Consider the following 57,671-nt stretch of genomic DNA (forward strand, 5'->3'; position numbering starts at 1 on the left):
CGCCTTGCCTGACCTTGTCGGGCGCCGGCAGACCGTCTTCGCGCAACTGCTTCAGCGCCGCCCAGGCGCGCACGACGCCCGCCACCGTGTTGCGGTCGGCGATACCGATGCCGGAATAACCGAGCAGCAGCGCCGTCAGCACCATATGCGGCCCCGGCGAAGCGCCGCGCAGGAAGGAAAAATGCGAGGCGGCAACGGGTTCGGCGAAGGCATTCGCAATCTGATTCATGCGAAGAGCCCGTGCAGGAACCAGCGCGGCGGAGCGCTGTCGGCCTCGTAGAAGCCGATCCGGTAGAGCCAGAAACGGCGCCCTTGCGCATCCTCGACGCGGTAATAGTCGCGCATCGGCTCGTCGGAGCCGTCGCGCCACCATTCGGGCGCGATGCGCTCGGGGCCTTCGGCGCGGGCGATGTCATGGATGAGGCGCCGCCAGCGGAAGCGGATCGGCGGGCCATCCGGTACTTCCGCGATGGCCTCGACAGGCTGGGGCGGCTCGAAGAGCTGGAGCGGGCGGGCCGGCGGCTCCTGCGGCTCCGGTACGGACCAAGCTGCGTCCGGCAGCAGCGCAGCGGCCGACAGCGCCTTCGCGGCCCTAACGGGGTGATGCGTATCCTGCGCCGCGAAGCGCAGCACCCGGTCGCGGCCGAAGCGGGTGACGAGCCGGTCGACCAGATCGGCCACTGCCTCCTCCTCGACCGCGCGGCCATCGAGGCTGTGCTGCGGCGTGTCGAGCGGCTCGCAGAGCGGCACGGCGAGCTTGATCGCATCGAAGCCGAAGCCGGGATCGAGCGGATCGGACAGGGTCTCGATGCGCTCGCGATAGAGCCTGAGCAGTGCCTTGGCGTCGCGCGACGGGTGGCCGGTCTCGATGGCGAGGCGGCGCACCGCGCCGTCACTGCGAAAGAAGCCGAGCTCGAAGACGCGACCGCCCTCGCCGCGTGCCTCCAAGACCCGCGCCGCCTCCCCGATCAGCCTGACGACGACAGCCTCGAGGCTCGTCGTGTCGGCGAAAGGCTCGGCGAAATGGCGCTCGACCACGCAATCGGGCGGCGGGCGCAGCGGCGTGATGCGACGGTCCTCATGGCCGAGGATACGCCGGAGCTTGACCGCCATCGCCTCGCCGAAGCGGGCCGAGAGCGTTTCCGAAGGGCGCTCCGCGAGATGAGCCAGCGTCTTGAGGCCGGCACGGGAGAGCGCGATCACGGTCTCGGCGTCGGTATCCAGCGCGGCGGTCGGCAGCGGGCGCAACAGCGCCTCCTCCTGGCCGGGCGGGATGATGCCGCCGCGGCCGTGCCGCGCGCAGGCACGGGCAGCGTCAGGCGTGCCGGCGATGGCGGCTTTCACCTTGAGGCCCCCTCGCTGCATGGCGCGCCCGGCCAGATTACCGAGCCCCCTCTCGCCGCCGAAGAGATGGGCGCAGCCGGTGATGTCGAGGATCAGGCCATGCGGTTCGTCGAGCGCGACAAGCGGCGTGAAACGGTCGCAGAAGGCCGCGAGCGCTTCGAGGAATTCGTTGTCGGCCTGAGCTTGCGTCTCCAGCGCGACGAGATCGGGAATGCGAGCGCGAGCATCGGCCAGCGTCATCCCTCGCGTCAGGCCGAGATCGACGGCGCGCTGGTCGCAATCGACGAGGCGCAGGGCGTTGCCCTGCATCTCGGTCAGCACGTGCGGCTTCTCAGCCGGCGCGCCGGAGGCCGGTATCGCGCCCGTCCGCCGCAATCTGTCCGTCGCCAGAAAGGGGAACCAGAGGGCGAGATAGCGGCGCGGCATGGTCTGTCCGGGAAGCTCGGTCGAAAAGGCTGCGTTCCGCAAAGCAATGTCGGTCACGGTCCCACTCCACACGCCACTCACGCTCGGCCACGCCACCGCGCTGGCGCAGCAATCTCAGGGCGAAGGCCGGCGCGCCCGGCGCATTCGCCTCCAAGGCCCGCGAGGCCAGCGCCCTCACCTGCCAGCGCGTGCGCGCCGCGCTCGGCGCCTCGGCCGCCGCAACGCGCAGCAGCAGTACCGGCACGCCCGAGGCTTCCGCCGCCAGGGCGAGACGACGGCTCGCCGTCAGGTCGAAAGGGCGCGGCTCGCCCCAGGGCTCGATCAGCACGGCCCCCAGCGCCGAACAGCGCGCCGCCTCGGCACCCGCCCGCAACACGCCCTCGCCGTCGCGCGCCCGCACCAGCAGGAGGCGTGACGGATCGAGGCCAAATTCGTTCAATCCCGGCGCGTGCAATCGCCCGGCTTCGGCATCGACGAAATCCTGCCGCGCCCACAGGATGGAACGCTCGCTGGAACCATTTCGCGTTTCTTCACGCGAACCGGGGGCGGCTTCGCTCGAAAATGCTCCGGCCTTTCCATCTGCCGCCCCCGCCCGCAGCGCGAGGCCGAGCGCGAAGCCGGTCGCGGCGGCGAGATCGGCGACCTCGGCAGCGTAGATTTCATGCAGCGCTGCCCGTGCGAGCCCGCCGTTCAGGGCTTCGTCCAGCGCAGGCACGCCGAGGCCGATCCGCCCGGCCGCAACCGGCCCGCCCCGCAAGGTGGCCTCTGAGAGGCTGCGGCGCAGATCGGACAGGGTCGAGGCGGTTTCGGGCATGGGGCAAAGCTTATGTTCTCTCTTTGTTCTTTATAGAACGCTCCCCACCGGAAGGCGAGTCGAGTCTTCCCGCCTTCCCCATGCCCCTGCCAGAGAGTGACGCGAGGCGGGTCTCGTCATTCCGAAGCTGCTTGCGCAAACAGCTCTCGAGGCCAGGGCGCTGACTTATGCAGAGGCGCGTTCGGAAGAGCAGCGCCCGGAATATCCGCTCCGCCGAGGCTCTCGGTTTTCATTTATCGCAATTTCTTCACGCGAACCGACGCCCACTTCGCTCGAAAATGCTCTAGCCTCAGCGGCATGTGGGGGATTCTCTCGACCTATTGGCCGCATATCCTCGCGGTCATCACGATCGCGCTGTCGGCGGTCGCCGGCGCGCATGCGGTGATGACCAAGGACGAGGTGCGCGCCGCGATCGGCTGGGTCGGCGTCATCATCCTCTCGCCGATCATCGGGCCGCTGCTCTACGCCATCGCCGGGGTCAACCGCATCCGCCGTGCCTCGATCCTGGCCCAGCGCCCCGGCCATGGCATGGCGGCGGCCGATTTCCATGTCGAGGACGAGGCGGTCGCGACGCATTTCGGCCGGCGCTTCCTCGCGCTCAAGACGCTCGGCGACCGCGTCGCCCGCCACCCCCTGACCACCGGCAACCGCATCGACACGCTGGAGACCGGCGACGAGGCCTATGGCGCGATGCTCGCCGCCATCGCGGCGGCTGAGCGCAGCATCATCCTGGAAAGCTACATCTTCGACCGGGACCCGATCGGCCTGCGCATCGCCGATGCGCTGATCGAGGCGCAGAAACGCGGCATCGCGGTCCGGGTGCTGATCGACGCGGTCGGAGCGCGCTATTCGGTGCCGAGCATCGCCGGGCACCTGCGCGAGGGCGGAGTCGCGGTCGACGTCTTCAACGGCAACATCATCATGGGCCTGCGGCTGCCCTATGCCAATCTCAGGACGCACCGGAAGATCATCGTCGTCGACGGAATCATCGGCTTCATGGGCGGGATGAACATTCGCGAGGGTTTCACCCGCGAATTCGCCGGCGACGCCTTCGCCCATGACACGCATTTCCGCATCGAAGGGCCTGTGGTGGCCGATCTCTTCGCCGTCGCGGCCGAGGACTGGTGCTTCGCCACCGGCGAAGCACTGGCCGGCCCGGCCTGGGAGATTCCGGCGCTGGCGCGAAGCGGCATGCCGGTGCTGGCGCGCGCGGTGCCCACGGGGCCGGATTCCTATCTGGAAACCAATCACAAGCTGTTGATGGGCGCGCTGTCGGTGGCGCGCCAGTCGGTCAAGATCATGTCGCCCTATTTCCTGCCCGACCAGGAACTGATCAGTGCGCTCGTCACCGCGGCGCGACGCGGCGTCGACATCGATATCGTCGTGCCCTCGGTCAACAACCTCGTGCTGGTCGACCGCGCGATGACCGCGCAATTCGACCAGATCCTGAAGAATTATTGCCGGATCTGGCGCTCCACCGGTGCCTTCGACCATTCCAAGCTCCTCGCCGTCGACGGGAGCTGGGCCTATGTCGGCTCCTCCAATCTCGACCCGCGTTCGCTGCGCCTGAACTTCGAGATCGACCTCGAGGTTCTCGACCATGGTTTCGCCCGCGCGATCGAGCGCCGGATCGAGACGGTGATGTCGACCGCGACCCCGGTCACGCTTGCCGGCCTGCGCGCCCGGCCCTATGTCATGCGTCTGATCGACAGGCTGATCTGGCTCGGCTCGCCCTATCTCTGAGCCGAAGCAGTCATATCCCTGATGCCAGAGGCGCCTAAACCGTTACCCGCCCTACCAAGGCGGGTCCGGAGCACGAGCCGGCGGAGCGATGCAGAAGAAGAACCAGAGCCTGCCCGCCAGCATCATCGCCTCGCTGCGCCAGCGCAACAACCGCCCCGGCACCGTTTCGGCCGGAGAGAACGGTCGTTCCGGGGGCACGCTGGTCGCCTCCTACAACGTCCATAAATGCGTCGGCGTCGATGGCCGCTTCGATCCCGGCCGGATCGGGCAGGTGATCCGCGAGATCGCGCCGGATGTCATCGCCCTGCAGGAGGCCGACAAGCGCTTCGGCGCCCGCCACGGCCTGCTCGACCTCGCCCGGCTGAAAGACGAGACCGGCCTCGTCCCTGTTCCCGTGGAAAGCACCAATGCCGCGGCGCATGGCTGGCACGGCAATGTCGTGCTGTTCCGGCAGGGGCTGGTGCGCGACGTCCATCAGGTCTCGCTGCCGGGGCTGGAGCCGCGCGGCGCGCTGGTCGTCGATATCGACATGGAGAGCGGTGCGGCACTTCGGATCGTCGCGGCCCATCTTGGCCTGCTCAGGCGCTCGCGCTCGCAGCAGGCCCGCATGATCATCGACCTGATGCGCAGCCGGGACGAGCGCCCCACGCTCCTGCTCGGCGACCTCAACGAATGGCGCCTCGGCGGCCGCTCGGCACTGAGCGCGCTCGATGCCGCCTTCGGCGCGATGCCCGTGCCGGTCCCGAGCTTCCCGGCCGGGCTGCCCTTGCTGGCGCTCGACCGGATCATCGCCAACCGCCCGGAAATCCTGTCGCAGGTCGCGGTCCATGATACGCCGCTCGCGCGCATCGCCTCCGACCATCTGCCGATCAAGGCCTTCGTCGATCCGGCCATGGCGGCGCTGCCGGTCAGCGCCCCCGATTTCATGATCGCGCCGGCCGAGCCGGCGGGCCCCGGCAGGGCAGCCTTGCATGCCAAGGAGGCGCCGCTGCCCCTTCCCGCATCCTCGCCAGGCGGCAAGGGACGCGCGGGCAGCAATCGCGAACTCGTGCGCAAGGCCGGCGCCCAATTGAAGCGCGCCGTCAAGCGCACCTTGCGACGGTCGGACGCCCCTTCCCGCTAACGACCACCGCCTGCGCGAAGCGTTGCAGAGCACGGCTTCATGCCGGCAATGCGCTTCAGCGCTGGCCAATCCCGGTGAAGCCTGCTTTCTGGATTCATCAGCCGTCTCATGGCGCAGAATCAGATGCCGGATAACTTGGCCGAGCGCCCAAGCGCGCCGCAGCTCTTCCTGATCTTCACGCGGATCGGGCTGACCAGTTTCGGCGGCGGCCTGAGCGGCTGGATGCTCCGGGAATTCGTGCAGCGCCGGCGCCTGATGAGCGAAGAGGATTTCCTCAACGGGCTCTCGGTCGCGCAGGCCCTGCCCGGCGTCAATGTCACCAACATGGCGATCTGGATCGGCTACAAGCTCGGCGGACGCAACGGCGCCATCGCCTCCTGGCTCGGCATCGTCGTGCCCGCCGCCTTCGTCATCGTCCTGATCGGCAGCGCCTTCGCCTCGCTCAGCAGCTATGAACTCAGCCATGTCGCGCTGAGCGGCGCGGCTTCGGGTGCGATCGGCCTGTCGCTGGCAATGGGGCTGACCGCCGCGCGACGAGTGCCGCGCCGGGTCTTCCCGCTCGCGATCATGGCCGCGACCTTCGTCGCGGTCGCGATCCTGAAATGGCCATTGCTCTGGACGGTGCTCGGCTTCGGCTCGCTCAGCGTCGCCGTGACCTACCGGGACGGTTGAGCTCTTTTTTGTTTCAGTCGCATTTTCTTCACGCGAACCGGTGCCCACTTCGCTCGAAAATACTTTAGGCCGATGCAATCCCTGCCCTTCAGCATCCTGCTCGTCTTCCTGCCGCTCTCGCTGGTGACCATCGGCGGCGGCCAGAGCGCCATCGCCGATATGCATCGCCAGATCGTCGAGGTGCATCAGTGGATGAGCGCCGCCCAATTCGTCGACGCCTTCGCGATCGCGCGGCTGGCGCCGGGGCCGGGCTCGCTGCTGGCGACGCTGATCGGCTGGCAGATCGCCGGGTTCTGGGGCGCGCTCGCCGCCACCGCCGGCATCTTCGGGCCGACCGCCTTCCTGATCTACGGGGTCGCCCATATCTGGTCGCGCTACGAGGGCGCCCGCCTGCTGCGCGCCCTCGAGAAGGGCTTGCGACCTGTCGCTGCGGGCATGATCCTGGCGGCGAGCTATGTGCTGATCCAGTCCCTCGACAGCGGCTGGCTCGGCCGCGGCATCGCGCTGGTCTCGACAGCCCTGCTGATGCTGACGCCGGTCAATCCGCTCTTGCTGATCGCTGGCGGCGCCGGCTGTTTCGTCGGGCTGCACCTGCTGGCGCTGATCTGACCGCCGCCCGCGGAGCCGGGCCAAGGCTCCAGCTTCACTAGCCACGGAGCATTGAACAAAGCCCCTCTCTATTTGTTCAGATAGGGCTTTACACAACAGGTAATTGTAATAACTATATTATATTGAAGGCTTTTTCTTTGAATTATAGCAATTATTATATTGCTATCTCGCAAAGAATCAACTTGCGAATCCTTTGAGAAGACTATTACACGCCCCGGACATGGGACTGGGGTTACGTAATGAATAATAATTCTAGATTGGCTTTCCTGGCAGCTTTGCTGTCGACAACAGCTCTTTCGGTGGCACAGGCGCAAACGCAGGCGCCGCAGGTCAATGCGCCCAGCAGTGAGCAGATGATCCCGCTCGACCAGATCACGGTCACGGCGTCGCGCGGCGAGAAGCAGGTTCTCGATGTTCCCGGCACCGTCAGCGTGATCACGCGGCAGGAACTCGACGAGCGGATCACCCGCGACACGCAGGACCTGGTGCGCTACCAGCCGGGCGTCAGCGTCAACCGCATCACCAGCAGCACCGACCCGTTCGGAAATTACGGCGGCTTCACCATCCGCGGCGTCGGCGGCAACCGGGTGCAGATGCAGGTCGATGGCTCGCGCGTGATCGAGCGCGTCACCGACGGCAACCGCGACTTCGTCGACCTGCCCTTCCTCAAGAATGTCGAGATCGTGCGCGGGCCGGGCTCGGTGCTGTGGGGCGCGGACGCGCTCGGCGGCATCGTCGCCTACCGCACGCTCGACCCGGAAGACTTGCTGAAGGGCAAGGACAAGCCCTACGCCGCCAGGCTGAGCACCAGCTATGACAGCCTCGACCGCTCCTTCGTGAAGACCGGGATCGCGGCCTTCCGCTTCTCACCGATGCTGGAGGGCATCGTCGGCGTCAGCCAGAAGAGCGCCCAGGAGGCACGGTTGACCAAGGCGCGGGCCGATGGCGGCCGCTGGGGCTGCCCGGTGCCGACGATGCGCTTCCTCGGCTGCGACAGGCTCAATCCGCTCGACGTCACTGTCTGGAACAGCTTCGCCAAGCTCGTCTTCAAGCCGACAACAGACCACACCTTCAAGCTGACCGGCGAATACTACGACAGCGATTCGACGGTGAACCAGCTCTACAACTACAACGTCGTGAGTTCCGGCATCCGCAACGGGCCGAACATCCGCAACCAGGTCAAGAGCCGCAAGCGGGTCGCGCTCGAGCACGAATGGCAGGCGGGCTTGAGCTTCCTCGATTCCGTGCGCTGGCAGGCCTCGTTCTCGCCGCAGGAGCGGACCTTCGTCACCAACAACCTGCAGACACTCGCCAACGGCCAGCAGCGCCTGACACGCGGCCTGCACGACTATTCCGAGCAGTTCTCGCAGCTCGACATCCAGGCGAAGTCGAGCTTCGGGCTCGGCCCGAGCTTCCATCGCCTGACCTACGGCTTCCAGGGCGACATCACCAAGACCAACTACAAGCGCCAGGACGACGTCAGGAATCTCGCCACGGGCGTGACGACGACGACGATCGCCGGCGGCTTCAACTTTGCGAACTCGACGACGAACCGCTACGATTTCTATCTCCAGGACGAAATCGAGCTGCTGTCCGGCCGCTGGACGATCACGCCCGGCCTGCGCTACGCGAACTATAACATCGATCCCAAGCCGGGGCCGGGCTACCAGATCGCGGTGGGCAAGGAGCCGCGCGAACTCACCTCGCACCGACTGGTCCCGCAGATCGGCACGATCTTCAAGCTCGACGACACCTATTCGATCTATGGCCGCTATGCCGAAGGCTTCAAGATGCCGACGGCCGAGCAGCTCTATACCTCGCTGCCGTCGACGGGCTTCAACCTGATCCCGAACCCTGACCTGCGGCCGGAAAGCGTCCGCTCCTACGAAGCCGGTTTCCGTGGCAAGTTCGCGGATGGCTGGTTCTCGGTCGGCGTCTTCCACGCGCGCTACAAGGACTTCATTCAGTCCCTGTACAACATCCCCGGCACCAACGATTACACCTCCCGGAACCTGTCGCAGGTGCAGATCTCCGGTATCGAGGCCTCCGCGGAATGGCGCTTCCACGAGCGCTGGCTGGCGAGCGCCACGCTCAGCTACCAATACGGCAAGCAGCGCGTCGAGGCGGGCCTGCCCGTCACGCCCTTCGACGTCAATCCGTTCAAGGCCGTCACCGGGTTGAAATACATGATGCCCGAATACGGGCTCGAGGCCGAGGTGATCGGCACCTTCGCAGGCGGCGCGACCCGGGCAAGCTCGCCCACCCTCTTCAAGCAGGGCGGCTATTCGGTGTTCGACGCCTATCTGAGCTGGAAGCCGACCTCGTCCATCACCGTGCGCGGCGGCGTCGATAACATCTTTGACAAGCGCTACTTCGCCAACCTGGTCGGCGGGACGACCTATGCGAAGACGGCGGCTGTCTGCACCAGCCCGGCCAGTTGCGTTGCCGCCGCCAACCCACTGGAACTGCAGACCGCACCGGGGCGCACCTTCAAGCTCTCCGCTTCCGTCGAATTCTGATCCTGTTCGAGACGCCGGACGCCAAAAGCCCGGCGGATCAGCGGCGCCCCGGCCGAGACCCCGGGGCGTCGCAACCCTTTTGGAGACCATCATGAGCAACGAGACCAACCCGCGCGAAAAGCTCGTGCAATCGCCAGCCGAAATCCTGCAGAGCCTGCCCGCCATGGGCCGCGTCATGCTGAGCACCCGCTCCGGCGGTGCCACCCATGAGCGGATGGGCGCAGTCGAGACCGTGACCATCGCCGGGAACGAAGCCCGCCTGTCCGGCGCCTGCCATGACAGCCGCATCGACCTTGCAACCGTCGTCAGCATCGTCGCCGACCGGACCAGCAAGATGCGCGAGCGCGTGCTGCCGCGCCTGGAATGCCAGGATGCGGCCGGCGAGACGCTGTTCAGCCTGATCGGGCTCAACGGGCTGGAGCCCTTCGACAAGGCGCTGGAGCCGCTCGGCGCCGGCGAGGCGCTAGAGCCGGTCCAGCGCGAGGCGCCCGGCAGCGGCGGCTCCGCCGAGGTGCCGGAGGACGATCTCGGCGCCCGCAGCTTCGCCGCGATCCTGGCCAGCGGCAAAGCGATCGCCATCGATATCGAGCGCGCCGGCCTGTTCCAGCACTGGCAAGGCGCCCTGCCCGAACCCAAGCCCGCGATGGGCTTCGTCAACATCATGCAGGGCGATTTGCATCTGCATCTCAAGGCCGGCGCGGTGTCGGGCTGGGCGCGAACGGAAAGCGGGGGCGTCGTTTCCCTTCAGGCCCGCGACGCCGAGGGCAAGAGCTTCGGCCTCGTCCTGCGCGGTCCGGCGGCGGCTTTCGCAGAGGTGCCGGGTGTCGATGCTCGCGGCTGACGCCAGCCCGGCCGTCGCAAGCTTCGCCCATCCGCGCGCTAGCTGGCTCTGCCCGGAGACGGGCCGGCTGCTGGCGCAGGGCGAACTGATGCAGGCGATGGCGCGCAAGCGCGTCGTCCTGCTCGGCGAGACGCATGACGTCGCCGAAATCCACCGCTGGCAGCTCCATGTCGCGACCTGCCTGCACCTGCTGCGGCCACAGATGGCTGTTGGCTTTGAGATGTTCCCGCTGCGCATCCAGCCGGTGCTCGACGCCTGGGTCGCGGGCGAGATGAACACCGCGACCTTCATCGAGCGCAGCGAATGGGCTGAGGTCTGGGGCTTCGATCCCGAGCTTTACCTGCCGCTGTTCCATTTCTGCCGGCAGCAGCGGTTGAAGATGCTGGCGCTGAACTGCCATCGGCCTCTGGTCACGCGGGTCGGACAGGTCGGCTGGGAAGCGATCGCGGTCGACGAGCGGGACGGCGTCACGCCGGCCGCCCCTGCGACCGAGGGCTATCGTGCCTATCTCGCGGCGATCACCGGCCGCTTCGCCGGATCGGCCCGACCGGAAGCGATGGCGCCGGAGCGTTTCGACCGCTTCGTGCGGGCGCAGCAGTGCTGGGATCGCTCCTTCGCCTGCCGGATCGCCGACCATCTCGCGGCAGCGGAGGACGATCCGCTGGTCGTGGGGATCATCGGGCGTGGCCATCTCGAATACGGCCATGGCACACCGTTCCAGTTGCGCGATCTCGGCATCGAGGATGTCGCGGTACTGCTGCCGGAGACAGCCGCAACCCATGACCCCAGCGCCGTGGCCGGCATCGCCGACGCGCTCTTCCGACTCGATACGCCCGAGCCTCCGCAATCGCGGCGGACGACGCGGGCCGCGTCATGAGGGCCGTGTTCTCGCAGATCGTCGGGCTGACCCGGCTTTGCATCGCCGGGCCGGGCGGCAAGGTCGGCGCGTTCTATTTCCTGCTGATCTTCGGGCTCGGCCTCGCCCAGGTACAGGTCATGGTCCGGCTGATCTCCTGGACCGCTGATTTCTACAACGCGCTGCAGAAGCTCGATGTCGACGGCGCGCTGAGGCAGATCGCGATCTTCTTCGGCCTCATCGCGATCAGCGTGGGCCTGCATCTCTCCAGCGCCTATCTGCGCAAGATGGTGCAGATCCGCTGGCGGCGCGCGCTGACCGAGGCCGCGCTGGATCGCTGGCTCGCCGGCAAGGCCTATTGGCATCTGCGCGAGCGCACCGACCACGGGCTCGACAATCCCGACCAGCGCATCGCCGAGGACTGCCGCATCTTCGTCGAGAAGCTCGCGATCGAAGGCATGGAGCTCGCCACGAATAGCGTCGCGCTGGTGACCTATGTCTCGATCCTCTGGTCGCTTTCAACGTTCGCGCTGTCGTTCAGCCTGTTCGGCTACGCGATTGAAATCCCGCGCTACATGGTCTGGGCCGCGCCGCTCTACGTGGCGATCGCCACCTTCATCACGCATGGGCTCGGGCGCCCGCTGAAGGCGCTCAACATCGAGCAGCAGCGGCGCGAGGCCGATTTCCGCTTCTCGCTGGTCAGGCTGCGCGAGCATGTCGAAGCGGTGGCGCTGGCCGATGGCGAGCCGGCCGAGCGAAGGCTGTTCCGCGAGCGCTTCGGCGCGATCGCCGGGAACTGGCAGAGGCTGGCCAATCGCGAGCTGATCCTCGGCTTCTTCACGCGGCCCTATTTCCAGACGGTGCTGCGCATCCCGCTCTTCCTCGCGCTGCCGGCCTATCTAGCCGGGCGCGTCACCTTCGGCGGGCTGATGCAGATCGGCTCGGCCTTCCAGAACGTGGTGACGACGCTGTCCTGGTTCGTGTTCTCCTATCACGACCTCACCGAGCTCGCGGCGGCAGCGAGCCGCCTGTCGCATTTCATGAGGGCTGCCGAAGACGCGGCCGCGCCGGTGGCGGGCCCTGCCCTGCACAAGACGGGCGAGGCGAGGCTGCGGCTGCGCGATCTCATGCTCGCGACGCCCGCGGGGCGCCGTCTCGCGCCGATCCCGAATCTCACGCTGGAGGCCGGCGGCAGCTATTGGCTCGCGGCGCCTTCCGGCCATGGCAAGAGCACGCTGGCGAAGGCCATCGCCGGGCTCTGGGTACATGGCGAGGGCCGGATCGAACGGCCGCAGGGGCGCATCCTCGTCCTGCCGCAGCAGCCCTATCTGCCGCTCGGCGATCTCCGCACCACCCTCGCCTATCCGCAACCGCCGGAGGCCGTCGACGACGAGAGGCTGCGCGAGGCGCTCGCCGCCGTCGGGCTGGAGGCGCTCTGGCCGCTCGACGCGGAAGGCTGGATGGACATGCGGCGCGGCCTCTCCGGGGGCGAGCGCCAGCGCTTCGCCCTGGCGCGCGCCTTGCTTCAGGAGCCCGACTGGCTCGTGCTCGATGAGGCGACCAGCGCGCTGGATGCCGAGAGCGAGGCGCAGGTGCTCGCCGCACTGCGCCGGGCCCTGCCCGCGAGCACCCTGATCCTGATCGCGCATCGCGCGCCACAGGGCCTCGGTTCGCTCCGGATGATCGAACTCGTGCAGCCGCCGTCGCGAGCGGATACCAGTCTCGCCACGGCCGTCGTGCAGGTCGAACCGGTAGGCTGAGCGGCGTCGGGGCTCGCCGCGGCTACCGCCCGCGGATCAGGTCGGCGGCCTGATAGCCCCAATAGGTCAACTGGACGGCGGCGGTGCCGAAAGGACCGCCGTTCCAGACCAGACCGAAGGGCGCGAACAGCTTGTAGCGGTCGCTGGCGCCCCGGATCGCCTCGGCGATGACGGTACCGCCGATCGCGGTCGTGTTCATGCCGTGGCCACCGAAGGCGGTGCAGTACCAGACGCCCGGCCGGTACTGACCGATCTGCGGCATGAGATGGCGCGCATAGGACATCAGGCCGGACCATGCTGCCTCGACCTTCAGCGCGGCGAGCTGCGGATAGGTCGTGATCATCTCGTGGCGCAGGATCGCGGCGACGTCGCTGGGCTCGGTCGTGCGCGTGGTGATGCGCCCGCCCCAGAGGATGCGCGAGCCGTCCTCGACCGTGCGGTAATAATCGCCGGCGCGCCGATCGTCGCCGACGCCGGTGCCGATGCGGATCGCCTGGCGGATCAGGTCCGGCGCGGCCTCGGTCAGCAGCACATAGGTCGCGATCGGGATATAGGCGCGGCGCAGCGCCGGCAGCACGTCGCCGGTATAGCCGCCGGTGGTGAACAGCACCTGATCGGCCTCGATCGTCGCCTTGGCCGTCTTGAGCTGCTTCACCGCGCCGTCGAGTTCGCAGGAGATCACCGGCGAGCCTTCATGGATCTTGCCGCCAAGCCGGACGATCTCGCGGGCGAGCGCGCGAGCGTAGTTCAGCGGGTGGAAATGGAAGGAATCGTCGGCCGTGAGCGAGGCGTGGTATTTTGGCGAGTTGAGCAGCGCGCGGGTCTCGTCGCGGCCGAGATAGCGTAGCTTGCGGCCGAAGCGCTTCTCCTGCGTGTCGCGCACGGCCTGAAGCCCGGCGCCGCCTTCATAGCGCACGACCTTCATGATCCCGGGCGATGGCGCGGCCTCGGTGATCGCGAGGCTTTCGATATTGCCCCGAACGATCTCGACGCCTTCCATCGTCAGGCGATAGAGTTCGTCGGCCTGCTCGCGCCCAGTCTGGCGCTCGATCGCGGCAAGCGAGGTCGCATAGCCCGGGCTGACGAAGCCGCCATTGCGTCCGGACGCGCCCCAGGCGACGCGCTCAGCCTCCAGCAACAGCACGGAACGGCCGGCGCGGGCGAGATCGAGCGCGGCGGTGAGGCCGGCCAGGCCGCCGCCGACGATGCAGATATCCGTCTTCAGCGTGCCTTCGGCCGGCGGATAGCTCTCCTGCGTCGCGAGGGTGCGGCGGTAATAGGTGTCGATATAGGAGGACATGCGGTCTCGCGGAGGCAGGCGGCGGGTTGTTTCGTCGTCGGCGCGCGCGATCCGCCATCGGTTTTTCCAGCGGCGGATCGCGGATTTCGGTGTTTACTCAGCGGCTTCCGCCGTGCGCGACCCCGGCGGATCGAAGGCCTGGATCGGCGGCAGATTGCCGTCGAAGCGCGCGACCTGCACCGTGGTGAGCTGCCCGGTGCAGCCCTGCGCCAGCGCCGAGGTGCCGATATCGCGGGTCAGCACGTTCGGATTGCCGTGGACACAGAGCGGCTTGTCCTCGTTCGCGTCGGCGGGGTCGTACCAGGCGCCAGTGGGCAACTGGATCACGCCCTTGCGGATGCCGTCGGTAACATGGACCGCGGCCAGACAGGCGCCGCGCTCGTTCGAGAGCCGGATGATGTCGCCATCGGCGATGCCGCGCAGGCCTGCATCGTCCGGATGCATATGCGCGATCTCGCGGCCGCGATGCTTGGCGTCATTGCTATGGCCGCCGAAATCGAACTGGCTGTGCAGGCGGGTCCGCGGCTGGTTGGCGACGAGCACATAGGGGTTGGCGTCATCGGGGACGTTGGTCGCGCCAAGCCAGGTCGGATGGCCGGGGCAATCCGCCTCGCCGAAGCCGGCGATGGTCTCGGAGTAGATCTCCAGCTTGCCGCTCGGGGTCCGTAGCGGCGAAGCGTCCGGGTCGGCCCGGAAGGCGCGCAGATTGCCGCCATCATCCGGCTGCTGCGGCAGGTCGAAGCCCTCGCCCGCCCAGAACTCGGCAAAGCTCGGCGCCGGCAGGCCCTTCGCCGCCAACGCGTTGCGGGTCGGTTCGTAGAGATGCTCCAGCCATTGCCGGGCAGTGCGGCCCTCGGTGAAGGCCTCGCCCGTGCCGAGGCGCTCGGCGAGATCGGCGAAGATCGCGTAGTCGTCGCGCGCCTCGCCATAGGGCGCGACGACCGGATGCATCGGCACCAGCAGCGGATCGTTGGGATTGCCACCGATATCCTCGCGCTCCAGCGTCATCGTGCAGGGCAGCACGATATCGGCGTGGCGCGCCGTCGCGGTCCAGGCGAGCTCGTGCACGACCAGCGTGTCGATGCGGGCGAAGGCCTCGCGCAGGCGGTTGAGATCCTGATGATGGTGGAACGGGTTGCCGCCGGCCCAATAGACCAGCTTGATCTCGGGATAGGTCCGGGTCTGGCCGTTATAGCGATAGGTCGTGCCCGGGTTGAGCAGCATGTCCGCGATGCGCGCAACCGGGATGTAGTCGCTGATCGGGTTCCTGCCTTGCGAGAAGGTCGGCATCGGCACGGCATTGTAGCGCCGGCCGTAATAGGCGATGGCACCGAGGCCGTAGCCATAGCCGCCGCCGGGCAGGCCGATCTGGCCGAGCGCCGCAGCGAGCACCATGCCCATCCAGACCGGCTGCTCGCCATGGGCAGCGCGCTGCAGGGCATGGGCCACGACGATGAGCGCGCGCTTGCCGTGGAGACGCTTCGCCAGCGCGACGATCTCCTCGGCCGGCAGGCCGGCGATCGGGGCGGCCCAGTTGGCGTCCTTCGGCTGCCCGTCGGTCTCGCCGAGCAGATAACGCTCGAAGACCGGCCAGCCGGCGGTATAGCGGTCGAGGAAGGCGCGGTCGTGCAGGCCGTTGACGACGAGCGTATGGACCAGCGCCAGCATCAACGCCGTGTCGCTGCCGGGCTTGTTCGCCACCCAGTCGGCCCTGGCTCCGGCCGGCAGGTCGCTGCGCAGCGGGCTGACCAGCACGAATTCGCAACCGCGCTCCTGCGCCCGCTCCATCGCGCCGCGCTCGACATGGCGGCTGGTGCCGCCGCCGGCGACCATGCTGTTCTTCAGCGCCATGCCGCCGAAGGCGAGCACGATCTCGCTGTGATCGGCGATCTGCTCCCAGGAGACGTTGCGCTTCACCAGGTCCTCGTAGTCGCCGATGATATGCGGCACGAGGACGGAGGAGGCGCCCGAGGAATAGCTGTTGACCGACTTCACATAGCCACCGGTCGAGGTGTTCAGGAAGCGGTGGATCTGGCTCTGGGCATGATGGAAGCGGCCGGCGCTGGCCCAGCCATAGGAGCCGCCGAAGATCGCGCCGGGCCCGAAATCGTCGCGCACGCGGCGCAGTTCGGCCGCGAGCTTGTCGAGCACGGCAGACCAGGACATCGGCACGTATTCGTCGCGTCCGCGGCGATCGTCGGGACCCGGCCCGTTCTCCAGCCAGCCGCGGCGGACCATCGGCTGCGCGATGCGGGCGCGGTGGCGCAGCGCCGCCGGGAAATTCTGGATGATCTCGTTGGGATCGGGATCACCCTCATGCGGACGGACTTCGAGCTGCCCTTCCTTCATGCGGGCCGAGAACACGCCCCAATGCGAGGTATGCGGGCGGAACGCCTCGCTTTCGGCCACAGCTTCGCCTGCCGGAACGATCGGAGCCGTCATCGCCTTTACCCTCACCTTTTCGGACTGAAACAGCCCTTCCCTCATTCCGCTGGTCCGCGAACGATCGCAAGGGGTTTTCGCGGATTGCAGACAGGCGCCGCACGCTTGGCCCAATGCAGAAAGGCCCGGCCGCTCGTCGCAGCCGGGCCTTTCCCTGTTCCGTCAAAAGGATCGCGTCGTGATCAGCGGATCGGCGCCGCGTATTGCAGGCCGCCATTGGTCCAGAGCGCATTCTGGCCGCGCGCGATCTTGAGGAGCGAGCCCTGGCCGAGATTGCGCTCGAACATCTCGCCGTAATTGCCGGTCGCCTTGATGGCGTTATAGGCCCAGTCGTTCTTGAGGCCGAGCGCCTCGCCGAAGGTGCCTTCCTTGCCGAGCAGGCGCTTGATCTCCGGGTTGTCGGACTTCTCGCGCATCTCGTCGACATTCGCCTGGGTCACGCCGAGCTCCTCGGCCGTGACCTGGGCGAAATGGACCCAGGTGACGATGTCGAACCACTGGTCGTCGCCGTGGCGGGTGACGTAGCCCAGCGGCTCCTTCGAGATCGTCTCCGGCAGCACGATGTGATCGGCCGGGGCCTTGAAGCGCATGCGCTCGGCATAGAGGCCGGACGCGTCCGTGGTGAAGGCGTCGCAGCGGCCGCTCTCATAGGCCTCGGTCGCCTCGTTGTTGGTGGCGAAGGTCACCGGCTCGAACTTCATGTTGTTCTTGCGGAAATAATCCGCGGTGTTGAGCTCGGTCGTGGTGCCCTGCTGGATGCAGATCGAGGCGCCGCTGAGCTCCTTCGCCGATTTGATGTTCAGCGACTTCTTCACCATGAAGCCCTGGCCGTCATAGTAATAGGTCGCGCGGAAGTTCTGGCCGAGCGTGGTGTCGCGGCTCATGGTCCAGGTCGTGGTGGCGGCGATGAGATCGGTCTCACCCGACTGGAGCGCGGTGATCCGGTCCTTCGAGGGGAGCTGGATGAACTTCACCTTGGACTTGTCGCCGAAGACGGCCGCGGCCAGCGCCCGGCAATAATCGGCGTTGATGCCGGTCAGGACGCCATTCGCGTCCGGCACCGCGAAGCCGGCGAGATTCGCACCGGTCCCGCAGTTCAGGACGCCACGCGACTGAATGGTCTTCAGGGTCTGCGCTTCGGCCGACACCGAAACGGCGCAAACGGCAGCAGCGGCAAGCGCCAAGGTCAACTTCATTGTTCCATCCCCATATTACGGTAGTGCCGACGATGTTCCACGCGGCCCGGCTTCCGTCAATCGGCAGCACGGGCCTTTCCTTCCGGAAGCTTGCCGTTCCGTCTTATTGCAGGTCGGCGAAGGCGAGCTTCAGGCGCTCGACCGCCTCCGTGACCACATCGCGCGGCGTCGCCAGGTTGAAGCGCAGGAAGCTCTCGCCGCCCTTGCCGAAGGTCGGGCCGTGATTGATGGCGATCTTCGCCTGCTTCTCGACGCGCGCCGTGAACTCGGCCGTATCCATCCCCGTTCCCGAGAAATCCGCCCAGGCGAGATAGGTCGATTCCAGCGGCATCGAGCGCACGCCCGGAATCGCGTTGATCCCGGTGTCGAAGATACGGCGGTTGCCGTCGAGATAGAGATTGAGGGCATCGACCCAGGCCGCGCCTTCCGGGCTGTAGGCCGCGGTCGCCATCGCCATGCCGAAGGAATTCGGGGAGATGCCGAGCGCTTCCATGCGCCCGCGGAACAGGTCGCGCAGCCGCTCGTCGGGGATGATGACGTTGCCGATATGGGCGCCGGCGATGTTGAAGGTCTTGGTCGTCGCCGTCATCATGACCAGGCGGTCCATGATCTCGGGCGCCGCGACCGGCATCACCATGTGCTTCTGGCCGGGCATGACCAGATCGTGGTGGATCTCGTCCGACACGAGGACGAGGTCGTGGCGCTTGCAGAAATCGGCGATCGCCCGCAATTCGTCCCGCGTCCAGACCCGGCCGCCCGGATTATGCGGCGAGCACAGGATGAGCATGCGCTCGGTGCCGGTCATCGCGGCATCCCAGGCGGGGATGTCGAGGACGTAGCGCCCTTCCTCCAGCGCCAGCGGGCATTCGACGACGCGCCGCCCGGACGAAGTCACGATGCGCGCGAAGGCATGATAGACCGGCGTCATCAGCACGACGCCGTCGCCGGGCCTGGTATAGGCCTCGACGCAGAGCGCCGTGCCGTTGACGAGGCCATGCGTGGTGAAGATCGAGGCCGGCTCGACATCCCAGCCGTGCCGGTTCGACATCCACCAGCGGATCGCCGCGAGATAGGCCCGGTCATCGCCAAAATAGCCGTAGATGCCATGGGCGTTCATGCCATCGAGCGCGGTCTGGACGCAGGCCGGCGGGCGGAAGTCCATATCCGCCACCCACATCGCGATGCCGCCATCGGCCGGCACGCCATAGACGGTTTCCATCTTGTCCCATTTGGCCGAATGGGTGCCGCGGCGATCGATCCGCTCGTCGAAATTGGGAGAAAACTGCATGAGACCCTGCCGGCTAACACGGAGAATATCCTTCCCCTAGCAGGTCCCGCGGGAGAACACAGCCGCTGCCGGGCGCAACCCGGGAGAACGGGGAATGCATTCGCCGCCCTCGGTAGACAGATACCTTGGTGGGCAGATACCGAAGCGATGCTGCCGACCGCCCTTCCCCGTCAGCGCTGCTTGCGGACCTCCTCCGCCGTGACAGTCGGCTGCTGGCCACCCCAGCTTGCGCGCAGCCAGTTGGAGAGATCGGCGACCTGCTGGTCGGTGAGATGCGCGGCAAAGCCGGGCATGGGCTGCATGCGCTCAAGCCCCGGGAAGCGCTGGGCCGGGATACCGGAGAGAATGACCTTGTTGAGGTTGCGCGCATCCGCCAGTCGCAGCGAGGCATTGGTCGCGAGCGGCACCACGACATGCGGGATGCCCTGCCCCTCGCCGCCATGGCAACTGGCGCAGACGGCGAGATAGCTGGCGCGCGCCGAGGCCGCGGTCTCAGCCGAGACCGTGACGGGAGTTGGCGGCGCCGGCGGGGTCGTGCGCTCCGGCAGCTTGTCGAGATCGAAGAGATAGGCCGACATCGCAGCGAGGTCGTCGGCGGTGAAATACTGGGTCGAGAAATGGACGACCTCGAACATCTGGTTGGTCATCGCGCCCTGCGCCGAGATGCCCGATTTCATGAAGCTCGCGAACACCAGCGGATCGAAGCCCATCCGCGTCAGCCCGGCCTTGGTGATGTCGGGCGCGACGACGCCTTCGAGTTCCGCACCCTGAAGATAGGCGCTGTCCTTCATCCCCATCGTGAGGTTGCGCGGCGTATGGCATTCGCCGCAATGGGCGAGCGCGTCGGTCAGATAGCGGCCGCGATTCCATTGAGCCGAGCGGCCGGCGACCTGCGTCTTGGTGTCGGAGGAGAGGTTGACCAGGTTCCAGAAGGCCAGACCCTGCCGGATGTTGAAGGGAAAGGGCAGATGATTGGCCTTGTTCGCCACCTTCATCGGCTCGCGGCTCATCAGGAAGGCATAGACCGCGTCGACGTCCTCGGCCGTCAGCTTGCGATAGGAAGCATAAGGCATGGCAGGGTAGAGATGGCCCTGCTTGCCGACGCCGTCGCGCACGGCGCGGTGGAACTCGGCCCGCGTCCAGGCGCCGATGCCGTGCTCCTTGTCGGGCGAGATATTGGTCGAATAGATCGTTCCGAACGGCGTCTCGAAGGGCAGCCCGCCGGCCCAGGGCGCGCCGCCCTTGGTGACGTGGCAGGCATAGCAATCGGCGGCGACGGCGACATAGGCGCCGCGCTTGGCCAGCGTCTTCATCTGCTCGGCCGAGAGCGGCTGCTCGATATCCTTGGCCACGACACTGCGTTCGAACAGGCCGAGGAAGACGGGACCCGCCGCAAGCACCCCGAGGACGGCGATCGTCAGAACCGCCAGAAGCAGCTTCCTCGCCATGCGCACTACGCCTTCACCAAGCCGGGAGTCTTGAGGGCGAGGTCGCGCACGGCCTCGAAATAGCGGACATAGCCGGTGCAGCGGCAGATATGGCGGTCGAGCGCCTCGCTGATCACCTGCTCCAGCGCCTCGCGCTTGACCGGATTGCGCTTCAACTGGTCGAGCAGCACCGTCGCGCCGGTGACGAAGCCCGGCGTGCAATAGCCGCACTGGAACGAGAAATGCTCGATGAAGGCCTGCTGGACCGGCGAGAGCGCGGTGATGGTCCCGCTGGCGTCGCGTTTGGCTTGCCCTTCCACGGTCCTGACCTTGCGCCCGGCGAACCAGTGCGCGCCGGTGATGCAGGTGCGCATCTCCTCGAGCGAGCCGTCGGGCTTCTCCAGCACCACCGTGCAGGCATGGCAGATGCCCTGGCCGCAGCCCATGCGCGAGCCGGTCAGGTCGAGATACTCGAAGAGGAAATCCTGCATCATCATCGTCTCGGGCACGTCGATGGGGCCGACGGGCTTGTCGTTGATGGTGAGGGAGAGCGGCTTCATCGCGATGGTCATGCCAGCGCCTCCCGGATCTTCTCGGATGTGATCGGCAGGCTGTAGAAGCGCTTGCCGATGGCATGGGCGACGGCGTTCGCGATCGCCGGAACGACCGCGATCATCACCACCTCGGCCATGCCCTTGGGCGGATCGGTGTCCGAAAGCGGCGGCAGCACCTCCGCGGTCTGCGACCAGACGGCGACGTCCTTCGAGACCGGCAATTCATAGCGGTTCCAGTTCCAGGTACCGTCGCCCGGTCCGTCCTCATGAAGCGGCAGATACTCCTTCAGCGCGTGGCCGATGCCCATGGTGATGCCGCCCTGGATCTGGCCCGAGACCAGCTCCGGCACGATCTGGTTGCCGCATTCCAGGATCGAGTGATGCGAGAGCAGGCTGATCTCGCCGCTGCCGGTATCGACGACGATCTCGGCCAGCGTCGCCATCGGCGCGTAATAGGTGACGCCGGCATTGTTGCGCTGCGCCGGCGGGTAGAAGACCGCGGCACGTTCGACGAAATGCCAGCCGTCCTGCGTCATCAGCTCCCTGCGCGCGGCCGGGGCGCCCTCGCCATATTTCACGGCGAGCGCGTCGATGGCGAAGCGGCGCTTTCCGGTATCGGGCAGGTCGAATTCCGCTTCGGCCCATTGCCAGCGGTTGAAGCTGTGCACGGTGACGCCGGTGACGAGGCCTAGCCGGTGCGCTTCCGCCGCGATCTCGGCGAAGGCGAGCGGCTGCATCGCGGCGGCCGTGACCCTGCCATCGACGATGCGCAGATCCTCGCGGCGCACCGCCTCCGGCGCCATCTGGCCGCCGCCGATGCCGCGCGACCAGAGCGAGCGCGCCGCCGGCCAGATCGCGAGATCGACCAGCACCCGCGCGGCCTCGCGCGTCGCATGGCCGAGATAATAGACGCTGTTGGAGGCGCTCATCGGCGAGGTGAAGCTCGGCGTCCAGCGCGGATTGGCCTTGCGCTTGTCCTCTTCCTCCTGGGAGAGCGTGTAGGGCTCGTCGGTGGTCTCCAGCGGCATCTGCGGCCAGCGCACCTTGCCGAACTCGGTCTCGTCGGGTTGCCGCCCGAGCAGGCCGGCAGCCATTACCGCCTGCGAGGTCGTGGCGCCCGTGCCGATCTCATGCGCGACATGCGAGAGCTTCAGTCGCCCGGCTGCATCGAATTCGAGCGCGCAGAGCGCCGACTCCGCGCCGGTGCCGTAATCCTTGTGCACATGGCCGTAGCCGACGCCGTATTTCTTGCCGGGATTGGCGGCTTCGAAGGCTGCCTTGCGCGTCTGCCTGTTCGCCCAGAGCGGGTGCTGCTGCGCGCGGTCGAGGATCTCGCCATGGCGCATGGCCCCGGAGGGGATCGCGCCCTGCGAGTTCTTCATCCCCGCCTTCAGCGCGTTGCGGCGCCGGAACTCCATCGGATCGAGGCCGAGCGCCTCGGCGGCTTCATCGACCATCATCTCGGTCGCCGCCATCGTCTGGAGCGTGCCGTAGCCGCGCATCGAACCGGCATCGACCGCGCGCGACGAGACGATCGTCGCCGAGAAATCGCTCTTCGGCAGGTAATAGATCGACTGCGCCGCCGTCGCGCCGACCGTTCCGACCGAGACCGAGAAGTTCTCGCGCCCGCCACCATCGGTGCGGTAGCGCCCGGTCATCGCCCGGAACCGGCCGCTCTTGCGGTCGATGACCATGACCTTCTCCATCTGGAAGGCATGGCGCTTCAGCGCGGTCTGGAACTGTTCGTAGCGGTCGTTGGCGAGCCTGACCGGGCGGCCGTCGCCATAAAGCCCGGCGAGCACGCAGTAATACGGGAAGATCGCGTGGTCCTTGGTGCCGTAGCCGACGGTGTAGCCGATCTTGAGGTCGATGCTTTTCAGCGGGAATGTCGACTTCGAGACCATGTGAGCCGCCATCTCCGCCACCTCGTAGGGCGACTGGGTGGCGATCAGCGCATGCAGCAGGCCGCTGGCGCGGTCGTACCAGACATTGCCGTTATCGGCTTCCATGGCCGAGGCATCGGCGGACTGGCTGGTGAAGGAACGCCGCAGCACCAGCGCGTCATCGCCGGCAGCGGCGATCTCGCGCTCTATCTCGGCTGCCGCCGCCATGCCGCGGGCCATCGCATCGCCGTCGCCGGGGGCCGGCCATTGCGGCTCCTCGCCCTTGAAGCCGGCGCGGATCGTCGTCTCCTTGAGCGACGAGTAACGGTCCTCGGCGTCGGGGGTCCCACCGTCGATCCGGACATAGCGCGCCGCCCCGTACGGCCCCGGAGTGGTCGAGGGCCCATCCGCGCCGTAGCGCACGACCTTGTCGCTGAAACGCAGCTTGCGCTTGGCGGCATCGTAGCGGGCGAAGTCGTGATAGATCAGCATCGCGACGGGCTGGCCGAGCAGCCGGGCGGTCTGGCCCTTCGGCACGAAGAAGACGTCGCCATAGAAGCCGGGCACGGGAATCGCGACGCCATCGGCAACGAGATCCTCATGCAGGACGAGCCGGTCGGGCTTGAGCTCCTCGCCGAGCAGGCCGAGATCGATGCCATCGAAGACGCGATCGACCCGCGTCGCCTTGAGCGTGAAGGCGTGCGCCTGCTCTTTCGGCCAGCCTGCGAGGTCGCGGGCGCGATAATCGCGCGAGAAGGTCTTGCCGCCGGTCACCTTGGCAATCGCGTCGAGGCGGTATTTCGGCTTGCCACCGGCAGCGAGCCAATCGGCGCCGGGACGCGGCGGGGTCTCGATCAGCTCCGCTTGCGTGGGCGACGGCAGCAGCGAAACCTTGATGGCAACGCCGGCTGCACCGGCCTTGAGAAAGCTTCTGCGGGACAGGCCTGTCTTCACGTCCGATCCTCCGCCCGCTGGCGAGCCGATTCCACCCGCCAATGCGACGGCATCGACGAGCTGGCCTACGAGATACTTGAATTGTTCTGATTTCAAGTACCGGAGCCGGGGGGTCGTATGACGTGGGAGGGCGGATGACGGCCGAGATCTCGCGGGCCTGAACGCAGGGAACCCTCGAAAGAGGGCCTCGAACGCCGCCATGCGGCCGCGCGCCCATGGCCGACAGGCTCTTCCAAAGAAGCGGCTGACATCGCCGAGCGCCATCGTTCGATCCGATGAAACGAAACGGTCGGAATAATGCAATGGACAGCTGAATTCTTCTCCGGCTAGGTCAGCGGAGAGGACAATTTCCTTATGGCTACCATGCGTTCTTCCAATCCTTTGCCCCTGTCTCCCGGTTCGATATCGCGGGGAGTGGGACGAATCCTGCCCGGCCTGGGCCTTTGCGTCGGCATCAGCGCGATCGCCTTCGCGCTGGAGCATGTCGAGGCTGCGGCCACGGGCCGGGCCTGGCTCGAAGCCCTCGTGCTGGCAATCCTGATCGGCGCCGCTGTCCGGTCCGTCTGGACGCCCTCGGACACCTGGCGCGCCGGGATCGCATTCTCGGCGAAAACCGTCCTGGAGATTGCCATCGTCCTGCTCGGCGCGTCCTTGAACGCTGCGATGATCGTCGCCGCCGGGCCGGCCTTGATCGCCGGCATCGCAGTGGTGGTGGCGCTAACCCTCGCCTTCAGCTTCCTGATCGGGCGGACGCTCGGCCTGCCGAAGCGTATGGCGGTCCTCGTCGCCTGCGGCAATTCGATCTGCGGCAACTCCGCCATCGCCGCGGTCGCACCGGTCATCGGCGCTGACGGCAAGGACGTTGCCGCCTCCATTGCTTTCACCGCGGTGCTGGGCGTCCTGGTCGTGCTCGGCCTGCCCCTGCTCGTCCCGCTGCTCTCGCTGTCCGAAACCCAGTACGGCGTCCTCGCCGGACTGACGGTTTATGCCGTCCCGCAGGTGCTGGCCGCGACCGCGCCTGTCGCCACCGCCAGCGTCCAGATCGGGACGCTCGTCAAGCTCGTCCGTGTCCTCATGCTCGGGCCTGTCGTCCTGGTGCTGTCGCTGCTGCGGCACAGGCTGCAGGACGACGCGACGGGGACAGCTCCGGCAGGCGCGGTCGGGAACAGCGCCACGCGGCAGCGCATCGCCTTCAACAAGCTGGTCCCGTGGTTCATCATCGCCTTCCTGGCGATGGCAGCCCTGCGCACGCATGGCTTCATCCCGGAGGCCGCGCTCGGCCCGATCTCCCACATCGCAACCGTCCTGACCATCGTTTCGATGGCGGCTCTGGGCCTGGGAGTCGATGTCCGTGTCGTTGCCAGGGCCGGCGGACGCGTCACCACCGCAGTCACCCTTTCGCTGATCATCCTGGCGATCATCAGCCTCGGCCTGATCCGCCTGCTCGGGATCAGCTGAGCCGACAGCGGCTGGCGCGAATGCGGGAACGATGCGGGCCGCAGAGATACCTTCAGCGAACCGGCGCCCGGGAATCCGCCGGAGCCAGCTCCGCTGCGAGATTTCGGACCGATTGCCGGATACCCTCGAACATCGCGAAATTGACGCGGCTTGCCGCCACGAAGATCCCGAGCTTGCGATTGGGTGCGAGCACGACATAGGTCATGAACCCGCCGAGCCCGCCGCTCTTCCCGAGCAGCAGCGGCACGCCGTCGCGCGCGCGGCTGACGACCCAGCCCAGCCCCATGCCTTCCGAATCCGTGACCTCGACTCCGACAGCGCGGCGCAAGCCGTCATGCGGGCGCCAGAGCGCATGGGCCAGCGCCATCGTCGCCTGAGCCTCGCCTGAAAGGTGCCAGCGCATCCAGCGCACCATGTCGTCGGCCGTCGAATAGAGCCCGCCGCTGGCCGCCATGATCGGCGTCGCCTCCCAGTTCGGGTCGGGATTGCCGAACGGGTCGAGCCCCGTCATCAGGCGCGGCTTCTGCGCTTCCGAAAGCCGGGCGACCGTATCGGCCATGCCGAGCGGCGCGGTGATCCTGTCGCGCAGCAGGTCGGGGAAGGATTTGCCGCCGGCCTGGGCGAGAGCCTCGCCGAGCAGCCCGAAGCCGACATTTGAGTAGATCGCGGTTGTGCCCGGTGCGTAAGCCGGCGCGTTCTGCCGCATCCAGCTCCAGTAGTAATCGGCCCTGTAGGCGGCAAACGGGTTGCCTTCGCCCGTGACGGCCGGATCACGCAACTCGCGCGGCAGTCCCGCCGAATGCGTCGCGAGATCCAGCAAGGTGAAGGGTTCGCCGCCGAAAGACTTGACGACCGCCCCCGCGGGCACATGACGTGTGAACGGGTCGCTCAGGCCGACGCCGCCTTGTGCCGCCATATCCGCCAGGAGATCGCCGGTGAGCACTTTCGAGATCGAGCCGAGGCGCAGGATCGAGCGCCCGTCCGGCTCGACCTTGCTACCCGGCGCGGTCTCGCCGACGCCGGCGATCTCGGTCTCGTCACCATGGACGACGGCGACGATCAGGCCGGGCGCGCTGGAGTTCAGGAACATCGCCGTGGCCGCCATCGAGACGGCATCGCGCAGCGCGAGGTCCTTGGTTTGCGCACCGGCCGTTGCCGTCAGGATTTGGAGCGCCGCCAATGCGGCGCCTGCCTTGCCGATGAATGTCATGATCGCTCCGTGTCATTCCGATGTGGCGCCGGGTACAGGGGTCTAGAACCGGTAGGCCGCGCGCAGGGTCGCCGACTGGTCGAGATAGCGGCTGGCGGCGCGCGCCGTGTATTCGGCGCGGAGTTCGAAGCCTTTCGCGGTGACCAGCTCCAGGCCGGCCGAGACGTTGCCATAGGTCTTCGGCAGCCCTGTCACGAGGGTGAAGGGGGCTGCGTCGAAGGCGGCGAGATGCAGCTTCGAGGTCCAGTCGCTGGTCGGCAGGATGCTCACGCCCGCAGAGAGATAGGAACGCAACGTCATGCCCTCGAGGTCGTGGCGCATGCCGACCTCCAGGCTCGGCGTCGCCATGACGGTGAAACGATCGCTGCGATGGATCGCGAGATCGAACCAGCCGGCCCCGCTCTCGCGATGGCCGCGCTGCACCGCGTAGTTGAGATCGAGATCGACGAAGGGCTTGGCGTACCAGCTGCCGAAATCCATCTGGTAGGCGGCGCGCAGGCGGCCGCCGCCGAAATCGAGCTGCGGCTCGCTCGTGGCGATGCCTCCCGGCGCCCGGCGCGACGTCTTCGCCATGTCGCGGCCGATCTGCACCGCCGCGGCGAACTGCCAGGGGCCGAGCTGGCGCTTCAACGTGAGGCCCCCGATGAAGCTGTCATTGTCGCTTGTCGAGCCGGCCGCCGTGCTGGTCCGCCCGAAGCCATAGCTCGCCGCGCCGCCGAGGAACCAACCGGGTGCGAACTCTCGCTGCGCCCCGAGGCTCAACGTGGTCTGCCTGATCCGAAAGCCGCTATCGCCGGCGCTGCTGCCGCGGCGCATCCAGTTCGAGCCGACCCGCGCCCAGTTGCAATCGCTTTCGGAGAGCGCCGCACCGGGCCCCGTGAAGGCCGGACAGCTCATCAGCCGGTTGAAGAAGGCGAACGACTCGTTGATCTGATTGGCGGACCGCGCGCCGACCCCGTCATTGGCGATCGCATCGACGACGCTGCCGTGATGCGCGAGCGTCTCGACGCTCGTGAAAGCATCGAACAATGGGCCTGCCCGCGTGTCGCCGCTGTCCCACAGCGCCTGGATGTGCTTCGCGACGCGCGACCGGTCGGCGCTCAGGCCGCCATTGGCGAGCCCGAAATGGCCGTCGACCGTCAGGAAAAGGTCGCGCCCGTCCGGGCTTTGAAGCATCCGGTAGCTATAGGCGGTCGTCCCGCTCTTGATCGAGAAGTCCCCCGTCGGCCGATCGTCGAAATGCGCAACCTGCAGCGACACGCCCGGCCGGGGCTTCTGGAGCTGCGGTTCAAGCTGACCGGCCAGTGACGGCGCCGTGCCCGAGCTTGCTACGGAGATCATGTCGGCGGTGCCGGCGCCGAAATCGACGTCGGCCTGATAGATTCCGCCCGGGCTCTGTTCGAAGACGCTCGCGATCCGCGTCGTGGCGATGCTTCCGCCATGTGCCACCGCACCGCCCGGATTGATCGTCCCGGAGTTGTACAGCCGTGTCTGATATTGCGCGCCCATCGCAAGGACGCCGCCGGGCCGGTTGTCGATGTCGCTGTTGAAGGGGTCCCCGGTGGTGAGGATATCACCGATCATGGTCCCGCTGTTGCTGATCGACAGGCCGCCATTCGTCGAACGCCCGGCGACCTTGCCGCGGATCACGCCAGCATTGTCGACGCGCGTGTAGAACTCGCTGATCGCAAGGATCGCCGCATCCTGCTCGCTGGTGACATGCGCCCCTGAGGCGATGCTGATCGCGATCGGCGTCGAGCGGTTGTTCACGTCGGGGCTGGCGCTCGTGCTGACCGCGACGATCGCCGGCGCCCCGGTCCCTCCCGCATGCACGACAGCATCGCGCCCGACCGTGATCTCGACCTTGCCGCCCTTGGTGTTGGTCCCCCAACTGCCCTGGTTCGCCTCGAGCAGGATGCCGCCATCCTTGAAGATCGCGCCGCCGCCGAGGCTCATCGCCACGATGGCGGGAGCGCGATCACCAAAGCTTGCGATCCAGCCATTGTCCCCGACGGCGACCTTCACCGCTCCGCCATTGCCACCTGCACCCTGGACGTTGCCGGGCGCGGACCGGACCAGCCCGGTATCGTAGGAGATCGACGAGAGGTCGCCGGCGATGCCGCCGCCCCCGCCGATGCTCTGCGCCAGGATGCCGATGGCGCCCTGGCCATAGGTCTCGACCGATCCGTCGATCCTGACGCCGATCGGGCCGCCGTCGCCATAGGTCACCGAACCGGAGAGAGAGACCGGATTGAGAGTGACGAGGCCCGGCTGCGTCGTCAGCGCCGCGATGCCGCCGCCGCCACCGACGCTCTGCGCGACGATGCCATGCGCCGCCTTGCCGGTGGTCGTGAGATCGCCGTCCTTGCCCAGGGCGACAGTGACGTCCTGTCCCCAGCCCTGAACGCCACGGGTGGCATTGAGGGTGAGCGTCATCGGAAAGGCGAGCGCGCCCTGCGTGGCCGCCGTTGCGACATAGCCGCCGCCGGCGCCGACGCTCTGGGCGAGAACGCCGAAGGCGAGGTCGCCGGAGGTCCTGATCAGGCCGTCGACGGCGACCTTGACCTTGCCGCCATCGGCCTTGCCGCGTCCAGTTTCCGCCCCAAGCGTGATGTCGTGCGAGCCGGAGGTGGGGCGGTCGAACACCAGGCTCGCCGCGCCGCCGCCACCGCCGATGCTCTGGGTCATGATCGCGTGCGACAGCAGGCCCGAGGTTTCGATTCGGCCAGTCGACCGGACGAAGACATTGCCGCCATGCCCGTTCGCGCCGAAGGCTCCGACCTTGGTCGCGCCGCTGAGCGAGATCGGCATGTTGCCGACGCCGGCACCGCCGCCGAAGCGGGACGCGCTGCGTCCGCCGCCGCCGCCGACGCTCTGGGCGAGGATGCCGGGTGAATCCACGCCGAAGGTGCTGATCCGCCCGCGGTTCTCGATCACGACCGCATAGTCGGTCGGATCATCGGCGACGCGTAGTCCCCCACCGCCATGGCCGCCGGCTCCGCCGCCTCGGCCGATGTTCAGGCCGATATTGAAGGACTGGTTGCCGAGCGCCGTATGACTGCTGCCGGCATTGCCGCCGCCCCCGCCGACCGTCTGGGCGAAGATGCCCGGCGCCTGGTCGCCATGGGTCGCGATCTGGCCGGTATTGGTGATCTCGACATGACCGGCATCGCCGCCGCTGCCGCCGGCGCCGCCGACATTGAAGGAGAGGCTCGCCCCGCCTTGCGCCTGCAGGAGCGGAACCGCGTCGAGCAGCGCGCGCAGAACGGTCGTGCGCATGTTGGCGTCGGAGAACAGATCCCTGGCGATGTCCTCGACGCTGCGGCCGACGCTGCCGCCATTGCCGCCGCCGCCGCCGATGCTCTGGGCGAAGATGCCGGCTGCTCCGGCGCCGCCCGTCTCGATCGTGCCGCTATTGGCGAGCTTGACCGCGCCGCCATCGCTGGAGCCGCCGCCGCGCCCGCCGAGATTGAGGTTGAGGCCGAAGGTCTCGGGAAACTGTCGGAAATTCGCGCCGGCGGCGGCGAGCGTTCCGAGCGCATCGACCAGGGTCGTCGTCAGCGTGCTGATCGCATGGGAATCGGCGCTGCCGCCATTGCCGCCACCGCCGCCGATACTCTGCGCCACGATCGCATGCGCCCCGGCGCCCGTGGTCCGCAACGTTCCGGCATTGTCGATCGCGACCGTGCCGCCATGGCTGCCGCTACCGCCATTGCCGCCGACCGTGACGTTGCTGGTGAAGGAGGGCGTGAACTGGCTCGTCACCCATTTATCTGCCGAGACCGCGCGCAGCGTGCTGATCAGGCGGAAGAGTGCGCTGATGTCACCGCCGATCGCGGATGCCAACGAATTGCCGGTGAGCCGCTCCGCATTGCCGCCATCGCCGCCGCCCCCGCCGATGCTCTGCGCGAAAATCCCATAGGACATCTCGCCGGTGGTCGAGACGGTGCCGCGATTGGCGATCGTGACCGAGCCGCCGTGATTGCCGCTGCCGCCGGTGCCGCCGACCGTGATCGCGCTGGTCCCGCGCTGCGACGGGCTGGTCTTGCCCTGGGAGCTTCCGCCCGCCCCGCCGCCGCCGCCCACGCTCTGGGCATAGATGCCGGCCGCGGCGATGCCCGTGCTGGTAATCGTCCCCTCATTGCTGAGGACGACGCTGCCGCCGACAGCGCCGAGGCCGCCATGCCCGCCAACCGAGGTCGCGACGCCGAACGTCGTCGGCGCAGCCTGCGGCGTTCCTTCCGGCAGGGGCACGATCTGCGCGCCGCTGACCTCGGCCAGCGCGCTGCCGCCGACACCGCCGCTCCCACCGATGCTTTGCGCGATGATGCCCCGAGCATTGTCGCCACCGGTCGCGATCGTGCCTCGGTTCAGGACATTGACCGCGCCGCCGACGCCGCCGATACCGCCTGCTCCGCCAACGGCGACGCCAGTGGTGAATTGCGAGGCGGCGAGCAGGGTCAGGCTCTGCGTGGCGGTTGAGCCGCCGATGCCCCCGCCACCTCCAACGCTCTGGGCGACGAGGCCGTGCGCGCCGGCACCTGCCGTCCTGATCGCGCCCAATTGCTGGGCGTCGACGCTTCCGCCGGTCCCGCCACTGCCGCCGGCCCCGCCGACCGCGACGCTCAGCGCGGCAGCCGCGGGCCCTGTCGGGCTGCCGCTGATCGGCACGCCCACGGTGAGCTGCTTCGTCCAGACCGAACCGCCATTACCGCCACCGCCCCCGATGCTCTGTACTGTCGCGCCGATGCTCTGTGCGCCGGCCGTCGTAACCTCGCCCTCGTTGACGAGGCTGGCGGTGCCTCCATTGCCGCCGCTGCCGCCACTGCCGCCGATATTGACGCCGACATTGAGTCCGATTCCGATCGCGATCAGGTTCGCGGCGCCGCCACTGCCGCCGCCGCCGCCGATGCTCTTGACGCTGATGCCGGTGGCATTGGCGCCGAAGGTCGCGACCACGCCGCTATTGCCGACCGAGACGGCGCCGCCCGAACGGCCACCACCGCCGCTGCCGCCAAGGCTGACGCCGAGCGGCCCGACGCTGATGGCGCGCGCGATGCCGGCATCGCCACCGCCGCCGCCGATCGACATCGCGTCGATCCCCGAGCCGAAGGCGCCGCGGGTGGCGATGCTGCCGGAGCGCGTATTCGTCACCGTGACCAGGCCGCCATCGCCGGCATTGCCGCCGCTGCCTCCGGCGGAGACGAAGCCGCCCTGCGTGCTGCCGCCGGTGGCACCGCCGCCGCCGATGCTGCGCGCGACGATGCCCTTGGCGTTCTCGCTGTTCTCCGGCGCGGCGCCGCCGGCGCTGATCGCGCCTGCATTGGTGATGCTGATCGCGGCATCGCTGCCGCCGCTGCCGCCACTGCCGCCGCTCGACCAGATCACGCCATGGTCGTTACCGCCGGCACCGCCCTTCCCGCCCGTGGCAAAGGCGCCGATGCCATAACTGTCGCGGCCGATCGTGGTGATGCCGATCGCGTTGGAGATGGTGATCCGGCCGGTGCCGCCGCCATTGCCGCCGTCATAGCCTTCCGGCCCCGCGACATGCCCCTTGCTGCCATCGCCGCCGTTGCCGCCGATGCTCGTGGCACGGACGCCGAAGGCGCCGTCTCCCGTCGCCGTGATATGCGAAGCCGGGCCGCGCAGGATGATGTTGATGTCGCCGCCCTGCCCGCCCGCGCCGCCGGCGCTGCCGGAGCTCAGGGCCCCCGCCGGCAGCCCGGAGCCGCCATGCCCGCCGATGCTGTTGGCCGATATGCCGCCGGCCGTCGTCATCAACACACCGCTGAAGGTCAGGTCGATCCGTCCGCCGGCGCCGCCGACGCCCGATTCGCCATCGTAATTGGGATTGACGCTGTTGCCGCGGCCGCCGCCGCCATTGCCGCCGCTCGAGGCAAGTCCGATCGCGGCTCCGACCATGCTCGGCCCCAGGACCGTGATCGTGCCGGCGGCGATTGTCGAAGCGATATCGCCTCCGCGTCCGCCGTCACCGGCCTTCTCGTTGACCGCCAGATGTCGCGCCGCCGCGTCGAAGGCCGAGCCGCCCGCGGTGGTCGCCCACAGGAAATGCCCCGTGACGGTCGCGTTGGAGAGAGTCAGATCCGTCGTCAGCTTTCCGCCATGACCCGCCTGGCCATAGCTGTGACCGCCGGTGACGATGCTCGTCGCCCCGCCATTGCCGCCGAGCGAGACCAGCGTCAGTCCCGGCCCAAGCTGGCTGAAGAACGGGCCGGAGGGCGTCTGCGATGTCGGGCGTGCGATGACTGTGATCGCGCCGCCGTCCCCGCCATTGCCGCCCCAATGGTTGTGGCGGTCCGAGCTCTCGCCGCCCTTGCCACCATTGCTGCGCAGCAGGACGCCGCCTTGACCGGGAATGGTCGAAGCCACTCCGAGTGACGGAATCTGGGTCGTGATGTCGCGCCCCGACTGCCCGTTCTCGCCGTTGTCATTGTGGTTTCCGGCCGATTTCCCGTCGCGCCCGCCGGCGCCCGAGTTGTCGATGCAGATGACGGCGCCTGAAGGACAGCTCTGGGCGAGCGCCGGCATGCCGGCAAGCAGGTCGGCAGCCGTCACCAATGCCAGGCCGGAGACGGAACAGGACAGCCAGCGCGACGAGAGACCGAAGCTCCTGCGCATCACGGTACCCCTCGAAACGCTCGTCCGATGCCGGAGAGGCCGCGAATGGAGGCAACCGAACCCCAGGCTGGCAAGCCCGTTTCGACCGATCGCCGGCTGGTGCCGACGAATCGACATGCCATTTCGCACGAGGATTAATCCGGCCTTACCGCCGCGCCGGCAGGATGCCTTGAAACCGTTTGCCCCGAACCTGCCGCGAATCAGATGCCGAGGCGTTCCCGGAGAGCCTGCCGGTAAGGGCGCGAGACGCTCCAGACCGCCTCGCTGGCGCGCAGCTGCACCGTCCACTTGCCATTGCCCGCGCCTGCCGGTCCGATCTTGCTGACATGCTTCAGGTTGACGATCGCGGTGCGGTGAATGCGCAGGAAGTCGGCCGCGGGCAGGAGCGCGGTCCACAAGCCCAATGGGCGGGCATCGAGCATGACGGAGCCCCCGATCAACCAGACCTGCGTATAGTCCCTGGCCGAGCGCAGGCCGAGAATCTCGCCCGGCGCGACACCCCGAATCTCGCCGCCTCGGCGCAGATAGAGCAGCGGCGGAAATGCGCCCACGCTGCGCGCCTGCGCCTCGGGCGGCGGAAGCCCCTCGGGAGCTTCCTTGTAGAGCGCCAGGCCGATCAGTTCGGCGCAGGCTGCGAGCGAGCCCGCCTCGCTCGCGTTCCATGTCCGCCGCGTCCGCGTCATGTCGAAGCCGATACAGGCCCGCAGCCTGCCCTTGCCGAAGACCGGCACGCTCAGGACGCTCTTGTCGTCCTGTCGCAGCATTTCGGTTGCCAGGGGGCCGGCGAGCCGCGGCAAGCGCTCGACATCGTGGATCATGACCGCTTCGCCCTTCACCAGGGAGCGATGCAGCCAGCCGATCATGGTCACCGGGGCGTCCTGAAGGTCCTGGACATGCGAGCGGACGCCGTCCCGGCACCATTCATGGGTGTTGTGGAAGCGCAGCAGGCCATCGTCATACTCGAACATCCAGGCCCGATCGACATCGGCCCGCGTGCCAAGATCCTTCAGGATGCTGGAGATCGCGTCCCATGCCGGTTCTCGCAGCAGGTGCCGTGCCGCCAGGAACGGCCAGTCCGCTCCGGATCCGTAAGCCTCGCCGACCGGGACATTTTCGAAAGAGCGCATGGGGGGACAGAGCTTCGTGGCGCGTGCCGACAGGGACTTCATCCCATCACGGAAGTGAAACCCACGCAAAGCTGCCTTAGCGCAACGACATACGGGTTCCGTGCCAGAAAGCTGGCTTCGCCGAAGTAAATGGGAATCTCGGGCAGTTCCGGCAGATCGATCGCGGTAATCGTGGTCTCGGTGCCGTCGATGCACCAGGCGGGAATGATCGCATAGCCGAGACCTGCCTCGACGCAGCGTTTGACGCTCGAACTCCCCGAAGTCGAGATCGCGATCTCCATCTCGGTATCGCCCGCCTGCAGGTAGTCGATGGCAAGGTTGCGCAGAAGCTGGCCGGGCTCATAGGTCACGAAGGGGCGCCCCTGGACCCATTGCCTGATCTCTCCTTGTGGCGGCGCGCCCCATTCGCGCGGGAAAACGAGCGCCGGCCAATACGTGCAGACGAGGTGCTGCGGCACATTGGGGTCGCCGAAATAGCGCTCGGTAATGCACAGGTCGAGGCTGCCATCGCGGATCATCTCCGGCAGGGCGGTATCGCGCTCGAAGGCGATGATCTCGACCTGCGGGAAAAGAGCGCGGAACTGCGCCAGGATCGGCGGCATCAGATAAAAGAAGATCGCCTGCGGCAAGCCGATGCGCAGCACGGGCCGCTCCTTCTGAAGCGTCCGGTCAAGCCGGGTCAGCATCGTGTCGAGCTCCGGCAGCAGGAGCTTGTAGAGGCTGCGTCCGCGCGGCGTCAGGGTCACCGTCTTCGCGCCCTGCTCGGAGACGACCAGCCGTTCGCTCAACAGCTGCTCGAGCCGACGGACATGGTTCGCGGCCGATTGGTAGCTCATGCCGAGCTTGCGGGCAGCGGCGGAATACGAGCCGTCGCGCGCGACGATGAAGAACGTCTGGATGAGCGTCAGATTGGCTTCGCGCATGCGCCCCCCTCGGCCGGTGCGTCTCATCTCCTACAACAGCCTGGCTTCGGTGACTTGCAAACAATGATGCAAGTCGAGGCGGATGATTTGGATCGACCCCATAGGTGAAGCCGACGAGGTTCGGGCCATCGCTTTACGGGACGAACCGCTTCTGCATGGCCTCCTCTTCACCCCTTCATGTCGCCGTGATCGGCACGGGGATCGTCGGCGCCTCCGCCGCCCATTTCCTCGCCGCCGCAGGGGCGCGGGTGACGCTGCTCGATGCCTCCGGGCCGGCGGCGGGCGCGACCGGCGCCTCGGACGGAGCGGTCTCGGTGGCGAGCAAGCGGCCAGGCCCGATGATGGATCTCGCCCGCCATGCGCGCGCCTTCTACGTGCGCCACGAGCGGGACGGGTTGTTTCGTGGCCTGTTCCATCGCCGCTCGACCTTCCTCGTCGCCCGCACGGCCATCGAGGCCGATCTCGTCGCCCGGCATGGCGCGGACCTGGCGGCCGCGGGCGAACGCGTCATCGAGGTCGATCGCGCGACGCTTCTCGCGCGCATTCCGGGCCTCGGCGACAGCGTCTGCGCCGCGCTCGAGATTCCCGATGACGGGCATGCGCTGGGCTACGAGATCACGCAGCGCCTGCTGGCGACGAGCCGGGTCGACATCCGCCGCAACGCGCCCGTTTCAGAGATCGTCATGCGGGCCGGCCGCGCCTGCGGCGTCCTGATCCGCGACGAATTCCTTCCGGCCGATGCGGTGCTCGTCGCAGCGGGCATCGGCTCGGCGCCGCTGCTCGGCCTCGGTGAGATCCTGATCCCGCGGAAGGGCCAGATGGCCGTCACCGATCGAGCGACAACTGCCGGCCCGGCCATCGACGGTCATTTGATGGCTGCTTCATATCTCGCGGCGAAACGCGGCATCGTACGCGACAACAGCCATATCGGGCTGGTGATCGACCCGCTGATGACGGGCCAGTTCCTCATCGGCGGCAGCCGCGAGGACCATCGCAGCGACCACAGCACCGATGCCGTGACGATCGCGGCAATCCTGCGGGAGGCGCTCGATCTCTACCCGCCGCTGGCGGCCCGCCGCGTCCTGCGCAGCTTCGCCGGCGTCAGGTCGGCATCCCGCGACGGCCTGCCGATCGTCGGCCCGCATCCGCATCGCCCGGGCGTGGTCATCGCCACCGGCTTCGAAGGCGACGGCATCTGCCTCGGCCCGTTCATGGGCGCGAGCGCCGCCCGCCTGCTGCTCGGCGAGAGACCCGAATCCGACTTGTCCTCCTTGTCGCCGCAACGCCTGGTCCGGGCCGAGGTCCACGCATGACCAGCCATTTCTTCTGGAACGGCGACCCGGTAACCTTCGAGCCGGGCGAGACGATCGCCGCGGCGCTGCTGCGTGCCGGCCTTGCCGATCTCAGCCAGCCATCGAATGCGCCAGGAGGGCGCGTCTTCTGCGGAATTGGCGCCTGCCAGGGCTGCGTCGTCGCCGTGATGGGCGCGGCACCGGTCGAGGCCTGCCTGACGCCGGCGCGCGAGGGCCTTCGGCTCGGCTCGCTGCCCCTTGTCGGAGCCCGACATGCGTGAGGCTCCCATCCTCGTCGTTGGCGCTGGGCCGGCAGGCGCGAGCGCCGCCGCGACCATCGCGGAAGCCGGGCTGCCCGTCCTCCTGATCGAGCAGCGAGACCAGTTCGGCGGCGCCATCCATCGCCAGCCGGCCGTCGGCAACGACAGCCATGTCTGGCGCCCTGCCCGGCACCGCCGCAACTGGGCCGGGCTGATGGCCCGGCTGCAAGCCTGCGCCGGCCGGATCGAGACCCGGACCGAGACCATCTTTCTCGGGGTCGACAGCGAAGGGCGCTTCCTGTTCGACGATCGTCGCGCGGCCTGCGTCTTCGCGCGCCGCCCCCGCGCGGCGATCATCGCCGTCGGCGCCGTCGAGGCGATCCGTCCTTTCCCCGGCTGGGAACGGCCCGGCGTGATGAGCGCCGGCGGAGCGCAGGTGCTGCTCAAGGAAACTGGCCGCCCTCCGGAAGGCCCGATCCTGGTGGCCGGCAGCGGGGCGCTTCTGCCCGCCCTGGCGGCCCAACTGGCCAAGGCCGGCAATCCGCCCGTCGCCGTGCTGGAGCGCGGCCGGCCCTGGAACGCCCCGGCGGCGCTGGCCCGACTCGCTCTGTCATGGGGCCCGATGAGCGAGGCTGCGGCCTATGCAACGACGCTCGCTACGAGCCGCGTGCCCTATCGCTGCGGAGCGATCGTCACGCAGGCGGAGCCGGATGGCGACGGGCTCAAGGTCGGCATCCGGGTCGGCGATCAGCGGCAAGTCCTGCGCGTGCGGCATCTGCTGATCCATGACGGCATCGCGCCGAACCGCACCGGCATTCCGCTGCCGGATCCCGAGGCGGCCGTGCCGGTCCTGCTCGCCGGCGACGGGCGGGAAGCGCTCGGAGCCGATGCCGCGATCCTCGATGGCCGCCGTGCTGCAATGCAGGTGCTCGCCCGCCTCGGCCAGGCCACGCCGCGCGCGTGGTCGGACGAGCGGGGCTTGATCCGGGCGCGCGGCTTCCAGGCCGCCCTCACCCGGGTGCTCCGTAGCGAGCCTGTCGTGCCCGCCCCCGAGACGCTGATCTGCCGATGCGAAGGGCGCAGCTATGCGGAGCTTGCGGCTCTGGCGCAGGACGCTTCCGCTCGCGAGATCCGGCTGATGGGCCGCTTCGGGCTCGGCGCCTGCCAAGGCCGCTTCTGCGGCCCGATGATCGCGGCCCTGCGCGGCCAGCCACTGCCGGCCGCAATCCCCCCGCGCTGGCCGCTGCGACCGGTTTCGGTCGCAGCGCTCGCCCGCCTGACAACAGATGAAAACGGAGTGATCTGACCGTGCCCCTGTCCCTCGCCAAGCCTGCCCGGGCCACCGCCGCCTCCATGGTCGAGGTCACCAATCCGTTCGACGGTTCCGTCATCGATCAGGTTCGCCAGGCCGACGAGATCGCCGTCGCCGACGCCCTGCGCCGGGCGCGCAAGGCCTGGGCGAGCTTCCGCTTCAGCACGCCTGCCGAACGCAAGGACCTGCTCCATCGCCTCGCGGAACGCCTTGGCGACGAGGCCGAGGCGATGGCGCGGACGATCTGCGCGGAGGTCGGCAAGACGATCACCGAGGCGCGCAACGAGGTTCGTCGCGCCCGCAACACGCTGCGGCTGAGCGGCGATGCCGTGACCGTGCTTCATGGCGAGGTGCTGCCGACGGCCATCGTACCGGGCGCGCCGGACAAGCAGGCCGTGATCACCCATGAGCCGGCAGGCGTCCTCGGCGCGATCACACCGTTCAACTATCCGCTCAACCTGCTCTGCCACAAGCTCGGCCCCGCGATCGCGGCGGGCAACGCCGTCGTGGCCAAGCCCTCGCCGAAAGCCCCGCTCGCCGCCCAGCGACTGGCGGAGCTCGCCGAGGAGGCGGGCTTTCCCGCCGGCCTGTTCAGCGTGGTCCATGGCGGCGCCGATGTCGCGGCGATGATCGCGAGCGGCGATATCGACCTGCTCAGCTTCACCGGCGGGCCGGCGGCGGGCCTGGCGCTGAAGAACGCCTCGGGCCTCGTGCGCTGCCTGATGGAACTCGGCGGCAACGACCCGCTGATCGTCATGCCGGATGCGGATCTCGACCGCGCCGCCGAGGTCGCGATCACCCACCGCTTCGAGATCGCCGGCCAGAGCTGCGCGGCCGTGAAGCGCCTCTACCTGCACGATGCCATCCGCGAGACGATGATCGAGCGCATCGCCGCAAAGGTCGCGCAGGTTTCGACCGGCGATCCGGCCGATGCCTCAACCGTCATGGGCACCGTCATCGACGAGCCGGCCGCTGCCGAGGTCGAGCGGCGCGTCAAGCTCGCCGTCGCGGACGGCGCCCGGATCGTTGCCGGCGGCAGCCGCCGCGGCACGCTGTTCGCACCGACCCTGCTCGATGCCGTTCCGGCGCAGACGGAACTCGTCCGATCGGAGACCTTCGGGCCGGTGCTCGCGGTGCGCCGCTTCGACGACCCCGAAGCGGTGATCGCCGAGATCAATGGCGGCGCCTACGGGCTGCAGGCCGGGCTTTTCACCAATGACCATGCGCTGGTGAAGCGCGTTGCGCGCCGGCTGCGCGTCGGTGGCGTCATGGTCAATGAGGGGCCCGATTTCCGCGCCGAGAACGTGCCGTTCGGCGGCATCAAGTCGAGCGGGCTCGGCCGCGAGGGCATTCACATGACGTTGCGTGAAATGAGCGAAATCAAGGTCGTCATCGACTGACGATGCAGGGGAGTTAAGCCGATGATCGATCCAGAACTGCGCCGCCGGCTCACCGGCGTCTTCACTGCGCTGGTCACGCCGTTCCGTGCCGGGGGGCTCGATATTCCCGCGCTCGAGAATCTCATCGAGGCGCAGATCGCCGCCGGTGTCGCCGGGCTGGTGCCCGTCGGCACGACCGGCGAGGCCGCGACGCTGAGCGACGAGGAAGCCGACACCGTCATCCGCACCACGGTCAAGGCTGCGCGCGGGCGGGCCTTCGTCATGGCCGGCGCAGGCTCGAACGCGACACAGCTCGCGATCGGCAAGGCGGTACGCGCCGAGGCGGCGGGCGCGGACGGCCTCCTGCTGGTGACGCCCTACTACAACAAGCCCTCTCAGGACGGGCTGTTCGACCACTTCTCGGCCATCGCCAGCGCGGTCGGCCTGCCGATCATGCTCTACAGCGTGCCGGGACGCACCGGCGTCGAGATCGCTCCCGCGACCGCGGCCCGGCTCGCGGCGGCTCATTCCAACATCGTCGGCATCAAGGAAGCGGGCGGCAAGGCGGAGCGCATCACGGAACTCAGGCTGGCGCTCGGGCAGGATTTCGTGATCCATTCGGGCGATGACGGGCTGACCCTGCCTTTCCTGGCGCTCGGCGCCGACGGCGTGACAAGCGTGGCCTCGAACCTGCTCCCGGCCGAGATCGTGGCTTTGTGCCGGGCCTGGTTCGAGGGCGGCCCGCACGAGGCCCGCCGCATCCACGAGGCGCTGTTCGACCTGATCGGCGACCTCTTCATCGAGAGCAACCCGGTGCCGGTGAAGACCGCGCTGGCGAGAACCGGCCTGATCGGCAACGAACTGCGCGCCCCCCTTGCGCCCCTGCGCCCGGAGAACCTCAAGGTGCTGGAAGCAAGCCTGAAGGCCTTCGCGAGCCACCCGAACATATAAGAAAACCGGTAGGAGGATGTCCTACTCTCGCATTGTCCGCTCAAGTGCGTCGCATAGGCTTTTGCCGTCCTAGCAACCAGCACAAGACCGAAAAACATCGGCAAAGGGAACGGAGTGGAAATCACATGAACTCGATCATTCGCGCCATCTGCGCCGCCGGCCTTGGATTGCTGGCACTTCAATCCTCGGCCCGGGCCGAGGACACCATCGAAGCGATCCGCGCGCGCGGCGTGCTGCGCATTCCCGGGATCATCAACGAGGACCCCTACTTCAACAAGGACCCGCGCACCGGCGAGTGGCGCGGCTTCGCCATCGAGATGGCCCGCGACATCGCCAACACCCTCGGCGTCAAGCTGGAGGTCGTCGAGTCGAGCTGGCCGAACTCCATCCTTGATGTTCAGAGCGGCAAGGCCGATCTCGCGCTCGGCGTCACGGCCACGCCGCAGCGCTCGCTCTCGGTCGCTTTCTCGAACCCGACCTATTTCAACAGCTTCATCATCGTCTCGCCCAAGGCGGAACTCTCGAAGCTGAGCTGGGCCGAGCTCAACGACCCGAAATACACCTTCGCGGTCGATCTGGGTTCGTCGCAGGATCTCATCTCCCAGCAGTACCTGCCCAAGGCGAAGATGCTGCGCTTCAAGTCGCGCGACGAGGCCATCGTGGCTGTCGTCACCGGCAAGGCCGATGGCCTGGTCAACACGATGCTGAACGGCCTCGTCATGAGCAAGAAGGCGAGCGGCATCGGCAAGGTGATGGTGCCGTCGCCGGTTCTCTCGACTCCGTCCGTGGTCGCGATGAACTGGAAGGCCGACGAGAAGTCGCGTGCCTTCGTCTCCGCCTGGGCCGAGTACAATCGGCGCATCGGCAACAACCAGACCTGGATCGTGAAGAGCCTGGCGCCCTTCGGCATCACGCTCGACGACATGCCCGAAGGCTTCGGCTTCGGCGGCTGAACAAGGCCCGGTCAGGCTGCATGATTTCAGGCGGAACCACCGTGATCCGCCTGAAACCCGAACCGGACTCCCGTCGCGAATGAGGGCAGGATAACCGCGAAAACGGCTTGCCGACCTTCGCATCCTGCTTTCGGGCCGTTTCCAACAAAGATTGGCATGACATGTACACGTGGAGCTTCGCCCCGATCTTCCAGGCGAGCGACCTGTTCCTTTGGGGCGCCTGGATCACCATCGTCTACACGGTGAGTTCCATCGCCATCGGGCTGGTCCTCGGGCTGCTCCTCTGCTTCGCGCGGCTCTCGGGCATCCGCCCGCTCAGCTGGCTGGCGCAGGGTTTTCAGGAACTGTTCCGGTGCACGCCGCTGCTCGTGCAACTGCTCTGGATCTATTACGCCCTGCCGCTGCTGCTCGGCTTCGATCTGGCCAACTGGGCGGCAGCGCTGATCACGCTCTCGCTCTATGCGGCGGCGTTCTATGCCGAGGTCTTCCGCGGCGGCATCGTCTCGATCGACAAGGGGCAGTCCGAAGCGGGCGCTGCGATCGGCATGTCCGGCTGGCAGGTCATGCGGCGCATCGTGCTGCCGCAGGCAATCCGCCGGATGATGCCGGCCTTCATCAACCAGTCGGTGACGCAGTTCAAGAACACCTCGCTGATCTCGGTGATCTCGGTGGCCGAGCTCACCTATATGGCCAGTATCGTCAACGGGCAGACCTACCGCCCGCTGGAATCCTACACCGTCCTCGCGGTGCTCTATTTCGTCATCCTGTTCCCGATCACGAAGTTCGCCGACATCGTCGAGAGCCGGACGCGCGGCAGCCATTGAGCGAGAACCATCCCATGAGCACCCTCTCCACATCCGGCCTCCGCGAAACCGTCCTCGAAGCCCGCGCCATCACCAAGAGCTTCGGCGCGTTTCCCGTCCTTCACGGCATCGATCTGTCCCTGACGAGCGGCGAGGTCGTCGCGATCATCGGCCCCTCGGGCTCCGGCAAGTCGACCTTCATTCGCTGCATGAACATGCTCGAGGTGCCGGACAGCGGAGAGATCCTCTATCGCGGCCGCCGCGTCGTCCCGAAGTTCCGCGGCGACGGCCAGCTCCTCGGCCTCGGCGAATTGAGGCGCCATGTCGGCATGGTGTTCCAGCACTTCAACCTGTTTCCGCATATGAGCGTGCTGGAGAACGTGATCGAAGGCCCCGTCACCGTGCAGCGCAAGCCGCGCGGAGAGGCGGTCGACATCGCGATGGACTATATCGCCAAGGTCGGGCTCGCCGAGAAGCGCGATGCACGACCGGACCAGCTTTCGGGCGGGCAGAAGCAACGCGTGGCCATCGCCCGGGCACTTGCCATGCAGCCGGACGCGCTCCTGCTCGACGAGATCACCAGTGCGCTCGATCCCGAGCTCGTCGGCGAGGTGCTGGGCGTCGTGCGCAGCCTCGCCGAACAGGGCATGACGATGGTCCTCGTCACGCACGAGATCTCCTTCGCCGCCGATGTCTCCGACCGCGTCGTCTTCATGGAAGATGGGCGCATCGCCGAACAGGGCAGCCCGGATCACGTTCTGCACGCCCCCGACAACGAACGTCTCAAGTCGTTCCTCGCCCGCTTCCATGCCTGACCGGCAGGAAAACGGCAGGCGGCGCTTCAAGGTCGTCATCATCGGCGCCGGCCGCATCGGCACGGCGCTGGCGCTGCTCCTGCGTGAGAAGCCGGAATTCGACGTCCTCATGGCCGATCCGACGGAACCTGGACGCCGAAGGGTCAAAGAGCTTGGGCTCCCGCTCGCCGACGCCGATCCCAGCCACCCGGCCCGGCTCGATCAGCTCCTGACCGGCGCCGATGCCGTCGTCGCAGCGCTGCCATCCTCGGCGACACCGATGGTGGCTGCGGCGGCCCGGCGCCACGGCACGCATTATCTCGACCTCGGCGACGACGGGACTGCACTGGAGGCTATCCGGCGCGAGGCCGAGGTCGCCTCCAGCTGCTTCGTCGCGCAATGCGGCATCTCTCCGGGCCTGGTTTCGGGGCTGGTGCTCGACCTCGCCTCGCGCTGCGGGAACGAGCCGGACATCGCGGTGCGGATCGGCGGATTGCCGCAGCAGCCGTCCGGCCGCCTGGGCTACGGCTTGATCTGGGATATCGACGCGACGCTGCGCGAGTACACGCGCCCCTCCGTCGCCCTGATCGACGGCCACAAGACCGAGCTCGCGCCAATGTCGCGCTGCAGCCCCTTGCGCCTCGGTTCATGCGATTATGAGGCCTTCGTTTCGAGCGCCATCCCCGACACGCTCTGCGAGCGCCTGGCGGGGAAGGTCGCGAGCCTGGTCTCCTATACGATCCGCTATCCCGGGCATGCCGACTGCATCGCGTTCCTGCTGGACGAGCTGAAGCTGCGCGAGCGCCTCTATCTGCTGCGCAATCTCTTCCTCAACGGCTTGCCCGAGATCCCGGATGATCGCCTGCTGATCTCGATCGTCGCGACCTCCGGCCATGACGGCAGCGAGGTCGCCGAGCATTTTCTGAGAGAGATCGAACCGGTGGAGATCGGCGACGTCATGGTCGGCGCCATGCGGCGCACCGCTGCGTCCCATGTCGCGGCCGTGCTGGACCTTCTCCGTTGCGGTTCGATCGGGAAGTCCGGGCTCCTCGCGCAGGAGGACATCCCCTTTGCGCTGCTGCGGGAGAACCGCTTCCTCGCCTGGTTCTTCGAAACCTCGGCAACAGCGCTGCAGCAGAGCTTATCGGAGCCCCTCTCATGACCGATGCCACGACACGCCCGCCGACCGCTGCCGTCAACGATCTGAGCATCGGCGTGCTGATGCTCGACACGCATTTCCGCCGGCTGCCGGGCGACATCGGCAATGGCCGGACATGGCGGTTCCCGGTGCAGTTTCGCGTGGTGCGCGGCGCCGATCCGGCGGCGATCGTCCATGGCCGCCCGGAGGAATTCCTCAAGCCCTTCATCGCGGCAGCACAGGATCTCATCGCCTGCGGCGTGCGCGGCATCACGACGAGTTGCGGGTTCCTGGCCCTGCTGCAGAAGGAGCTCTGCGCCGCACTGCCGGTCCCCGTCGCGACGAGCAGCCTGCTGCAGGCGCCGCTGATCGAGGCGATGCTGCCGGCGGGCCAGCAGGTCGGCATCCTCACTTTCGCGGCCGAGGCCCTGAGCGCGCAGCATCTCGCGGCCGTGGGCGTGCGCCCGGACACGCCGATCGCAGGGCTGCCGCCGGACACCCTGTTCCGGTCGGTCTATGGCAACCGTGGCGGTGTTGCCGACTTCGCCGAGCTGGAACGCGAGGCCGTCGCCGCCGCGCAGGCCCTGGTGCATCGTCACCCGAATGTCGGGGCGATCCTGTGCGAATGCACCAATCTGCCGCCCCATTCGGCCGCGATCGCCGCGGTAACCGGCCGCCCGGTCTTCGACATCATCGGCTTCGTCGAGTGGTTCGGCCATGCGATATCGCCGCCGGGCTTCCGCTGAGACGCGCCGCCCAGCGTCGCGTAGGCCATCGCCCCTTCTTCGCGGGGGCCGATATTCGCAGTTCTGCACCGGAATGGGGGAATGGCGCGGTCTACGGGAGTCGAACCCGTCTCCCCAGCGTGAAAGGCTGGTGTCCTAACCGATAGACGAAGACCGCTCTGCCGCGAACCGCTGGGGTTCGTGCCGAAGCGGGGCGAGGTATAGTGGCAGGCCTGCTCCTCCGCAAGCACCCGATCACAAGAAAATAGCCGGCAGCCTCTCAGACCGGCCGGGCGAGATCGAGGATGCGCAGTTCCGCCGTTTCCCGCCCGCCCCAGCGGTTGAGCGAGAGCGTCGCGGCGAGGTGCACGCTCTCGCCGCGCGCGGCGAACAACGCCTGCCCCAGCGGCTCCTGCGCAGCGCGGAAGGCGATGCCGCCGATGCTGGCGCCATCGCCAGAACGCAGCTTGATGCGGACATGGCCGCCGGTGCCGATTTCGACGGCGTCGGTCAGCCGATGCGCCGGGAAGACAAAGACCGGCTCAGGGCTTCCGGAGCCAAAGGGGCCGGCCTTGTCGATCTCGGCGAGCAGCCGCGGACTGGCACCGCCGGCGCTGAGTGCGGCATCGACGAGCAGGGCCTCGGCGTCGCCGACGGCGGTGACCTCGCGCAAAAGATGCTCGTTCAGGAAAGCGTGGAAAGCGCTCGCCTGGCCAGCCGCCAGCGTCACGCCCGCCGCCATGGCATGGCCGCCGCCCTTGACCGCATGTCCAGCCTCTACGGCGGCGCGCACGGCGCGGCCGAGATCGACGCCGGCGACCGAGCGGCCCGAGCCGGTCGCCCCGCCCTCCCCGTTGAGCGCCAGCGCGAAGGCCGGGCGGCGGAATCGCTCCTTCAACCGGGCCGCGACGAGGCCGACGATGCCGGGATGCCAGTCGGCGCTGCCGGCGAGCAGCACCGGCATCTCGGCCATGCCCGCAAGCTCGTGCTCGGCCTGCGAGACCGCCTCCAGCACGGCGAGGCGCTCGATCTCCTGGCGCTCCTGGTTCAGGCGGTTGAGCTCGGTCGCGATGGTCCGTGCCTCGACCTCGTCATCGGTCAGGAGCAGGCGGGCGCCCAACGCGGCATCGCCGATGCGTCCGCCCGCATTGATGCGTGGCCCGAGCAGGAAGCCGAGATGCCAGGGCTGGATCGGGCCGTCGAGGCCGGAAACGTCCATCAGCGCGGCAAGGCCCGGCCGGGCGCGGCTGCGCATCATCGCCAGTCCCTGCCGAACGAAGGCGCGGTTGAGGCCCTGCAGCGGCACGACATCCGCGACGGTCGCCAGGGCGACGAGATCGAGCGCCGCCAGCAGATCGGGCTCGCCGCCGCGTGCCGCCCAATGGTCCAGTCGGCGCAGCGCCCGGCTGGTCGCGACCAGCGCGAGGAAGACCACGCCGGCGGCGCAGAGATGGCCGAGGCCGGAGAGATCGTCCTGCCGGTTCGGATTGACCAGCGCCTCGACGGCAGGCAGCCGCTCCGGCGCCTGGTGATGGTCGAGCACGACGACATCGAGGCCGAGCCGGCGCGCCTCGGCGAGCGGCTCCTCACTGGTGGTGCCGCAATCGACCGTGACGAGCAGGGTTGCGCCCTCGCCCGCCAGCATGCGGATGGCCTCGCTGTTGGGGCCGTAGCCTTCGATCAGGCGGTCGGGGATATGGATGCGCGGGCGCGCGCCGGCCTGGGCCAGGAAGCCTGCGAGCAGGGCTGAAGAGCAGGCGCCGTCGACATCGTAATCGCCGAAGATCGCGACGCGCTCGCCTTTCATGCCCGCCTGCGCCAGTCGGGCGGCAGCGGCCTCCATGTCGATCAGGACAGCGGGATCGGGCAGGACGTCGCGCAGCTTCGGCTCGAGGAAGCGGGCGGCCTCACCGGGCTCGACACCGCGCGCGGCAAGCAGGCGGGCGAGGATATCCGGCAGGCCCTGCAGCTGGCTCAGCGCCTCGGCGCGGCCGAGGCCGGCAATGTCGAGCCGGTCGCGCCAGGGGCGGCCGAGTACCGAACGGGTCACGCCGAGAAAGGCACGGGGCGGCATCAGACTCATGATGCATCCGGCGTCGCGCAAGCGGCCGGCGAGGTCAACCTGTGTCGACCTTGCCGGGCCGTCGGCATCCGCCCTACGCGCCGCAAACAAGTGGAAAAGGCAGCCGGCAGAGGACCGTCATGCTCGGGCTTGTCCCGAGCATCTCTTGACGAGGGAGGCTCCTGCGCCTCTTCCGGCGTGAGATTCTCGGATCAGCCCGAGAATGACGTCTCGTCGACTCGGTTCAGCTCAATCGAGCTGGAACTTCGAGAACTCGCGGTGCTCGCCATAGATGCGGCGGACCGTGCCAGTGATCGAGCGATAGACCAGCGTCTCGGTCTCGATGAAATCCTTGCCGAAGCGCACGCCCGAAAGCATGCCGCCATCGGTGACGCCGGTCGCGCAGACGATGACGTCGCCCGAGGCCATTTCCGACATGTCGTATTTCTTGTTGGGATCGAGCACGCCCATGCCGTGGGCGCGCACACGCTTCTCCTCGGTGTCGAGGATCAAACGGCCCTGCATCTGGCCGCCGACGCAGCGGAGTGCCGCCGCAGCGAGCACGCCTTCCGGCGCGCCGCCGATGCCGAGATACAGGTCAATGCCAGTCTTCTCGGGCTGGGTGCAGAAGATCACGCCGGCGACGTCGCCATCGGTGATCAGGCGGATCGAGCAACCGGTCTTGCGAACCTCCTCGATCAGCTTGGCATGGCGCGGGCGGTCCATGATCAGCGTCGAGATCTCGTTCGGCTTGACGCCCTTGGCCTTGGCCAGCGCGTTGATGTTGTCGGCCGGCGAGGCGTCGAGGTCGATCACGCCCTTGGCGTAGCCCGGGCCGCAAGCGATCTTGTCCATGTAGACGTCGGGAGCGTAGAGCAGGCTGCCGGCGCCGGCCATCGCCATCACCGCGATCGAGCCGGGCATGTCCTTGGCGCAGAGCGTGGTGCCTTCGAGCGGATCGACCGCGATATGCACCTTCGGGCCCTGCTTGTTGCCGACCTTCTCGCCGATGAAGAGCATCGGCGCCTCGTCGCGTTCGCCCTCGCCGATGACGATCTCGCCGTCGATCGGCAGGCGGTTCAATTCACGGCGCATCGCATCGACCGCGGCCTGGTCGGCCGCCTTCTCGTTGCCATGGCCACGCAGGCGGGCCGCTGCGACGGCGGCGCGCTCGGTGACACGCACGAGCTCCATCGAGAGATAGCGCTCGATGATCTGGTCGGGGGAGATGCGGAGATCGACGGACATGAAATAAGTCCCCTTGCAATGAGTTTGGCGGGTACGGCGCTAGAGCAAGATAGTGTCAGAGCAGGATTGGCGCGAAAAACCGGTTCCCACTTTTACGCATCCTGCTCTAGGCCTGTTCCCGCTCTATGCGGATAACTTGCGGCGGTTCCGCGACATGGCCGTCGGCCGTGACCTTTTCCAGCGCGGCGCGGATAGCGGCTTCGCTCGTGGCATAGGTAATGAGCACGACCGGAACCGGCGCGCCGGAGCGGCCGCCGGGATCGCGCGTCACGGCCTCGGGCGAGCGGCGCTGGACGATGCTTTCCAGCGAGATATCGGCCTCGGCCATGCGGGTTGCGATGGCCGCGGCGGCACCGGGACGATCGGCCACGGCGAGGCGGACATAATAGCCGCCCTCATGACGCTGCATCGGGGCACGCTTCGGCTCTTCCAGACGCGCGATCGGCAGGCCGAAGGGCAGGCCGGCGGTGCCGCGCGCGACATCGGCGATGTCGGCGACGACGGCGGAGGCCGTCGGGTCGCCGCCGGCGCCAGGGCCGACCAGCGTGATCTCGCGGACCGCATCGGCGTCGATCGAGACCGCGTTGAGCACGCCCATCACCTGCGCGATCGGGGAGGATTTCGGCACCATGGTCGGGTGCACGCGTTGCTCGATCCCGGTCTTGGTCCGCTCGGCCACGCCGAGCAGCTTGATGCGGTAGCCGAGATCGTCGGCCATCTTCAGGTCGAGCGGCGTGATCGCCGAAATCCCTTCGACATGAATCGCTTCGGCGTCGATCTTCGTACCGAAGGCGAGGCTCGTCAGGATCGCAAGCTTATGGGCGGTGTCGAAACCCTCGACGTCGAAGGTCGGGTCGGCTTCGGCATAGCCGAGGCGCTGCGCGTCCTTCAGGCAGGCCTCGAAGGTCAGCCCCTCCTGCTCCATCCGGGAGAGGATGTAGTTGCAGGTGCCGTTGAGAATGCCGGAGATGCGGCTGACATTGTTGCCGGCCAGCGCCTCGCGCAGGGTCTTCACCACCGGTATGCCGCCGGCCGAGGAGGCCTCGAAGGCGAGCGCCACGCCCTTGCTCTCGGCGAGGTCGGCGAGCGCGACGCCATGCGCCGCGAGCAGCGCCTTGTTGGCGGTGACGACATGCTTGCCGGCCGACAGGGCCGCCTCGACCGCTGCCTTGGCCGGGCCGTCGGAGCCGCCGATCAATTCGACGAAGCAGTCGATATCATCCGAATTCGCCAGCGCGACCGGATCGTCGAACCAGGCGAGCCCGCCGAGATCGATGCCGCGGTCGCGGTTACGGTCGCGCGCCGAGACGGCGGTGACCCGGATTGCGCGGCCGCAGCGCGCTGCAAGCGCATTTTCCTGCCGACGCAGGATGCGCAAGGTGGAGGCGCCGACCGTACCGAGGCCGGCAAGTCCGACGCGCAGGGGCTGGGAGGCAGGCGAAAGAGGCACGCTGGTCATGCGCGCGGCGTCGCATGAGGCGGGTTTCGTGTCAACGGAGAGCCACACTCCGACACTCCCGGAATCGCCTCAAGCCTCGGCTTTCCGGGCCGAAACCACGAAGGCGGAGAGAGCTCCCTCGATCGTGCCTGAACCGAAGCGGCGCTCCAGAGCCTTCGCCACGGCCTCCGTAACCGCTCCGAGCTCCGGCGTGCCGCGCGCCTCGATCTCGCCACGCATCGGCGTGCCCTGGCAGAGGCCGATCGCGACATCGGCGGCGGAATCGGCACGGGAACGCTTCTCGACCCGCTCGATCTCCGGCCGCGGAAAGCCACCAGACATGATGTCGAGTTCGATCGTGCCGACATCATGATAGCCATGCGGCGTGCGCGCGAGAAAGCGCGGCGGATCGCCGGGAAACAGCTCGGCCAGCGCATCCAGCATGACCGCCGTGAAATCGTTGCTCTCGACCGCGTCCCAGACATTGAACAGAAAGCGCCCGCCCGGCCTCAGCACGCGGCGCGCCTCGGCATAACCCTTCGCCTTGTCCGGAAAGAACATCGCTCCGAACTGGCAGGTGACGGTGTCGAAGCTCTCGTCAGCGAAGGGCAGATCGAGCGCATCCGCCTGACGGCAGGTGATCCTGCCGTCGTTCGGGAATCGCGCGGCAGCGAGATCGAGCATCGCGGGGTTGAGATCGGTCGCGACGATGCTTCCTCCATCGAGCCGCGCCGCCATTTCCTGTGTCAGTGCGCCCGTCCCCGCCGCGACCTCGAGAATGCGCTCGGGGTTTCCGGCCATTACGCGGGCCGCCAGGTCTTCGGCATAGGGTTTAAAAATCAGGGGCACGAGCAGCCGGTCGTAAATCTGCGGAACGGGACCGGCGAAAACCTTGTCCGTCGCTTCCATGGCAGCACCTGTCGTTGCAGCCCTCCGACAGGATAGCGCAGCGACTGACCTAGCGAAACGACCATGTACGGATCGACCGCGTCTCAACCAAAATGGCAGACGACCTCGGCAGCGACGCGTTTCACCTTGCCGTCCTCGAAACCGAGATAGATACGCAGCAGGTTGGTGCCGAAGGCCGTCGCCTTGATGGTATGCAGCGCCTCGATCGTCGTGCCTTCGGACACGGTGCTGTTCTCGACAGCGGGAGTCCAGAACCACGGCTTGGGCGGATCGATCGTCACTTCGGAGAGAACGCGCTCGGCATCGGCCCGGCCGGTCCCGAGCGGGATGTAGCGGGTCACGATCTCGGTCGCGTCGCGGGCACATTCGCGGCCATTGGTCACCGCCAGCACATCCAAGACCAGGGCCGAGCGCGTCTGCGGGATGCGCCCCCTGGAATAGTCGTAGGTCGCGACGAAGCAGACCAGCGCGAAGACGGCGAAAGCGACGCCGAGCAGACGGCCTTTTCGTGACATGGAAACGAGCCTCGGGCGCGATGCGGAGCGATCCGTCCGCACCGCATCGGTTCCCATGTTTTGCGGGCGCGGTCCAGAGGCATGCGATGCCGCAGCCGAAGTGCCCTACCCCGCCTTCGGCATCTGGATGACGTTGTGCAGGGTCGTATCGGCGCCCTTGAGGAAGCGGCCGATATTGCGCGCAGCCTGACGGATCCGCTGCTCGTTCTCGACGATGGCGATGCGGACATAGTCGTCGCCATGCTCGCCGAAGCCGATGCCCGGCGCGACCGCGACCTCGGCCTTCTCGATCAGCAGCTTCGAGAATTCGAGCGAGCCGAGATGGCGGAACTTCTCGGGGATAGCAACCCAGGCGAACATCGAGGCTTCCGGCGCCGGGAAGTCCCAGCCGGCCTTGCCGAAGCTCTCGACCAGCGCATCGCGGCGCTTGCGGTAGATCTCGCGCATCTCGCGGATGCAGTCGTCAGGGCCGTTGAGCGCGGCGGCAGCCGCGACCTGGATCGGCGTATAGGCGCCGTAGTCGAGGTAGGACTTCACCCGCGCGAGTGCGGCGAGCAAACGCTCGTTGCCGACGGCGAAGCCCATGCGCCAGCCGGCCATCGAGAAGGTCTTCGACATCGAGGTGAACTCGACCGCGACATCGATCGCGCCCGGCACCTGCAGCATCGAGGGCGGCGGGTTGTTCTCGTCGAAATAGACCTCGGCATAGGCAAGGTCGGAGAGCAGGATCAGTTCATGCTTTTTCGCGAAGGCGACGAGGTCGCGGTAGAAATCAAGCGAGGCGACATAGGCGGTCGGGTTGGCCGGATAGCAGGTGACGAGCGCGATCGGCTTCGGCACCGAATGCATCATCGCCCGCTCCAGCGCCGGGAACATCGCAGGAGTCGGCTCGGCCGGAACGGAGCGAATCACGCCGCCCGCCATCAGGAAGCCGAAGGCGTGGATCGGGTAGCTCGGATTCGGCACCAGCACGACGTCGCCCGGCCCGGTGATGGCCTGCGCCATATTGGCGAAGCCTTCCTTCGAGCCCAGCGTCGCGACGACCTGCGTGTCGGGGTTCAGCTTCACGCCGAAGCGGCGCTCGTAATAGTTGGCCTGGGCGCGGCGCAGGCCCCCGATGCCCTTTGAGGCGGAGTAGCGATCGGTACGCGGCTTGCCAGCGGTCTCGATCAGCTTCTCGATGACGTGCTTGGGCGCCGGCAGGTCGGGATTGCCCATGCCGAGGTCAATGATGTCGACGCCCTTGGCGCGCTCGGCGGCCTTAATCTTGTTGACCTGTTCGAAAACGTAGGGCGGCAGGCGCTTGATGCGGTGAAAATCGGTCATCTCGAACAGGTCCTCGGCCGCCCGGAGGCGGTGTCATGTTTTCGCGCGGATTACATCCTTGCGCCGAGGGTGCTTAGCATCGCATCTTTCGCCATGACAGAGCCAATGACGCAATATTGTGCGATTCGCAGTGCAGAGAAGTTGGTCAGCAGCCGCATCGCCCTGCTGGAAGCGAGCCTGTCCTCAGTTCTGCGGGATCTTCGCCGGCTCGGGCGGCGGCGTCGCGCCCAGCGCCTTGGCGGTGTTGCCAGCCGCCTCGTTGGCCTTCTGCTTGGCGTCCAGCCCGGCCTCGATCTTCTTGTAGTCCTCGACCGGCTTGCGCGGCGCCGCCCGGGTCACGCTCGACCCGATCGGAACATATTCGAGATCGGTCGGGCGAGCCTCCCGGACAAAGGCCTTCGATTGCTGCGGGGTAGTTGCCAGACCCGCAGCCTCGGCGACCCCCTTGAAGCCTTCGTCGCTGCCGCAGCCGGCGAGCGCCGTGCCGACCACGACCAACGCCGCCGGCATCAGGAGCAGCTTTTTCGCGGAGATTTCAGTCGGCATCGGGTCATCCAGCGGTTGTCGATTTTGTTTGGTAAAGCATAGCGGCTGCGTCCTTAATAGGACCAAAATGGAGCGCCATGCGCTATCCTATAACGACTGGGGGAAAGGGCGAGACATGAGCGGGAAAAGCGACAGGCCGAAGGACACCGCCGGCCCGGCCGAGGCCGCCGCTCCCGATTTCGACCAGTTCGCGCAGAATATGGGGCGGCTCGTCGAGGAATACGGCAAGATCACCGCCGCCTACCTCAAACCGATCGAGCGCGGCGAGGCCAAGACCGGCCAGGCCGACGAGGCCAGCGACATGGTCAAGACGCTCGGCCGCGTCGCCGAGCGCTGGGTCAACGATCCCTCCAAGATCATCGAGGCGCAGGCGTCCCTCACCAGCGACTTCATGAACCTGTGGAGCACGGCGCTGAAGCGTGCGAGCGGGGAGGAGGTCGCGCCCGTCGCCGAGCCGGACAAGCGCGACGGCCGCTTCAAGGACCCCGACTGGAACCACCCGACCTTCGACTTCATCAAGCAGGCCTATCTGATCGGCTCGCGCTGGGCCGAGACCATGGTCGACAAGGCCGACGATCTCGACCCGCATACGCGCGAGAAGGCCCGTTTCTACATCAAGCAGATCGCAGGCGCCCTCTCGCCGACCAATTTCGTCGCCACCAATCCCGAACTGCTGCGCGAGACGATGCAGCAGAACGGCGAGAACCTCGTGCGCGGCATGAAGATGTACGCTGAGGACGTCGAGGCCGGCGGCGGCGAACTCAAGATCCGCCAGTCCGATGGCGGCTCCTTCGAGGTCGGCGTCAATATCGCGACGACGCCGGGCAAGGTGATCTTTCGCAACGAGATCATCGAGCTGATCCAGTATGCACCCTCGACCCCGCAGGTGCTGAAGCGGCCGCTATTGATCGTGCCGCCCTGGATCAACAAGTTCTACATCCTCGACCTCAATCCGGAGAAGAGCTTCATCCGCTGGTGCGTGGCGCAGGGGCTGACCGTCTTCTGCATCTCCTGGGTCAATCCGGATGCGCGACATGCCGCGAAGGATTTCGAGAGCTATATGCGCGAGGGCATCTTCGCCGCGCTCGACACGATCGAGGAAGCGACCGGGGAAAAGAAGGTCTCGGCGATCGGCTACTGCGTCGGCGGCACGCTGCTGGGCGTGACGCTGGCCTATATGGCAGCGGTACGCGACAAGCGCATCGAGAGCGCGACCTTCTTCACGACGCAGGTCGATTTCTCGCAGGCCGGCGAGCTCTCGGTCTTCGTCGACGAGGAGCAGATCCGCGCCATTGAGGAGCAGATGGCCAAGACCGGCTATCTCGACGGCGCGCGCATGTCGGGCGCCTTCAACATGCTGCGGCCGAACGACCTGATCTGGTCCTATGCCGTCAACAACTACCTGAAGGGCAAGGCGCCGACGCCCTTTGACCTGCTCTACTGGAATTCGGATTCGACGCGGATGCCAGCGGCGAACCACTCTTTCTATCTGCGCAACTGCTATCTCGACAACAAGCTGTCCAAGGGCGGGATGCGGATCGGCGGCAAGGCGCTCGACCTCAAGCAGGTGACGATCCCGATTTACAATCTCGCGGCGCGCGAGGACCACATCGCGCCGGCCCAGTCGGTCTTCAACGGCTCGCAATGCTTCGGCGGGCCGGTCGAACATGTCGTCGCCGGATCGGGTCATATCGCCGGCGTCGTCAACTCACCGGCGAAGGTGAAGTACCAGTACTGGACCGGCGGCCCGGTGGAGGGCCGCTATGCCGACTGGCTGGCCAAGGCGGACGAGCATCCGGGGTCCTGGTGGCCGCATTGGTTCAGCTGGCTTGAAGCCCAGGCGCCGAAGAAGGTCCCGGCCCGCGAACCCGGCGGCGGCAAGCTCAAGGCGCTCGCCGACGCGCCCGGCACCTATGTGAAGGTGAAGGCGTAGGCTTTCGTCGCCGTCATGACCGCCCTGGTGGGGACCATCCCCGCCTTCGCGCCGAGGCGGCTCGATGAGCCCTCTCCGTGAGCATTTCCCGCTCTTCGCCACGCCAGACATGGACGCTCGGCACAAGGTCGATGACGACGGCCGGATGTCGATGGTGGCGGCGGCTATTCCACGCCTCTTCGAAGTCAGGGAATGACGCATGACATGGTCGATCGTTGCGCGGGACACCCAGACCGGCGCGTTTGGCGTGCTATGCGCGTCGCGGGCGCTGGCGGTTGGGGCCGTCGTTCCCTATGGAGCCGGCCGAACCGGAGTGATTGCGACCCAGGCCTTCGCCAATCCGTTCTTCGGCGTCGATGGCCTGAGGATGCTGCAGGAAGGCTACTCCGCGCAGGAGATCGTCTCGGCCTTGGCGGCGCTCGATGAAGGCCGCGATCACAGGCAGGTGCATCTGATCGATCGCGCCGGCCGCGCGGCTGCCCATACCGGCCCGGCATGCATCGAATGGAGCGGCAGCGTCGGCGGCCCCGATGTCTCCGTCGCAGGAAACATGCTGGCAGGTCCGGAGGTCGTCGAAGAAACCCTCAAGGCGTATCTCGCGGCGGCAACCCTTGATTTCGACGAGCGCCTCATCGTCGCCATGGAAGCCGGCGAACGCGTCGGAGGCGACAAGCGAGGGCGGCAGTCCTGTGCGATCCGCATCTGGACGGAGGCGCCATTTCCGAGCTTCGATCTGCGCATCGACGATCATGCCGAACCGCTGAACGAGCTGCGACGGCTTTGGCGGCTGGCCCATCAGGGCTATGTGCCGTTTCAAACGGCCCTGCCGTCCCGGTCCAACCCGGCAGGCTTCACAAATCGCGATGCCGTCTATCGCATGTGCTCGGACTATGCCGAGGCGTGGAATGCCCGGCATCCCGAGTAGGCCCCGCCTCGCTCCCGTCCAGGCTGCACACGCCGCAGACCGACCCTAGTCGCACTAACAAAAAAGCCGGCCCGAAGGCCGGCTCTTGTCGCGGGAACGGTCCCGCTCAGTATTTGCGGACCACCGGCTGCACCGGGACGGTCTGCTTCGGATCGTCCCAGCGATAGGTGATGCCGACCGAGGCGATATGAACATAGGGCTTGGCTTCGGCGGCGTAGTAGACCGGCACGGCCGGGTTCCACTGCGGATGCCCCGGATTGTAGTTCACCGACGCCTTCTTCACGTCGATATAGGTGTAGCCGAGATCCAGCTTGATCCGATCGGTGATCTGATAGCTCGCACCGGCGCTGAGCCAGAGACGATCATTATCGGAGATATAGATGGTGCGGTTGCGGTCGTTGACCGCGGACATCTCGTATCCGATGCCGGCGCGCAGCGTCAGGTCCTTGCTGTACTTGTACTCGACGCCGCCGCTGAAGAACCAGGCGTCGTCATACTGGAAATTCAGGCTGGTCTGCGGACGACCGTTGAGCTCGTTGACGATCGGGATGTTGCGGAAGCGGCTCCAGTTCGTCCACTCGACCCCGGCATGGACCTGCCACTGGTCGTTGATGACCTGCGAAACGCCGACGACGACCGAGTCGGGCAGGTTCAGGTTGGCCTTGACCGGGAAGCGAGCGAGGATCGGCGTCGGCGTGGCCAGCGACCCTTCGAGCGTCTGGCGGATCGCAGAACGATAGGCCACGCCGATATTGGTTCCCTCGAACGGGGTCAGCGTCACGCCGAGGCGATAGCCGAAATCGATCGTGTCGCCTTCGAGAATGACCGGGGAGGCCGCGGGCCCGAGGCCACCGGCCTGCTTGAGCTTGGCGCTCAGGTACTGGACCTGCAGAGCGGCGCCGACCGAGAGCCAGTCGTTGACCTTGTAGCCGACGGTCGGCGAGACGTTGATGGTCGTGACCTTGGCCGAACGCCCGTAAACCTGGGCGGCGTGAACCTGGTTTTCAGGCTTGGAACGCAGGCCATAGGGTGCACCCGTGGTCATGCCGACCCAGAGCCGATCGGTGAGCTGCCAGGCGCTGGCCGAGGCAGGGATCATCGCGCCGTCGCCACCGAGATTGCCGGTGCCGAACTGGATCGGGTTCAGCGGCGCCGGCGCGGCCGGACCGCCGATCCGCGAGGGCCTCGTCGGCTCATAGTCGCCATTGGCGTTGAGATAGGTGTAGTTCCAGTTGCTGGTGCGGCCGGGGAACATGGTGATGGTCGCGGGGTTCCAGGCCATCGCGCTCATGCCGATGCCGCCCGAGGCCGAGCCAGCATAGGCCATGCCGAGACCTTCGGCGCCCTGGCCGCTGCGGATGGCGAAGGAACTCGCCGAGGCGGCTCCGGCCGCGAGGAGAGCAGCGAGCGAAACCGAGGCGGCAGCGGCTGTACGAACAAGGCCCTTCATCGAATCCATCCCGGTTCCAAGGTTTTTCGAGGCCAGATACCTCGCTTGATTCGAAGCATGACCTGAGCCGTTTGCGGCCGCAATCCTGCTTCTCGTGCCACGGATTCGCCTTACGAGCTGCCCATTTGGACCCGTGATCTTCCAAAACTCTCCAAAAATGACCTTTTCTGAACAAGCTTCAGCGGGATCGTTCAGAAAGGTATAGTTTATATGAGAACTATTGCCGGTTTTGAGTGTCTTCGGCCGCCCTTCCCCCCGGCTGCTCCCTTCGTCGGAAACTTCGCTTTGAAAAGAGTCGTGGCATTCCGGCAACAACCCACCCGCCTGCGCGCCGCGGATACGCTATGCGCGGTGACGGGCTTGTGTTTCGGGCCGGCATCCGATCAGAATCCCCGACCCATTTAGATCGTTTGAAACGGGGGAAACACCTTGAAACTGCTCCGCTACGGCGCACCCGGCCAGGAGAAACCGGCCCTTCTCGATGCCAAGGGCGGGTTGCGCGACCTGTCCGGCGTCATTCCAGACCTCGCCGGCAAGGCGCTGACCGCGGCCTCGCTCGCCAAGATCAAGGCGCTCTCGCCGGAATCGCTGCCCCTGGTCTCAG

44 protein-coding genes, 1 tRNA gene and 1 pseudogene (2 of these 46 cut by a window edge) are annotated in these 57,671 nt (G+C 67.4%); 23 read left to right on the forward strand and 23 right to left on the reverse strand.

Annotated features, from left to right (window positions below; all coding sequences use genetic code 11):
- The 3 genes in view from ASE61_RS01270 to ASE61_RS01280 are tightly spaced (each overlapping or abutting the next) and all read right to left on the reverse strand, a layout consistent with a single transcriptional unit that may run on beyond the window.
- Positions 1–229: the beginning of an error-prone DNA polymerase gene (locus ASE61_RS01270; protein ID WP_061963880.1), read on the reverse strand. 3,185 nt of this gene lie to the left of the window's left edge; the window shows 229 of its 3,414 coding nt (coding positions 1–229); the start codon lies at positions 227–229; its stop codon lies off the left edge, out of view.
- The gene (locus tag ASE61_RS01275; protein ID WP_082617006.1) at positions 226–1,770 is read right to left on the reverse strand and encodes a Y-family DNA polymerase; all 1,545 of its coding nucleotides are present in this window, start codon (positions 1,768–1,770) and stop codon (positions 226–228) included. Before ASE61_RS01275 ends, ASE61_RS01270 begins: the two co-directional genes overlap by 4 nt.
- Positions 1,676–2,584 (reverse strand): ImuA family protein, encoded by a 909-nt coding sequence (locus tag ASE61_RS01280; RefSeq protein ID WP_061963882.1) that lies wholly within the window; start codon positions 2,582–2,584, stop codon positions 1,676–1,678. The genes ASE61_RS01275 and ASE61_RS01280 overlap by 95 nt, the downstream gene beginning before the upstream one ends.
- A gap of 297 nt (positions 2,585–2,881) precedes the next feature.
- Here ASE61_RS01280 and ASE61_RS01285 point away from each other — a divergent pair, with 297 nt between their 5' ends.
- The 8 genes and pseudogenes from ASE61_RS01285 (at position 2,882) to ASE61_RS01320 (ending at position 12,707) form a co-directional block, all read left to right on the forward strand.
- On the forward strand, positions 2,882–4,327 hold the full coding sequence (locus tag ASE61_RS01285; protein ID WP_061963884.1) for a phospholipase D-like domain-containing protein: 1,446 nt from the start codon (positions 2,882–2,884) through the stop codon (positions 4,325–4,327).
- Between the two features lie 88 nt (positions 4,328–4,415).
- Positions 4,416–5,213 (forward strand): annotated as a pseudogene (locus ASE61_RS01290) (endonuclease/exonuclease/phosphatase family protein); the annotation flags it as partial.
- 360 nt (positions 5,214–5,573) lie between these two features.
- Positions 5,574–6,122 (forward strand): chromate transporter, encoded by a 549-nt coding sequence (locus ASE61_RS01295; protein WP_142115283.1) that lies wholly within the window; start codon positions 5,574–5,576, stop codon positions 6,120–6,122.
- Positions 6,123–6,194: 72 nt separating this feature from the next.
- Positions 6,195–6,731, forward strand: coding sequence for a chromate transporter (locus ASE61_RS01300; RefSeq protein ID WP_061963888.1), 537 nt, complete (start codon positions 6,195–6,197; stop codon positions 6,729–6,731).
- A gap of 299 nt (positions 6,732–7,030) precedes the next feature.
- Complete coding sequence (locus ASE61_RS01305) at positions 7,031–9,250, forward strand: TonB-dependent hemoglobin/transferrin/lactoferrin family receptor (protein WP_162260048.1); 2,220 nt, start codon at positions 7,031–7,033, stop codon at positions 9,248–9,250.
- Between the two features lie 91 nt (positions 9,251–9,341).
- Positions 9,342–10,091: a ChuX/HutX family heme-like substrate-binding protein gene (locus ASE61_RS01310; protein WP_061963892.1), complete on the forward strand. Its 750-nt coding sequence runs from the start codon at positions 9,342–9,344 to the stop codon at positions 10,089–10,091.
- A complete protein-coding gene (locus tag ASE61_RS01315; RefSeq protein ID WP_061963893.1) occupies positions 10,078–10,968 on the forward strand; it encodes a ChaN family lipoprotein in 891 nt (296 codons plus the stop codon). The genes ASE61_RS01310 and ASE61_RS01315 overlap by 14 nt, the downstream gene beginning before the upstream one ends.
- Positions 10,965–12,707: an ABC transporter ATP-binding protein/permease gene (locus ASE61_RS01320; RefSeq protein ID WP_082617009.1), complete on the forward strand. Its 1,743-nt coding sequence runs from the start codon at positions 10,965–10,967 to the stop codon at positions 12,705–12,707. Before ASE61_RS01315 ends, ASE61_RS01320 begins: the two co-directional genes overlap by 4 nt.
- A gap of 22 nt (positions 12,708–12,729) precedes the next feature.
- On the opposite strand, the gene ASE61_RS01325 is transcribed toward ASE61_RS01320, so the two are convergent.
- The 7 genes from ASE61_RS01325 to ASE61_RS01355 all read right to left on the reverse strand — a co-directional run bounded on the left by ASE61_RS01325 (position 12,730) and on the right by ASE61_RS01355 (position 23,751).
- Positions 12,730–14,007, reverse strand: coding sequence for an NAD(P)/FAD-dependent oxidoreductase (locus ASE61_RS01325; RefSeq protein ID WP_061963897.1), 1,278 nt, complete (start codon positions 14,005–14,007; stop codon positions 12,730–12,732).
- A gap of 93 nt (positions 14,008–14,100) precedes the next feature.
- On the reverse strand, positions 14,101–16,449 hold the full coding sequence (locus tag ASE61_RS01330; RefSeq protein WP_061963899.1) for a molybdopterin guanine dinucleotide-containing S/N-oxide reductase: 2,349 nt from the start codon (positions 16,447–16,449) through the stop codon (positions 14,101–14,103).
- 182 nt (positions 16,450–16,631) lie between these two features.
- A complete protein-coding gene (locus ASE61_RS01335; RefSeq protein WP_061963901.1) occupies positions 16,632–17,645 on the reverse strand; it encodes an amino acid ABC transporter substrate-binding protein in 1,014 nt (337 codons plus the stop codon).
- 103 nt (positions 17,646–17,748) lie between these two features.
- Positions 17,749–18,933 (reverse strand): MalY/PatB family protein, encoded by a 1,185-nt coding sequence (locus ASE61_RS01340; protein WP_061963903.1) that lies wholly within the window; start codon positions 18,931–18,933, stop codon positions 17,749–17,751.
- A 170-nt stretch (positions 18,934–19,103) separates the two neighbouring features.
- Positions 19,104–20,381 (reverse strand): cytochrome c, encoded by a 1,278-nt coding sequence (locus ASE61_RS01345; RefSeq protein ID WP_156406948.1) that lies wholly within the window; start codon positions 20,379–20,381, stop codon positions 19,104–19,106.
- Positions 20,382–20,386: 5 nt separating this feature from the next.
- The gene (locus ASE61_RS01350) at positions 20,387–20,932 is read right to left on the reverse strand and encodes a (2Fe-2S)-binding protein (protein WP_061963907.1); all 546 of its coding nucleotides are present in this window, start codon (positions 20,930–20,932) and stop codon (positions 20,387–20,389) included.
- Complete coding sequence (locus ASE61_RS01355) at positions 20,929–23,751, reverse strand: xanthine dehydrogenase family protein molybdopterin-binding subunit (protein ID WP_061963909.1); 2,823 nt, start codon at positions 23,749–23,751, stop codon at positions 20,929–20,931. Before ASE61_RS01355 ends, ASE61_RS01350 begins: the two co-directional genes overlap by 4 nt.
- Before the next feature lie 354 nt (positions 23,752–24,105).
- Between ASE61_RS01355 and ASE61_RS01360 the strand changes: the two genes are divergently transcribed.
- Positions 24,106–25,209 (forward strand): YeiH family protein, encoded by a 1,104-nt coding sequence (locus ASE61_RS01360; protein WP_082617011.1) that lies wholly within the window; start codon positions 24,106–24,108, stop codon positions 25,207–25,209.
- Positions 25,210–25,261: 52 nt separating this feature from the next.
- Here ASE61_RS01360 and ampH read toward each other — a convergent pair whose 3' ends face one another.
- From ampH to ASE61_RS01380, 4 genes are all read right to left on the reverse strand, one after another.
- Entirely contained in the window at positions 25,262–26,419 is a 1,158-nt protein-coding gene (gene ampH, locus ASE61_RS01365; RefSeq protein WP_061963911.1) for a D-alanyl-D-alanine-carboxypeptidase/endopeptidase AmpH, read from the reverse strand.
- A 42-nt stretch (positions 26,420–26,461) separates the two neighbouring features.
- A complete protein-coding gene (locus tag ASE61_RS27360) occupies positions 26,462–33,058 on the reverse strand; it encodes an autotransporter outer membrane beta-barrel domain-containing protein (protein WP_061963913.1) in 6,597 nt (2,198 codons plus the stop codon).
- Between the two features lie 200 nt (positions 33,059–33,258).
- Positions 33,259–34,185, reverse strand: coding sequence for a GAF domain-containing DNA-binding protein (locus ASE61_RS01375; RefSeq protein ID WP_061963915.1), 927 nt, complete (start codon positions 34,183–34,185; stop codon positions 33,259–33,261).
- A 38-nt stretch (positions 34,186–34,223) separates the two neighbouring features.
- On the reverse strand, positions 34,224–35,108 hold the full coding sequence (locus tag ASE61_RS01380) for a LysR family transcriptional regulator (RefSeq protein WP_061963917.1): 885 nt from the start codon (positions 35,106–35,108) through the stop codon (positions 34,224–34,226).
- A 155-nt stretch (positions 35,109–35,263) separates the two neighbouring features.
- On the opposite strand from ASE61_RS01380, the gene ASE61_RS01385 reads away from it, so the two are divergent.
- The 10 genes from ASE61_RS01385 to ASE61_RS01430 all read left to right on the forward strand — a co-directional run bounded on the left by ASE61_RS01385 (position 35,264) and on the right by ASE61_RS01430 (position 44,736).
- Complete coding sequence (locus ASE61_RS01385) at positions 35,264–36,421, forward strand: NAD(P)/FAD-dependent oxidoreductase (RefSeq protein ID WP_061963919.1); 1,158 nt, start codon at positions 35,264–35,266, stop codon at positions 36,419–36,421.
- Positions 36,418–36,681 (forward strand): 2Fe-2S iron-sulfur cluster-binding protein, encoded by a 264-nt coding sequence (locus tag ASE61_RS01390; RefSeq protein ID WP_061963920.1) that lies wholly within the window; start codon positions 36,418–36,420, stop codon positions 36,679–36,681. Before ASE61_RS01385 ends, ASE61_RS01390 begins: the two co-directional genes overlap by 4 nt.
- Positions 36,674–37,966 carry an FAD-dependent oxidoreductase gene (locus ASE61_RS01395; protein ID WP_061963922.1) on the forward strand — a complete coding sequence of 431 codons (1,293 nt, stop codon included), beginning with the start codon at positions 36,674–36,676 and terminating at the stop codon, positions 37,964–37,966. Before ASE61_RS01390 ends, ASE61_RS01395 begins: the two co-directional genes overlap by 8 nt.
- Before the next feature lie 2 nt (positions 37,967–37,968).
- Positions 37,969–39,372, forward strand: a complete 1,404-nt coding sequence (locus tag ASE61_RS01400; RefSeq protein ID WP_244492687.1) for an aldehyde dehydrogenase family protein — start codon at positions 37,969–37,971, stop codon at positions 39,370–39,372.
- Positions 39,373–39,393: 21 nt separating this feature from the next.
- Entirely contained in the window at positions 39,394–40,302 is a 909-nt protein-coding gene (dapA, locus tag ASE61_RS01405; RefSeq protein WP_061963924.1) for a 4-hydroxy-tetrahydrodipicolinate synthase, read from the forward strand.
- 125 nt (positions 40,303–40,427) lie between these two features.
- Complete coding sequence (locus ASE61_RS01410; RefSeq protein ID WP_061963926.1) at positions 40,428–41,255, forward strand: transporter substrate-binding domain-containing protein; 828 nt, start codon at positions 40,428–40,430, stop codon at positions 41,253–41,255.
- Between the two features lie 161 nt (positions 41,256–41,416).
- On the forward strand, positions 41,417–42,079 hold the full coding sequence (locus ASE61_RS01415; RefSeq protein WP_061965471.1) for an amino acid ABC transporter permease: 663 nt from the start codon (positions 41,417–41,419) through the stop codon (positions 42,077–42,079).
- A 14-nt stretch (positions 42,080–42,093) separates the two neighbouring features.
- Positions 42,094–42,873 (forward strand): amino acid ABC transporter ATP-binding protein, encoded by a 780-nt coding sequence (locus ASE61_RS01420; RefSeq protein ID WP_061963928.1) that lies wholly within the window; start codon positions 42,094–42,096, stop codon positions 42,871–42,873.
- Entirely contained in the window at positions 42,866–44,014 is a 1,149-nt protein-coding gene (locus ASE61_RS01425) for a saccharopine dehydrogenase family protein (RefSeq protein ID WP_061963930.1), read from the forward strand. The genes ASE61_RS01420 and ASE61_RS01425 overlap by 8 nt, the downstream gene beginning before the upstream one ends.
- Positions 44,011–44,736 carry an aspartate/glutamate racemase family protein gene (locus ASE61_RS01430; RefSeq protein ID WP_061963932.1) on the forward strand — a complete coding sequence of 242 codons (726 nt, stop codon included), beginning with the start codon at positions 44,011–44,013 and terminating at the stop codon, positions 44,734–44,736. Before ASE61_RS01425 ends, ASE61_RS01430 begins: the two co-directional genes overlap by 4 nt.
- An 82-nt stretch (positions 44,737–44,818) precedes the next feature.
- On the opposite strand, the gene ASE61_RS01435 is transcribed toward ASE61_RS01430, so the two are convergent.
- From ASE61_RS01435 to ASE61_RS01470, 8 genes are all read right to left on the reverse strand, one after another.
- Positions 44,819–44,893: transfer RNA gene (locus ASE61_RS01435), tRNA-Glu, on the reverse strand.
- 102 nt (positions 44,894–44,995) lie between these two features.
- Positions 44,996–46,798: a single-stranded-DNA-specific exonuclease RecJ gene (gene recJ, locus ASE61_RS01440; RefSeq protein WP_082617013.1), complete on the reverse strand. Its 1,803-nt coding sequence runs from the start codon at positions 46,796–46,798 to the stop codon at positions 44,996–44,998.
- Positions 46,799–47,026: 228 nt separating this feature from the next.
- Positions 47,027–48,025: a class II fructose-bisphosphatase gene (glpX, locus tag ASE61_RS01445; protein ID WP_061963934.1), complete on the reverse strand. Its 999-nt coding sequence runs from the start codon at positions 48,023–48,025 to the stop codon at positions 47,027–47,029.
- 106 nt (positions 48,026–48,131) lie between these two features.
- Positions 48,132–49,484: a homoserine dehydrogenase gene (locus tag ASE61_RS01450; protein ID WP_061963936.1), complete on the reverse strand. Its 1,353-nt coding sequence runs from the start codon at positions 49,482–49,484 to the stop codon at positions 48,132–48,134.
- A gap of 69 nt (positions 49,485–49,553) precedes the next feature.
- Positions 49,554–50,372, reverse strand: coding sequence for a class I SAM-dependent methyltransferase (locus tag ASE61_RS01455; RefSeq protein ID WP_061963938.1), 819 nt, complete (start codon positions 50,370–50,372; stop codon positions 49,554–49,556).
- Between the two features lie 83 nt (positions 50,373–50,455).
- A complete protein-coding gene (locus ASE61_RS01460; RefSeq protein ID WP_061963940.1) occupies positions 50,456–50,887 on the reverse strand; it encodes a hypothetical protein in 432 nt (143 codons plus the stop codon).
- A gap of 105 nt (positions 50,888–50,992) precedes the next feature.
- Positions 50,993–52,213: an LL-diaminopimelate aminotransferase gene (locus ASE61_RS01465; RefSeq protein ID WP_061963942.1), complete on the reverse strand. Its 1,221-nt coding sequence runs from the start codon at positions 52,211–52,213 to the stop codon at positions 50,993–50,995.
- A gap of 183 nt (positions 52,214–52,396) precedes the next feature.
- A complete protein-coding gene (locus ASE61_RS01470; protein ID WP_061963944.1) occupies positions 52,397–52,759 on the reverse strand; it encodes a hypothetical protein in 363 nt (120 codons plus the stop codon).
- 115 nt (positions 52,760–52,874) lie between these two features.
- On the opposite strand from ASE61_RS01470, the gene phaC reads away from it, so the two are divergent.
- The 3 genes from phaC (at position 52,875) to ASE61_RS01480 (ending at position 55,617) form a co-directional block, all read left to right on the forward strand.
- Positions 52,875–54,692 carry a class I poly(R)-hydroxyalkanoic acid synthase gene (phaC, locus tag ASE61_RS01475; protein ID WP_061963946.1) on the forward strand — a complete coding sequence of 606 codons (1,818 nt, stop codon included), beginning with the start codon at positions 52,875–52,877 and terminating at the stop codon, positions 54,690–54,692.
- 64 nt (positions 54,693–54,756) lie between these two features.
- Positions 54,757–54,888: a hypothetical protein gene (locus ASE61_RS27365; RefSeq protein ID WP_274532842.1), complete on the forward strand. Its 132-nt coding sequence runs from the start codon at positions 54,757–54,759 to the stop codon at positions 54,886–54,888.
- Positions 54,889–54,891: 3 nt separating this feature from the next.
- A complete protein-coding gene (locus tag ASE61_RS01480; protein WP_061963947.1) occupies positions 54,892–55,617 on the forward strand; it encodes a DUF1028 domain-containing protein in 726 nt (241 codons plus the stop codon).
- A 106-nt stretch (positions 55,618–55,723) separates the two neighbouring features.
- Here the strand turns inward: ASE61_RS01480 and ASE61_RS01485 are convergent, their stop codons facing one another.
- On the reverse strand, positions 55,724–57,067 hold the full coding sequence (locus ASE61_RS01485) for an OmpP1/FadL family transporter (RefSeq protein WP_162260049.1): 1,344 nt from the start codon (positions 57,065–57,067) through the stop codon (positions 55,724–55,726).
- 429 nt (positions 57,068–57,496) lie between these two features.
- Here ASE61_RS01485 and ASE61_RS01490 point away from each other — a divergent pair, with 429 nt between their 5' ends.
- Positions 57,497–57,671: the beginning of a fumarylacetoacetate hydrolase family protein gene (locus tag ASE61_RS01490; protein WP_061963951.1), read on the forward strand. 674 nt of this gene lie beyond the right edge of the window; only the first 175 of its 849 coding nucleotides appear in the window; the start codon lies at positions 57,497–57,499; the stop codon falls past the right edge of the window.

The organism is Allobosea sp. Root670 (assembly GCF_001429415.1).
Lineage (GTDB): Bacteria > Pseudomonadota > Alphaproteobacteria > Rhizobiales > Beijerinckiaceae > Allobosea > Allobosea robiniae.

What these genes read in the sequence shown, in the direction of transcription:
- ampH (WP_061963911.1), bottom strand. Translation starts at nt 26,419, where the DNA reads ATGACATTCATCGGCAAGGCAGGCGCCGCATTGGCGGCGCTCCAAATC.
- ASE61_RS01485 (WP_162260049.1), bottom strand. Translation starts at nt 57,067, where the DNA reads ATGAAGGGCCTTGTTCGTACAGCCGCTGCCGCCTCGGTTTCGCTCGCT.
- ASE61_RS01345 (WP_156406948.1), bottom strand. Translation starts at nt 20,381, where the DNA reads ATGGCGAGGAAGCTGCTTCTGGCGGTTCTGACGATCGCCGTCCTCGGG.
- ASE61_RS01460 (WP_061963940.1), bottom strand. Translation starts at nt 50,887, where the DNA reads ATGTCACGAAAAGGCCGTCTGCTCGGCGTCGCTTTCGCCGTCTTCGCG.
- ASE61_RS01410 (WP_061963926.1), top strand. Translation starts at nt 40,428, where the DNA reads ATGAACTCGATCATTCGCGCCATCTGCGCCGCCGGCCTTGGATTGCTG.
- ASE61_RS01280 (WP_061963882.1), bottom strand. Translation starts at nt 2,584, where the DNA reads ATGCCCGAAACCGCCTCGACCCTGTCCGATCTGCGCCGCAGCCTCTCA.
- ASE61_RS01395 (WP_061963922.1), top strand. Translation starts at nt 36,674, where the DNA reads ATGCGTGAGGCTCCCATCCTCGTCGTTGGCGCTGGGCCGGCAGGCGCG.
- ASE61_RS27360 (WP_061963913.1), bottom strand. Translation starts at nt 33,058, where the DNA reads ATGCGCAGGAGCTTCGGTCTCTCGTCGCGCTGGCTGTCCTGTTCCGTC.
- ASE61_RS01385 (WP_061963919.1), top strand. Translation starts at nt 35,264, where the DNA reads ATGGCCTCCTCTTCACCCCTTCATGTCGCCGTGATCGGCACGGGGATC.
- ASE61_RS01315 (WP_061963893.1), top strand. Translation starts at nt 10,078, where the DNA reads ATGCTCGCGGCTGACGCCAGCCCGGCCGTCGCAAGCTTCGCCCATCCG.
- ASE61_RS01455 (WP_061963938.1), bottom strand. Translation starts at nt 50,372, where the DNA reads ATGGAAGCGACGGACAAGGTTTTCGCCGGTCCCGTTCCGCAGATTTAC.
- ASE61_RS01470 (WP_061963944.1), bottom strand. Translation starts at nt 52,759, where the DNA reads ATGCCGACTGAAATCTCCGCGAAAAAGCTGCTCCTGATGCCGGCGGCG.
- ASE61_RS01425 (WP_061963930.1), top strand. Translation starts at nt 42,866, where the DNA reads ATGCCTGACCGGCAGGAAAACGGCAGGCGGCGCTTCAAGGTCGTCATC.
- ASE61_RS01320 (WP_082617009.1), top strand. Translation starts at nt 10,965, where the DNA reads ATGAGGGCCGTGTTCTCGCAGATCGTCGGGCTGACCCGGCTTTGCATC.
- ASE61_RS01350 (WP_061963907.1), bottom strand. Translation starts at nt 20,932, where the DNA reads ATGACCATCGCGATGAAGCCGCTCTCCCTCACCATCAACGACAAGCCC.
- ASE61_RS01300 (WP_061963888.1), top strand. Translation starts at nt 6,195, where the DNA reads ATGCAATCCCTGCCCTTCAGCATCCTGCTCGTCTTCCTGCCGCTCTCG.
- ASE61_RS01330 (WP_061963899.1), bottom strand. Translation starts at nt 16,449, where the DNA reads ATGACGGCTCCGATCGTTCCGGCAGGCGAAGCTGTGGCCGAAAGCGAG.
- recJ (WP_082617013.1), bottom strand. Translation starts at nt 46,798, where the DNA reads ATGAGTCTGATGCCGCCCCGTGCCTTTCTCGGCGTGACCCGTTCGGTA.
- ASE61_RS01285 (WP_061963884.1), top strand. Translation starts at nt 2,882, where the DNA reads ATGTGGGGGATTCTCTCGACCTATTGGCCGCATATCCTCGCGGTCATC.
- ASE61_RS01325 (WP_061963897.1), bottom strand. Translation starts at nt 14,007, where the DNA reads ATGTCCTCCTATATCGACACCTATTACCGCCGCACCCTCGCGACGCAG.
- ASE61_RS01415 (WP_061965471.1), top strand. Translation starts at nt 41,417, where the DNA reads ATGTACACGTGGAGCTTCGCCCCGATCTTCCAGGCGAGCGACCTGTTC.
- ASE61_RS01420 (WP_061963928.1), top strand. Translation starts at nt 42,094, where the DNA reads ATGAGCACCCTCTCCACATCCGGCCTCCGCGAAACCGTCCTCGAAGCC.
- ASE61_RS01295 (WP_142115283.1), top strand. Translation starts at nt 5,574, where the DNA reads ATGCCGGATAACTTGGCCGAGCGCCCAAGCGCGCCGCAGCTCTTCCTG.
- glpX (WP_061963934.1), bottom strand. Translation starts at nt 48,025, where the DNA reads ATGTCCGTCGATCTCCGCATCTCCCCCGACCAGATCATCGAGCGCTAT.
- ASE61_RS01465 (WP_061963942.1), bottom strand. Translation starts at nt 52,213, where the DNA reads ATGACCGATTTTCACCGCATCAAGCGCCTGCCGCCCTACGTTTTCGAA.
- ASE61_RS01335 (WP_061963901.1), bottom strand. Translation starts at nt 17,645, where the DNA reads ATGAAGTTGACCTTGGCGCTTGCCGCTGCTGCCGTTTGCGCCGTTTCG.
- ASE61_RS01375 (WP_061963915.1), bottom strand. Translation starts at nt 34,185, where the DNA reads ATGCGCTCTTTCGAAAATGTCCCGGTCGGCGAGGCTTACGGATCCGGA.
- ASE61_RS01360 (WP_082617011.1), top strand. Translation starts at nt 24,106, where the DNA reads ATGGCTACCATGCGTTCTTCCAATCCTTTGCCCCTGTCTCCCGGTTCG.
- ASE61_RS01390 (WP_061963920.1), top strand. Translation starts at nt 36,418, where the DNA reads ATGACCAGCCATTTCTTCTGGAACGGCGACCCGGTAACCTTCGAGCCG.
- dapA (WP_061963924.1), top strand. Translation starts at nt 39,394, where the DNA reads ATGATCGATCCAGAACTGCGCCGCCGGCTCACCGGCGTCTTCACTGCG.
- ASE61_RS01310 (WP_061963892.1), top strand. Translation starts at nt 9,342, where the DNA reads ATGAGCAACGAGACCAACCCGCGCGAAAAGCTCGTGCAATCGCCAGCC.
- ASE61_RS01340 (WP_061963903.1), bottom strand. Translation starts at nt 18,933, where the DNA reads ATGCAGTTTTCTCCCAATTTCGACGAGCGGATCGATCGCCGCGGCACC.
- ASE61_RS01450 (WP_061963936.1), bottom strand. Translation starts at nt 49,484, where the DNA reads ATGACCAGCGTGCCTCTTTCGCCTGCCTCCCAGCCCCTGCGCGTCGGA.
- phaC (WP_061963946.1), top strand. Translation starts at nt 52,875, where the DNA reads ATGAGCGGGAAAAGCGACAGGCCGAAGGACACCGCCGGCCCGGCCGAG.
- ASE61_RS01480 (WP_061963947.1), top strand. Translation starts at nt 54,892, where the DNA reads ATGACATGGTCGATCGTTGCGCGGGACACCCAGACCGGCGCGTTTGGC.
- ASE61_RS01380 (WP_061963917.1), bottom strand. Translation starts at nt 35,108, where the DNA reads ATGCGCGAAGCCAATCTGACGCTCATCCAGACGTTCTTCATCGTCGCG.
- ASE61_RS27365 (WP_274532842.1), top strand. Translation starts at nt 54,757, where the DNA reads ATGAGCCCTCTCCGTGAGCATTTCCCGCTCTTCGCCACGCCAGACATG.
- ASE61_RS01430 (WP_061963932.1), top strand. Translation starts at nt 44,011, where the DNA reads ATGACCGATGCCACGACACGCCCGCCGACCGCTGCCGTCAACGATCTG.
- ASE61_RS01275 (WP_082617006.1), bottom strand. Translation starts at nt 1,770, where the DNA reads ATGCCGCGCCGCTATCTCGCCCTCTGGTTCCCCTTTCTGGCGACGGAC.